The sequence below is a fragment of the Marinicrinis sediminis genome (assembly GCF_042685085.1).
Lineage (GTDB): Bacteria > Bacillota > Bacilli > Paenibacillales > KCTC-33676 > Marinicrinis > Marinicrinis sediminis.
Window position 1 is genome coordinate 173,015 of the sequence record NZ_JBHUMM010000023.1, and the last position, 57,671, is coordinate 230,685.

General features: G+C 49.6%; 55 protein-coding genes, 1 tRNA gene, 1 pseudogene and 2 riboswitches (1 of these 59 cut by a window edge). Of the genes and pseudogenes, 9 read left to right on the plus strand and 48 right to left on the minus strand.

Annotation, left to right across the window (positions count from 1 at the left end; translation table 11 throughout):
- The 36 genes and pseudogenes from ACFSUC_RS10600 to ACFSUC_RS10775 all read right to left on the minus strand — a co-directional run.
- Positions 1-1,304, minus strand: partial view of a complex I subunit 4 family protein gene (locus ACFSUC_RS10600; RefSeq protein ID WP_379929546.1) — the 5' portion only. It extends 346 nt beyond the left edge of the window; only the first 1,304 of its 1,650 coding nucleotides appear in the window; it begins with the start codon at positions 1,302-1,304; its stop codon lies beyond the left edge, outside the window.
- Positions 1,297-3,201, minus strand: a complete 1,905-nt coding sequence (gene nuoL, locus ACFSUC_RS10605; protein WP_379929548.1) for an NADH-quinone oxidoreductase subunit L — start codon at positions 3,199-3,201, stop codon at positions 1,297-1,299. The genes ACFSUC_RS10600 and nuoL overlap by 8 nt, the downstream gene beginning before the upstream one ends.
- Before the next feature lie 19 nt (positions 3,202-3,220).
- Positions 3,221-3,532 (minus strand): NADH-quinone oxidoreductase subunit NuoK, encoded by a 312-nt coding sequence (nuoK, locus tag ACFSUC_RS10610; RefSeq protein ID WP_379929549.1) that lies wholly within the window; start codon positions 3,530-3,532, stop codon positions 3,221-3,223.
- Positions 3,532-4,047, minus strand: coding sequence for an NADH-quinone oxidoreductase subunit J (locus ACFSUC_RS10615; RefSeq protein WP_379929550.1), 516 nt, complete (start codon positions 4,045-4,047; stop codon positions 3,532-3,534). The genes nuoK and ACFSUC_RS10615 overlap by 1 nt, the downstream gene beginning before the upstream one ends.
- A gap of 5 nt (positions 4,048-4,052) precedes the next feature.
- A complete protein-coding gene (gene nuoI / locus ACFSUC_RS10620; protein WP_379929551.1) occupies positions 4,053-4,496 on the minus strand; it encodes an NADH-quinone oxidoreductase subunit NuoI in 444 nt (147 codons plus the stop codon).
- Between the two features lie 27 nt (positions 4,497-4,523).
- Entirely contained in the window at positions 4,524-5,531 is a 1,008-nt protein-coding gene (nuoH, locus tag ACFSUC_RS10625; protein ID WP_379929553.1) for an NADH-quinone oxidoreductase subunit NuoH, read from the minus strand.
- A complete protein-coding gene (locus tag ACFSUC_RS10630; RefSeq protein WP_379929554.1) occupies positions 5,531-6,634 on the minus strand; it encodes an NADH-quinone oxidoreductase subunit D in 1,104 nt (367 codons plus the stop codon). Before ACFSUC_RS10630 ends, nuoH begins: the two co-directional genes overlap by 1 nt.
- 2 nt (positions 6,635-6,636) lie before the next feature.
- The gene (locus tag ACFSUC_RS10635; protein ID WP_379929555.1) at positions 6,637-7,362 is read right to left on the minus strand and encodes an NADH-quinone oxidoreductase subunit C; all 726 of its coding nucleotides are present in this window, start codon (positions 7,360-7,362) and stop codon (positions 6,637-6,639) included.
- Positions 7,359-7,877, minus strand: coding sequence for a NuoB/complex I 20 kDa subunit family protein (locus ACFSUC_RS10640; RefSeq protein WP_379929557.1), 519 nt, complete (start codon positions 7,875-7,877; stop codon positions 7,359-7,361). Before ACFSUC_RS10640 ends, ACFSUC_RS10635 begins: the two co-directional genes overlap by 4 nt.
- The gene (locus ACFSUC_RS10645) at positions 7,862-8,233 is read right to left on the minus strand and encodes an NADH-quinone oxidoreductase subunit A (RefSeq protein ID WP_379929559.1); all 372 of its coding nucleotides are present in this window, start codon (positions 8,231-8,233) and stop codon (positions 7,862-7,864) included. Before ACFSUC_RS10645 ends, ACFSUC_RS10640 begins: the two co-directional genes overlap by 16 nt.
- Before the next feature lie 546 nt (positions 8,234-8,779).
- Positions 8,780-9,181 carry a F0F1 ATP synthase subunit epsilon gene (locus ACFSUC_RS10650; RefSeq protein WP_379929560.1) on the minus strand — a complete coding sequence of 134 codons (402 nt, stop codon included), beginning with the start codon at positions 9,179-9,181 and terminating at the stop codon, positions 8,780-8,782.
- Between the two features lie 110 nt (positions 9,182-9,291).
- Entirely contained in the window at positions 9,292-10,695 is a 1,404-nt protein-coding gene (gene atpD, locus ACFSUC_RS10655) for a F0F1 ATP synthase subunit beta (RefSeq protein ID WP_379929562.1), read from the minus strand.
- Positions 10,696-10,726: 31 nt separating this feature from the next.
- On the minus strand, positions 10,727-11,590 hold the full coding sequence (atpG, locus tag ACFSUC_RS10660; protein ID WP_379929563.1) for an ATP synthase F1 subunit gamma: 864 nt from the start codon (positions 11,588-11,590) through the stop codon (positions 10,727-10,729).
- 127 nt (positions 11,591-11,717) lie between these two features.
- Complete coding sequence (atpA, locus tag ACFSUC_RS10665) at positions 11,718-13,232, minus strand: F0F1 ATP synthase subunit alpha (RefSeq protein ID WP_379929564.1); 1,515 nt, start codon at positions 13,230-13,232, stop codon at positions 11,718-11,720.
- A gap of 27 nt (positions 13,233-13,259) precedes the next feature.
- Positions 13,260-13,790 (minus strand): F0F1 ATP synthase subunit delta, encoded by a 531-nt coding sequence (locus tag ACFSUC_RS10670; protein WP_379929566.1) that lies wholly within the window; start codon positions 13,788-13,790, stop codon positions 13,260-13,262.
- Entirely contained in the window at positions 13,787-14,272 is a 486-nt protein-coding gene (atpF, locus tag ACFSUC_RS10675; protein ID WP_379929567.1) for a F0F1 ATP synthase subunit B, read from the minus strand. Before atpF ends, ACFSUC_RS10670 begins: the two co-directional genes overlap by 4 nt.
- Before the next feature lie 196 nt (positions 14,273-14,468).
- Positions 14,469-14,681 (minus strand): F0F1 ATP synthase subunit C, encoded by a 213-nt coding sequence (gene atpE, locus ACFSUC_RS10680; protein WP_379929568.1) that lies wholly within the window; start codon positions 14,679-14,681, stop codon positions 14,469-14,471.
- 87 nt (positions 14,682-14,768) lie between these two features.
- Complete coding sequence (atpB, locus tag ACFSUC_RS10685) at positions 14,769-15,587, minus strand: F0F1 ATP synthase subunit A (protein ID WP_379929569.1); 819 nt, start codon at positions 15,585-15,587, stop codon at positions 14,769-14,771.
- Positions 15,588-15,590: 3 nt separating this feature from the next.
- Positions 15,591-15,998 (minus strand): ATP synthase subunit I, encoded by a 408-nt coding sequence (locus ACFSUC_RS10690; protein ID WP_379929570.1) that lies wholly within the window; start codon positions 15,996-15,998, stop codon positions 15,591-15,593.
- A complete protein-coding gene (locus ACFSUC_RS10695; RefSeq protein ID WP_379929571.1) occupies positions 15,995-16,225 on the minus strand; it encodes an AtpZ/AtpI family protein in 231 nt (76 codons plus the stop codon). Before ACFSUC_RS10695 ends, ACFSUC_RS10690 begins: the two co-directional genes overlap by 4 nt.
- A gap of 186 nt (positions 16,226-16,411) precedes the next feature.
- Complete coding sequence (gene wecB / locus ACFSUC_RS10700) at positions 16,412-17,572, minus strand: non-hydrolyzing UDP-N-acetylglucosamine 2-epimerase (RefSeq protein WP_379929573.1); 1,161 nt, start codon at positions 17,570-17,572, stop codon at positions 16,412-16,414.
- 143 nt (positions 17,573-17,715) lie between these two features.
- Positions 17,716-18,345 (minus strand): uracil phosphoribosyltransferase, encoded by a 630-nt coding sequence (upp, locus tag ACFSUC_RS10705; protein WP_379929575.1) that lies wholly within the window; start codon positions 18,343-18,345, stop codon positions 17,716-17,718.
- 254 nt (positions 18,346-18,599) lie between these two features.
- A pseudogene (locus ACFSUC_RS10710) lies at positions 18,600-19,433 on the minus strand (extracellular solute-binding protein); the annotation flags it as partial.
- Between the two features lie 154 nt (positions 19,434-19,587).
- The gene (locus ACFSUC_RS10715; RefSeq protein ID WP_379929576.1) at positions 19,588-20,838 is read right to left on the minus strand and encodes a serine hydroxymethyltransferase; all 1,251 of its coding nucleotides are present in this window, start codon (positions 20,836-20,838) and stop codon (positions 19,588-19,590) included.
- Positions 20,839-20,940: 102 nt separating this feature from the next.
- Positions 20,941-21,528 (minus strand): TIGR01440 family protein, encoded by a 588-nt coding sequence (locus tag ACFSUC_RS10720; RefSeq protein ID WP_379929578.1) that lies wholly within the window; start codon positions 21,526-21,528, stop codon positions 20,941-20,943.
- 25 nt (positions 21,529-21,553) lie between these two features.
- The gene (rpiB, locus tag ACFSUC_RS10725; protein WP_379929580.1) at positions 21,554-22,021 is read right to left on the minus strand and encodes a ribose 5-phosphate isomerase B; all 468 of its coding nucleotides are present in this window, start codon (positions 22,019-22,021) and stop codon (positions 21,554-21,556) included.
- 95 nt (positions 22,022-22,116) lie between these two features.
- A riboswitch (ZMP/ZTP riboswitch) is annotated at positions 22,117-22,198 on the minus strand.
- 44 nt (positions 22,199-22,242) lie between these two features.
- The gene (locus ACFSUC_RS10730; RefSeq protein ID WP_379929581.1) at positions 22,243-22,827 is read right to left on the minus strand and encodes a low molecular weight protein arginine phosphatase; all 585 of its coding nucleotides are present in this window, start codon (positions 22,825-22,827) and stop codon (positions 22,243-22,245) included.
- A gap of 75 nt (positions 22,828-22,902) precedes the next feature.
- A complete protein-coding gene (locus ACFSUC_RS10735) occupies positions 22,903-23,469 on the minus strand; it encodes a manganese efflux pump MntP (protein ID WP_379929627.1) in 567 nt (188 codons plus the stop codon).
- 82 nt (positions 23,470-23,551) lie between these two features.
- A complete protein-coding gene (locus ACFSUC_RS10740) occupies positions 23,552-24,658 on the minus strand; it encodes an L-threonylcarbamoyladenylate synthase (RefSeq protein WP_379929582.1) in 1,107 nt (368 codons plus the stop codon).
- Between the two features lie 161 nt (positions 24,659-24,819).
- Complete coding sequence (spoIIR, locus tag ACFSUC_RS10745) at positions 24,820-25,482, minus strand: stage II sporulation protein R (RefSeq protein WP_379929583.1); 663 nt, start codon at positions 25,480-25,482, stop codon at positions 24,820-24,822.
- A 103-nt stretch (positions 25,483-25,585) separates the two neighbouring features.
- Positions 25,586-26,056 carry a hypothetical protein gene (locus ACFSUC_RS10750; RefSeq protein ID WP_379929584.1) on the minus strand — a complete coding sequence of 157 codons (471 nt, stop codon included), beginning with the start codon at positions 26,054-26,056 and terminating at the stop codon, positions 25,586-25,588.
- A gap of 64 nt (positions 26,057-26,120) precedes the next feature.
- The gene (gene prmC / locus ACFSUC_RS10755; protein WP_379929585.1) at positions 26,121-27,008 is read right to left on the minus strand and encodes a peptide chain release factor N(5)-glutamine methyltransferase; all 888 of its coding nucleotides are present in this window, start codon (positions 27,006-27,008) and stop codon (positions 26,121-26,123) included.
- On the minus strand, positions 27,005-28,072 hold the full coding sequence (prfA, locus tag ACFSUC_RS10760; protein WP_379929586.1) for a peptide chain release factor 1: 1,068 nt from the start codon (positions 28,070-28,072) through the stop codon (positions 27,005-27,007). Before prfA ends, prmC begins: the two co-directional genes overlap by 4 nt.
- A gap of 213 nt (positions 28,073-28,285) precedes the next feature.
- Positions 28,286-29,386: a redox-regulated ATPase YchF gene (gene ychF, locus ACFSUC_RS10765; RefSeq protein ID WP_379929588.1), complete on the minus strand. Its 1,101-nt coding sequence runs from the start codon at positions 29,384-29,386 to the stop codon at positions 28,286-28,288.
- A gap of 296 nt (positions 29,387-29,682) precedes the next feature.
- Positions 29,683-30,393 (minus strand): PilZ domain-containing protein, encoded by a 711-nt coding sequence (locus tag ACFSUC_RS10770; RefSeq protein WP_379929589.1) that lies wholly within the window; start codon positions 30,391-30,393, stop codon positions 29,683-29,685.
- 266 nt (positions 30,394-30,659) lie between these two features.
- A riboswitch (cyclic di-GMP riboswitch) is annotated at positions 30,660-30,746 on the minus strand.
- Between the two features lie 318 nt (positions 30,747-31,064).
- Positions 31,065-31,733, minus strand: a complete 669-nt coding sequence (locus ACFSUC_RS10775; protein ID WP_379929590.1) for a glucosaminidase domain-containing protein — start codon at positions 31,731-31,733, stop codon at positions 31,065-31,067.
- Between the two features lie 257 nt (positions 31,734-31,990).
- On the opposite strand from ACFSUC_RS10775, the gene tadA reads away from it, so the two are divergent.
- Both tadA and ACFSUC_RS10785 read left to right on the plus strand, forming a co-directional pair.
- Positions 31,991-32,485 carry a tRNA adenosine(34) deaminase TadA gene (gene tadA, locus ACFSUC_RS10780; protein ID WP_379929591.1) on the plus strand — a complete coding sequence of 165 codons (495 nt, stop codon included), beginning with the start codon at positions 31,991-31,993 and terminating at the stop codon, positions 32,483-32,485.
- A 73-nt stretch (positions 32,486-32,558) separates the two neighbouring features.
- Entirely contained in the window at positions 32,559-32,732 is a 174-nt protein-coding gene (locus ACFSUC_RS10785; protein ID WP_379929593.1) for a hypothetical protein, read from the plus strand.
- 32 nt (positions 32,733-32,764) lie between these two features.
- Here the strand turns inward: ACFSUC_RS10785 and ACFSUC_RS10790 are convergent, their stop codons facing one another.
- Positions 32,765-33,643, minus strand: a complete 879-nt coding sequence (locus tag ACFSUC_RS10790; RefSeq protein WP_379929594.1) for an EamA family transporter — start codon at positions 33,641-33,643, stop codon at positions 32,765-32,767.
- Positions 33,644-33,717: 74 nt separating this feature from the next.
- On the opposite strand from ACFSUC_RS10790, the gene ACFSUC_RS10795 reads away from it, so the two are divergent.
- Positions 33,718-35,544, plus strand: coding sequence for an ABC transporter ATP-binding protein (locus ACFSUC_RS10795; RefSeq protein ID WP_379929595.1), 1,827 nt, complete (start codon positions 33,718-33,720; stop codon positions 35,542-35,544).
- 18 nt (positions 35,545-35,562) lie between these two features.
- On the plus strand, positions 35,563-36,936 hold the full coding sequence (locus ACFSUC_RS10800; RefSeq protein ID WP_379929596.1) for an O-antigen ligase family protein: 1,374 nt from the start codon (positions 35,563-35,565) through the stop codon (positions 36,934-36,936).
- A 56-nt stretch (positions 36,937-36,992) separates the two neighbouring features.
- Here the strand turns inward: ACFSUC_RS10800 and ACFSUC_RS10805 are convergent, their stop codons facing one another.
- The 3 genes from ACFSUC_RS10805 to ACFSUC_RS10815 form a co-directional block, all read right to left on the minus strand.
- Positions 36,993-38,753: an ABC transporter ATP-binding protein gene (locus ACFSUC_RS10805; protein WP_379929597.1), complete on the minus strand. Its 1,761-nt coding sequence runs from the start codon at positions 38,751-38,753 to the stop codon at positions 36,993-36,995.
- 28 nt (positions 38,754-38,781) lie between these two features.
- The gene (locus ACFSUC_RS10810; RefSeq protein WP_379929598.1) at positions 38,782-40,524 is read right to left on the minus strand and encodes an ABC transporter ATP-binding protein; all 1,743 of its coding nucleotides are present in this window, start codon (positions 40,522-40,524) and stop codon (positions 38,782-38,784) included.
- 200 nt (positions 40,525-40,724) lie between these two features.
- Positions 40,725-44,555, minus strand: coding sequence for an S-layer homology domain-containing protein (locus ACFSUC_RS10815; protein ID WP_379929599.1), 3,831 nt, complete (start codon positions 44,553-44,555; stop codon positions 40,725-40,727).
- 325 nt (positions 44,556-44,880) lie between these two features.
- On the opposite strand from ACFSUC_RS10815, the gene ACFSUC_RS10820 reads away from it, so the two are divergent.
- Entirely contained in the window at positions 44,881-45,348 is a 468-nt protein-coding gene (locus ACFSUC_RS10820) for a hypothetical protein (RefSeq protein WP_379929600.1), read from the plus strand.
- A 100-nt stretch (positions 45,349-45,448) separates the two neighbouring features.
- On the opposite strand, the gene ACFSUC_RS10825 is transcribed toward ACFSUC_RS10820, so the two are convergent.
- A complete protein-coding gene (locus ACFSUC_RS10825) occupies positions 45,449-46,222 on the minus strand; it encodes a sporulation protein (RefSeq protein ID WP_379929601.1) in 774 nt (257 codons plus the stop codon).
- A 231-nt stretch (positions 46,223-46,453) separates the two neighbouring features.
- On the opposite strand from ACFSUC_RS10825, the gene ACFSUC_RS10830 reads away from it, so the two are divergent.
- Both ACFSUC_RS10830 and ACFSUC_RS10835 read left to right on the plus strand, forming a co-directional pair.
- Positions 46,454-47,173 (plus strand): HAD family hydrolase, encoded by a 720-nt coding sequence (locus tag ACFSUC_RS10830; RefSeq protein ID WP_379929603.1) that lies wholly within the window; start codon positions 46,454-46,456, stop codon positions 47,171-47,173.
- Between the two features lie 65 nt (positions 47,174-47,238).
- Positions 47,239-47,315, plus strand: a tRNA-Pro gene (locus tag ACFSUC_RS10835).
- A 113-nt stretch (positions 47,316-47,428) separates the two neighbouring features.
- Here ACFSUC_RS10835 and ACFSUC_RS10840 read toward each other — a convergent pair.
- Positions 47,429-47,881 carry a DUF441 domain-containing protein gene (locus tag ACFSUC_RS10840; RefSeq protein ID WP_379929604.1) on the minus strand — a complete coding sequence of 151 codons (453 nt, stop codon included), beginning with the start codon at positions 47,879-47,881 and terminating at the stop codon, positions 47,429-47,431.
- Positions 47,882-48,062: 181 nt separating this feature from the next.
- Between ACFSUC_RS10840 and ACFSUC_RS10845 the strand changes: the two genes are divergently transcribed.
- Positions 48,063-48,863 (plus strand): alpha/beta fold hydrolase, encoded by an 801-nt coding sequence (locus ACFSUC_RS10845; protein ID WP_379929605.1) that lies wholly within the window; start codon positions 48,063-48,065, stop codon positions 48,861-48,863.
- Positions 48,864-48,998: 135 nt separating this feature from the next.
- On the opposite strand, the gene ACFSUC_RS10850 is transcribed toward ACFSUC_RS10845, so the two are convergent.
- Both ACFSUC_RS10850 and ACFSUC_RS10855 read right to left on the minus strand, forming a co-directional pair.
- The gene (locus tag ACFSUC_RS10850) at positions 48,999-50,288 is read right to left on the minus strand and encodes a hypothetical protein (protein WP_379929606.1); all 1,290 of its coding nucleotides are present in this window, start codon (positions 50,286-50,288) and stop codon (positions 48,999-49,001) included.
- Between the two features lie 189 nt (positions 50,289-50,477).
- Positions 50,478-51,554, minus strand: a complete 1,077-nt coding sequence (locus tag ACFSUC_RS10855; RefSeq protein WP_379929607.1) for a hypothetical protein — start codon at positions 51,552-51,554, stop codon at positions 50,478-50,480.
- 176 nt (positions 51,555-51,730) lie between these two features.
- On the opposite strand from ACFSUC_RS10855, the gene ACFSUC_RS10860 reads away from it, so the two are divergent.
- Positions 51,731-52,888 carry an LCP family protein gene (locus ACFSUC_RS10860; RefSeq protein WP_379929608.1) on the plus strand — a complete coding sequence of 386 codons (1,158 nt, stop codon included), beginning with the start codon at positions 51,731-51,733 and terminating at the stop codon, positions 52,886-52,888.
- 89 nt (positions 52,889-52,977) lie between these two features.
- Here ACFSUC_RS10860 and ACFSUC_RS10865 read toward each other — a convergent pair whose 3' ends face one another.
- The 4 genes from ACFSUC_RS10865 to ACFSUC_RS10880 form a co-directional block, all read right to left on the minus strand.
- Positions 52,978-53,952: an FTR1 family iron permease gene (locus tag ACFSUC_RS10865; protein ID WP_379929609.1), complete on the minus strand. Its 975-nt coding sequence runs from the start codon at positions 53,950-53,952 to the stop codon at positions 52,978-52,980.
- A gap of 130 nt (positions 53,953-54,082) precedes the next feature.
- The gene (locus ACFSUC_RS10870; protein ID WP_379929610.1) at positions 54,083-55,612 is read right to left on the minus strand and encodes a copper amine oxidase N-terminal domain-containing protein; all 1,530 of its coding nucleotides are present in this window, start codon (positions 55,610-55,612) and stop codon (positions 54,083-54,085) included.
- Positions 55,613-55,655: 43 nt separating this feature from the next.
- Positions 55,656-56,822, minus strand: a complete 1,167-nt coding sequence (locus ACFSUC_RS10875; RefSeq protein ID WP_379929611.1) for a hypothetical protein — start codon at positions 56,820-56,822, stop codon at positions 55,656-55,658.
- 215 nt (positions 56,823-57,037) lie between these two features.
- Positions 57,038-57,607, minus strand: coding sequence for a DUF421 domain-containing protein (locus ACFSUC_RS10880; RefSeq protein ID WP_379929612.1), 570 nt, complete (start codon positions 57,605-57,607; stop codon positions 57,038-57,040).
- Between the last annotated feature and the right edge of the window lie 64 nt (positions 57,608-57,671).

Consider the following 57,671-nt stretch of genomic DNA (forward strand, 5'->3'; position numbering starts at 1 on the left):
CCGCTCATGAACGGTGCCGATTTGGCCATTCCGCCCAATTGACTGAGCTCTGTCGTTTGGGTGCGTTGATAAAAGCTCCCCACGATCAGGAACAACAGGGCGGAGATCAACCCGTGTGAGATCAGTTGCAGAACCGCCCCTTCATATCCGGCAGCATTCATCGCGGCCAGTCCAAGCAGCACAATCCCCATATGACTAATACTGGAATAGGCGAGCACGAGACGCAGTTCCTTCTGTACCATGGCCAGCAACGCACCGTACAAAATATTGATCACACCGAGAATGGCGATGACCATCGCTGCGTCCTGAGCCTGTTCTGGGAAAAAACCGTATCCGAATCGCATCAGACCGTACGCACCCATTTTCAATAAAATGCCTGAGTGAATCATAACCACCGCAAACGGCGCTTCCGTATGCACTTTGAGCATCCATGTATGGAATGGGAATATCGGCAGTTTAATACCAAAACCGATAAGCAGCAGCAGAAACAGCGTCCATTTCATGCTCTCACTCATATAGAACGGGTTTTGACTGAGACTTTCCGGGTCCTGATTCACATACGCATCCGGATTCGTCAAGTTGGAGGCGATGACAGACATGTCTGCATGGTACACCATTTCAGCCTGCAATGGTTCATCCCCGGTTTTTGGCAGGGTTTCTACAGAAAAACCGGCCGTATTCACCAGCAGCAGAATGGCAATCAGCAAGATCGCCGAGCCCACCCCGTTATAGATAAGAAACTTGTTGGCCGCTTTCTCGCGATCCATGAAGCCCCAGATACCAATCAGAAAGAACGTCGGAATGATGGCCATCTCAAAAAAGATAAAGAACAAGAAGAGATCCTTGGCCAGAAAGACTCCGAACATGCCCACCTGGAGCAGCAAAAACAGGATATAGAAGCTCTTCCACCGTTTCTTGATGTACATAGCGGCAAAAGCAGCCATAAAGCTGACGAGTGCCGTCAGGAAAACAAGGGGCAGAGAAAGTCCGTCTACCGCCAGATGATAGTCAAACTCATAGGCAAACGAAGAGACATTCGCCATCTCTCCCTCTATAAAAATCTGGGGAACCGCTTCCCGATTCAGCGGCACCTCGATCCAGGTCCTCTTCTCCTCATATTGAAACCCTGCTTGTTCCGGCGCATAGGAGGTCCATAAGATCAGGGTAAACAGCAAGGGCAGAAAAGCAGCCGCCATCCCGATTGTTTTAATCCATTTTCCTTTATCCTTCGGAATAAAGAGGAGAATCAGTATTCCCAGCAGCGGAGACAGCGTAATCCACGACAACAACGGCAGATTATCCAAGGTCGATAAACCTCCTTCCAGCAACAGCCAGCATGATCACCATGATCCCCAGCAGGACAAGCAGTCCATAGGTTTGGACCTGACCATTCTGCGCTCTTGTTCCCGTCTTGCCTATCCAGACTGCAAATGCCGCTGAGCCCCGGACAAAACCATCAATCACCATATGGTCGAACCAGGCCAATCCTTTGCCCAGTCCTTTCAGCGGACGAACCATACCATAGTCATAGGCTTCATCCACATACCCTTTGCGTGCCAGTACGCGATGCACCGCTCCGCCTGCCCGTACCAATGGATCGCGTTCATGCGCCCTTCCATACAGTCTGTACCCGACAAACAGTCCGAGCAGCGCGACGGCATTGGAAAGCACGATGACCAGCACATTCACATGCTCACCCTCTGCACGCGTAGTGAGCCATTCACCGAGCCATAGATTACCTGGCATATAGAGCGCACCAGCCAGTACGGCGAGTACCGCGAGCACCATTAACGGAACCGTCATCACTTTGGGCGATTCCTTCACCTGAGAGACCGATCCATGTTGATTCTCCCTTCTTGACTGTCCAGTAAAGACGAGGAAGAACAATCTGGACATATAGAAGGCTGTAAAGAAAGCCGCCAGAAGACCAACGCCAAACAGGAACGGATTGTGATGATAGGCCTCGACCAATATCGCATCCTTTGACCAGAATCCAGCAAATGGAAACACACCAGCCAGGGCCAGCGTTCCAATGGCAAAGGTCGTCATCGTCACCTTCATCTTCTTGCCCAGTCCGCCCATTTTGTAAATGTTCTGTTCGTGATGCAGAGCCGTAATCACACTGCCGGCTGCAAGAAAGAGCAGCGCTTTGAAAAAGGCATGTGTCGTCAAGTGAAACAATCCGGCCGTATAAGCCGCTGATGAGCCAAATCCAAGCGCCATCATCATGTAGCCCAACTGGCTGATCGTCGAATAGGCCAACACCCGCTTGATATCATTTTGAGCAATCGCGATCACCGCAGCGAAAATGGCCGTAAATCCGCCTACATAAGCCACCGTATCGAGCGCAATTGGTGCCGCGAGGAAGATGTCGTACGTCTTCGCTACAAGGAATACCCCTGCAGCCACCATCGTAGCCGCATGAATGAGCGCACTGATGGGGGTTGGGCCCTCCATCGCATCAGGGAGCCACGTATGAAGCGGAAATTGACCCGATTTACCGACGGCTCCGATAAAGATCAGAATGGCAATCCAGGTCGTGACCGTCTCGGAGATGCCTGCTTGATTGGCATAAAATCCATTATGTATGGCCGTAAAGCTTAGATTGCCTCCTGGCAGATGCCACAACAATAGCAAGATACCGATAAACAGTCCGACGTCGCCAATCCGAGTGACGATGAAGGCTTTCTTCGCCGCTGCCCTCGCACTCGGTTTGTGGTACCAGAAGCCCACCAGCAAGAAAGAACAGAGCCCCACAAGCTCCCAGAAAATATACATCTGAAGCAAATTTTCTGACAACACCAGCGCCAGCATGGAGAAAGTAAAAAGTGAAATATAGCCGTAATAGACCACAATCCGCTCGTCATGCTTCATGTAAGCGGTGGAATATACCTGCACCAGCAAGGCAACGAACGTGACCACGACCAACATCAAAGCATTGAGATTGGTCACCTCAAACCCCATATAGATCGAAACATCCCCAAAACGAAGCCATTCAAAGCCGTTCCAGGTATAATCCTGCGTCTCCGTGCCCAGTCTCTCCCAAAAAACAAGCAGGGACAAGATAAAAGAACCCGCGATTGCGGCCACGCTTATACTTTGACCTGCCATTTTCATTTGACGTCCCATAGCTGTCAACACGATGAATGAAAGAAGCGGGAAGAGAGGGATGAGCCACGCATATTGTGCATACATATCCATTTGCCTGTCACCTCCATCCCTATTTTTTCATCATATTCATATCGACCACATCGGTCGTTCCCTTGTTCCGGTAGAGCAAGATGAGAATAGCCAGTCCTACGGCTGCTTCAGCCGCTGCGATCGTCATATTGAACAAGGAGAAGATCTGCCCGCTCAAATTGGCATTGGGTCCATATTTGGCAAAGGCAACAAAGTTAATATTGACCGCATTCAGCATCAGTTCAATGGACAGCAGCACAATGACCGCATTTTTCTTGGACAGGGCCCCATACAGACCAATGCAGAACAGAATGGCACCCAGCGTCAGGTAGGAGCCCAGCATTTGTTCCATTATTGTTCCTCCTCCCGCTTCGCAATCACAATCGCACCGATAAAGGCCACCGTCAGAAGGACGGAAACCAGCTCGAAAGGAATCACATGCAGCGTGTACAACTGCTCCCCGATTGCACGGGTATTGTCCTCGGCCATCACCGCTTCATGAGGCGGAAATACCGTTTGATTGAACACATAATACAAGATGCCAAACAGTCCCGCACAGCCGACCAGCAGCAAACCATGATGCCACGGATTGCCCGTTCCTTCATCCCGCGCCTGATGCCTCGTCATCATAATCCCGAACAGCATTAGTATAGAGACGGCCCCCGCGTAAATCAGAATTTGCACGAATGCAATAAATTCCGCATGAAGCAGAACGAAGATCCCGGCCAGACTAATGAAGGTAAAGGCCAGCGAGGTGACCATATGCACAACCTTCGTGAGACTCAGCATCATGACGGCCCCTGCGATCGTGCACACAGCCAGCAAAATAAAAGCGATGTATTCCCCACTCAACGTTATTCCAAACACTTCACTCACCCCTTCTTCGCCTTGGGCGCAGAGGAATTATTCTCCTGGCGGATGTGCGTGTTGTTCCCCTCCAGCCATTGCATATCCTTGAACAATTCATCCCGGCTGTACGAAGCCAGTTCAAAATTGTTGGTCATAACAATGGCCTCCGTCGGACACACTTCGGTGCACAGATCGCACAAGATGCATATTTCAAAGTTAATATCATACGTATCGATCACTTTTCCTTTTTTCTCCGGATCGGGATTGGCTTTCCCTGTCAACGTGATACACTCCGTCGGACAAATTCGCGCACACTGATTGCAAACGATGCATTTATCGGGTTCAAAGTGCTGCACGCCCCGAAAACGATCCGGCATCTGAAGCGGCACATCTGGATAGCCGTAGGTGATTTTTTTCTTCGTCAAATTCTTGAATGTCACCCCGAGGCCTTTCATAAGCCCTTTCATGGTATTCCCTCCGTCCTGTTCTTCTGGTTAATTCAGCAGTTCGATCAAGATCGCAGTCAAGAAAATGTTCGCCAGCGCAACCGGCAGCAATACCTTCCAGCCCAGTCCCATTAAGTGATCCACGCGAATTCGCGGCATCGTGGCCCGAATCCAGAACAAGCTGAATACCACCATGGAAAACTTCAACAGAAACCACAGGATGCCTGGAATAAAGGACAAGAATTCAAATGGTGCATGCCAGCCGCCGAGGAAGAGTACCGTCGTCAAGGCCGCAATGGCGTATACATACACATACTCACCCAGCATGAAGAAGGCAAACCGGAATCCACTGTATTCAACGTGATAGCCAGCCACCAGCTCCGACTCTGCTTCAGGCAGGTCAAACGGTGTCCGATTCAGCTCTGCCACTGCAGCGATGATAAAGACGACAAATCCAATGATTTGCGGCAGGAAGTTCCAGTTCCACAAACCTCCGGATTGTCCTTCCACAATGGTCGTCAGATTCAGACTGCCGCTAAGCAAGATGACGCCGACCACCGACATGACCAGCGGAATCTCGTAGCTGATCATCTGGGCTGCCGAGCGCATACCACCGAGCAGGGCGTATTTATTATTGGAAGCCCATCCACCCATCATAATCCCGATCGTCGTAATGCCAGATATCGCCACATAATAGAGCAGGCCTACATTTAATTCCGCAAAATGAATCGAATCGGTGTACGGAATCGTGGCCAACACCAGAAAGGACGGTACAAATGAGATAACCGGAGCGAGAATGAACAGCGTCCGATCCGCCTTGTGGGGGATCGTATCTTCCTTGATCAGCAGCTTGAGCACATCGGCAACCGACTGCAATAGACCCAGGGGGCCGACGCGATTCGGTCCGATTCGCAGCTGCATCCAGCCTATCACTTTGCGTTCAAAATAGATGGCATAGGTGACAAATCCGAGTACCACAAACAATAAGATCGTAGCAAACATAAAAAAGATTCCTGCATTTGTCCAGGTCAGGCTTTCCTGCAGCATCTCGTTCATCAGCCATCCACCTCCCCGACTACAATATCAATACCGCCAAGGATCGTAATCAAGTTGGCCATCGTCTCCCCTACCAGAAGCTTGGGCAGAATCTGCAAATTGACAAACGATGGTCTTCTGAATTTAAGCCGGAACGGTTCAGCCTTGCCTTTGGACACGACATAGCAGCCAATTTCTCCACGCGGAGATTCGATTCGGGCATACACTTCTCCTGCAGGCGGACGAATCACTCTCGGTACCTTCCCCATCACCGGCCCTTCCTCCGGGAACTGGGCAACCGCCTGCTCCAATATCCGCAAGCTCTGTCTAATTTCTTCAATCCGAAGCTGGTATCGGGCGTAGCAGTCTCCGACCGTGGATACCGGCACATCAAATTCGAAGCGATCATACAGACTGTAAGGCTGTTCCTTGCGAATATCCCACTTCACCCCTGTACAGCGCAGATTGGCGCCACTCAGGCCATAATCTATCGCCGTCTGGGCATCATACGTGCCAATTCCTTTCACACGTGAAAGGAAAATTTCATTACCGCTGACAAGCTCCTCGTATTCTTCCAGCTTTTCACGCATATAAGGGATGAAATCCCGGACTTTCTCAATCCATCCTTCAGGCGCATCCCATTTCACGCCGCCAACACGCATATAAAAATACGTCAGCCTGGCTCCGCAAAGCTCATTAAACAGGTCAATGATGATTTCGCGATCCCGAAATGCATAAAGAAAAGGGCTCATCGCCCCGATGTCGAGCAAGTAAGTTCCCCACCAGACCAGGTGACTGGCGATTCGTTGCAGTTCCATCACAATCAGCCTCAGGAACTCTGCACGCTCCGGAATTTCCAGTTGCATCAGGGTTTCCACCGCATGACAAATCACATAATTGTTCGTCATGGCTGACACATAGTCCATCCGGTCCGTATACGGAATGATCTGGGTATAGTTCAGGCTCTCCGCCAGCTTTTCCGTTCCCCGGTGCAGATAGCCCATGACAGGGGTCGCTTCCTTGATGATCTCCCCGTCCAGCTTCACGACAATTCGAAATACCCCATGGGTACTGGGATGCTGAGGGCCAACATTCAATAACAATTCCTCTGTTCTAAGTGCCATGCTTACACCTCCGGATCTGCAGGTTCATAATCTTTCCTGAGCGGGTACCCTTCCCAGTCATCGGGCATCATAATGCGCCGCAAGTCCGGATGTCCCGGAAAATCAATTCCCAGCAAATCATAAATCTCGCGTTCATGCCAATTGGCGGTAGACCAGATGGCGGTTACCGATGCAATGGATGCCTGTTCGCGATCCGCTTTCACTTTCAGGCAAATCTCATCGGCAGTGTGCACATTCACCAGATGATAGACCGCCTCCAAATGGGATTCCTGATCGACCCCCGACAAATTACGCAAGAAAGTCATCTTCCACGGTTCGGTTTCCTTGAGCCACCCGGCAATCTGCAACAGGTTTGCTTCTCTGATCGTCAAGGTCGGGATGTGATAGCCAAGTTCGTTCACCACGTGATCCTCAATGGCGTCCTTTCCGAACTGCTCTTCGATGGCGGCAACCAGGCGGTCCAGCTTCGGCTGGTTAGGCGATGGTGCCTTGGGTATTTCCTCTTCCGCCTCTTCCTCCGCTTTCTTCTTCTCCCTTGCCGCAGCCCGGGCAGCCCGTGCTTCTGCGGCCTTTCTTTTCTTTTCCTCCGGATCGTCTGCAGCAGCTGGTGCAGAATCGGATGGAGACGATGCTGGTGCGGTGTTTTCTTTGTTCGATTTGGAGGTATCAGAAGATTGCTTCACTTCCGCTTCGGTCGAAGCTTCCGGTTTCTTGTTCTCTTCGCTCACTGATCGGTCACCCGCTTTCCGGTCTTGGCCTCATAGCGAATCTTCTCTTGCAGCTTGTTGATGCCATAGATTAACGCAGCAGGATTGGGCGGACAACCCGGTATGTATACATCGACAGGGACAATCTGATCGACGCCTTTGACGACCGAATACGAACGCACATAAGGCCCTCCAGCCGTGGCACAGGAGCCCATCGCGATCACCCATTTGGGCTCTGGCATCTGGTCGTAGAGTCTGCGCAGCAACGGCGCCATTTTCTTCGTTACCGTCCCGGCTACAATCATCACATCAGATTGTCTCGGAGAGGTACGGAAGATGACGCCAAAGCGGTCGAGATCATAGTGAGACGCTCCGGTACCCATCATTTCAATGGCACAGCAGGCCAATCCAAACGTAAGCGGCCACAGGGAATTGCTGCGCGCCCATGCTTTCACCTGCTCCAGTGTGCCGAAGAACACGTTGCGCTCCAGTTCCTGTCTCTCTTCTGGTGTAATCGATGCTAAATTGAATTCCATTGGAACACCTTCTTTTTCCATGCGTATATAAGTCCAACCACCAATAAGGCTACAAATATCAACATCTCGATCAAGGCAAACAAGCCGAGCCAATCATACGCAACCGCCCAAGGGTATAAAAACACGGTCTCCACATCAAAGATGACAAACATCAGGGCATACAAATAATACCTGGCGTTGAAACGGATCTCCGCTGTCCCTACCGGTTCATTCCCGCTCTCATAGGTAGTTTGTTTTTCCTCCGTTGGCCGGTTCGGCCGGAGCAGTCGTCCCACTGTCAAGGCCGCGATGGGCAGCAAAATGCCCAAAGTCAAAAAGATCGTGACGATCACATAATGGTTTACATAGGCCTCCACTTATTACCCTCCTTACACGCTGTTCTCTCTCCTCATGTGTACGCAATGAATCAACCGGACATGCTCCCTCGCTTCCAATGTAAGCGCTTGTCTTCCAATTCAAAAAAATAGGGTGCCCGTCTGCTTTCATCACGATTCCTTATGGGAATGATCAGTGTTTTTAATATCGTCACAATTATAACAAAAGCAGACGGTGATCGTCTAACTTTCTTTTCGTTTCATGTTCTGGCTGCTGGGGATTCAATCTACGATGTCAATCGAACCGTCTTCCTGCCCTTGCTTCGCAAGCAAAGCCTCATCCAACGCGACCTGTCCCCTCGATTGAATGGCCCGTATGGCGGTTTCGATACTCTGCTTACCCGCTGTAACCTTATTTGTTTCCTCTTTGAAAATTATTTAATATCTCGCAAATTGACATCCATATGTTACCATGAAGTAGTTATTTTAAACAACTTCAAACGAGTTTACATAATAAAAAACACGGTGAGCATGGCAGATCATCTGCTATGCTCACCGTGTTTACAAAACATGAAAGACAGGAAGCGATTACTTCCCTCCAGCCACATTTATCCGATTCATTGCTTTTTGCAGCGCAATTTCGGCTCTTCGGAAGTCAGTTTCCGATTGTTTGTTATTCAGACGCTGCTCTGCACGCGCTTTCGCAGCTTCTGCACGTTCTACGTCGATTTCCGTTGGGAGTTCGGCAGATTCAGCGAGAACAACCACTTTATCTTTGCGAACTTCCATGAAACCGCCGTTCACCGCAATGACTTCTTCTTTTCCGTTCAGCTTCGCACGAATCGGGGCAATCTTCAAAGGGGTCACCATCGGAATATGGTTGGGCAAAATACCGAGTTCCCCTTCGACTCCTTTCACGAGCAGCATATCGATTTCTTTCTCGTATACTTTTCGCTCAGGCGTTACAATTTCCAACAACATTGTACTCATTGAAAGTTCCTCCCGGAAAGTTTCACTGCGAAACTTTTCTCGAACAGTCCGTATGATCAAGCTGTAGCAAGTGCCTCAGGATGATCATACAGACCTATATTCAAGAGAAATTACATGTTTTTCGCTTTTTCTCTTGCTTCTTCGATGGTACCTACGAACATAAACGCACCTTCTGGAAGATCATCGTGCTTGCCCTCCAGAATTTCCTTGAAGCTGCGTACAGTCTCCTGAACCGGTACGTATTTTCCTGGGAATCCTGTGAACTGCTCAGCAACGTGGAACGGCTGAGACAGAAAACGCTCAATCTTACGAGCGCGAGATACAGTCAATTTGTCCTCATCAGACAATTCGTCCATACCGAGGATGGCGATAATATCCTGAAGCTCCTTGTAGCGCTGCAGAATACGCTGTACGCTTTGTGCTGTTTCATAATGCTCCTCACCTACTACGTCCGGAGCCAGAATACGAGAGGAGGAAGCAAGCGGATCTACCGCAGGATAAATCCCTTTCTCGGAAATCTTACGCTCCAGGTTGGTTGTAGCATCCAAGTGAGCAAACGTCGTAGCCGGAGCCGGATCCGTATAGTCATCCGCTGGTACATAGATCGCCTGAATGGACGTAACGGAACCTTCTTTGGTTGAAGTAATCCGTTCTTGCAACTGACCCATTTCGGTCGCCAGCGTCGGCTGGTAACCTACCGCAGAAGGCATGCGGCCCAGAAGTGCGGACACCTCGGAACCTGCCTGGGTGAAACGGAAGATGTTGTCAACGAACAACAACACGTCTTTATTTTCTTCATCGCGATAATATTCGGCCATGGTCAAGCCCGTAAGTGCAACACGCAAACGTGCGCCTGGCGGCTCATTCATCTGTCCGAAAATCATCGCGGTTTTGTTGATAACGCCGGAATCCTTCATCTCATGATAAAGGTCATTCCCTTCACGCGTACGCTCACCAACCCCTGCAAATACAGAGATACCGCCGTGCTCTTGCGCGATGTTGTTAATCAGTTCCTGGATCAATACGGTTTTCCCTACACCCGCACCACCGAAGAGACCGATTTTACCACCCTTGGCATACGGTGCCAGAAGGTCGATAACTTTGATTCCTGTCTCCAGAATTTCCGCACTGGTAGACAATTGCTCGAAAGAAGGAGCAGATCTGTGAATTGGCAGTCTCTTCTCGTAAGCCACTTCTCCTGCTTCATCAATCGGCTCACCCAATACGCTGAAGATACGGCCGAGTACGCCATCTCCAACTGGTACGGAGATTGGAGCCCCTGTATCTAATGATTCTGTACCGCGAACCAGTCCGTCGGTAGAGGACATGGCGATACAACGAGCAACATTGTCACCCAGATGAACGGCCACTTCCAGCGTCAAACTGATCGCGGGCTCATTTTCCGACGCTGCTTTTTCGATTTTAATAGCATTTAGGATTTCTGGTAACTGACCACGGTCAAACTCAATGTCGACTACAGGTCCCATTACACTCAGAACGCGCCCTTTATTCATCGTTTTCCCTCCTTAAAGAGTTCCTCTATCATTACCCTTGAGCGTTGGCACCCGCCACAATCTCGGTAATTTCTTGTGTAATCGAAGCCTGACGAGCACGGTTATACACTAACGTCAATGAAGAGATCATCTCAGATGCATTTTTGGTTGCATTCCCCATCGCCGTCATACGCGCGCCGAACTCACTTGCTTTTCCTTCCAGTACCGCACTGTAAATGAGCGTCTCTGCATATTTCGGCAGCAAATCATCCAATACCGCTTCGGCAGATGGCTCATATTCATAGTTGGACAGATTGCCCTGATCCGATTCCACTTCGCCCAGTGGCAAAATTTTCTTTTCCACTGGAATTTGGGTTAACGGATTGACAAATTCATTATAGAGCAAATACAGCTGATCGAATTTGCCTTCCTCAAAGCTCTGCACCGCTGTACGAGCCACCGATTTGATATCGGCAAATGTAGGGGAATCCGGCAATCCGGTTACTTGCTCCAGAATCGCAATATTGCGACGCTTCATGAAATCTCTTCCCTTACGGCCCACGACGAAAATTGCATACTCATCCGCAGACTGATGCCGCTCCTGAATCGTCGTCATCAGCTTGCGAAGCACGTTCGCATTGTATCCGCCTGCCAAGCCGCGATCTGACGTAATGATCAGATACCCGGTTTTCTTGATTTCACGCGTTTGCAGCATCGGATGCTTCACATCCGAACTGGAAGCTGCAATACTTGCAATCACCTCGCGAATTTTATCCGCGTACGGTCTGGAAGCCTCAGCCGCCTCCTGAGATTTTCTCAGCTTGGACGCTGCGACCATCTCCATCGCTTTCGTGATCTGCTTCGTATTCTGGATACTCTTGATCTGTCGCTTTATTTCGCGCATACCTTTTGCCATACTCGTTCTCACCACCTTCGGGTCAGAATTGTTTATATGAACGTTCGTCTATAGCAAATATCGAGCCTGCTATGAGCAGGCTCCCATGTATCATCCCTGTCGTTCAAAAAAGGGGCTTCGACCCTGATTAGCTGGATACAGCGAAGCTTTTCTTGAACGTTTCAATTGCAGCGATCAATGCTTTTTCATTGTCAGCCGTAATTTCTTTTGTTTCTGCAATGCTTTGCAGTACTTCGGCATGGCTGGAATCCATAAACGCCAGGAATTCTTTCTCGAAACGCTGAACATCCGCAATTGGAATCTCATCGAGGAAGCCCTTGATCGCACTATAGATGGAAACAACCTGCTTCTCAACCGGCATCGGCTGGTTAACCCCTTGCTTCAGGATCTCAACCGTTCTCGCACCCCGATTCAAGCGCGCCTGAGTCGCCTTGTCCAGATCAGATCCGAACTGGGCAAACGCAGCAAGCTCACGATAGGAAGCCAGGTCAAGACGAAGCGTACCGGCTACTTTTTTCATGGCCTTGATCTGTGCAGCACCACCGACACGGGATACGGAAATCCCGACGTTAACGGCCGGACGCTGACCGGAGTAGAACAAGTCAGACTCCAGGAAGATCTGTCCATCGGTAATCGAAATGACGTTCGTTGGAATATAGGCAGAGACGTCACTCGCCTGAGTTTCAATGAATGGAAGAGCCGTCAGGGAGCCTCCACCCAGCTTGTCGCTAAGTTTCGCAGCTCTCTCCAGCAAACGGGAGTGAAGATAGAACACATCCCCCGGGAATGCTTCACGTCCTGGTGGACGCTTCAGGAGCAAGGAAAGCTCACGATAGGCATTCGCCTGCTTGGACAGGTCATCATAGACAACCAGTACGTGCTGGCCTTTGTACATGAAGTACTCACCCATTGCACAACCTGCATATGGAGCCAGGAATTGAAGCGGAGCTGGCTCGGATGCACTCGCTGTTACCACAATGGTGTAGTCCATCGCGCCATGCTTACGCAACGTTTCCGTTACTTGTGCAACGGTAGACTGCTTTTGACCGATTGCCACATAGATACAGATCATGCCGTTGCCTTTTTGATTCAAGATTGTATCGATGGCAATCGACGTTTTACCTGTTTGACGGTCCCCGATAATCAACTCACGCTGTCCACGACCAACCGGGATCATGGCATCGATTGCTTTAATCCCCGTCTGGAGCGGCTCATGTACAGATTTACGGTCAATAACACCAGGAGCCGCACTTTCAACCGGACGATATTCCGTCGTCTCGATCGCGCCTTTTCCATCTACTGGATGTCCAAGCGGATTGACAACGCGTCCCAGCATTGCTTCTCCAACTGGTACTTCCATGATGCGCCCTGTACGTTTTACCTGATCGCCTTCGCGAATATCTTTATATGGACCGAGGATAACGATACCAACGTTATCTTCTTCCAGGTTCAATGCCATACCCATGACTCCGTTGGCGAATTCAAGCAACTCACCAGCCATGACGTTTTCCAAACCATGTGCACGAGCGATTCCGTCCCCGATTTGGATTACCGTACCTACATCTGACACTTGCATGTCAGTTTGGTAATTTTCAATTTGCTGTTTAATCAGCGTACTGATTTCTTCAGGTCTGATACTCAATGAACCTCACCCCTATCTACATTTGCTTTACGCCAAAGTTTTTTGCAGATCCTTCAGCTTTCCGGACAAGCTGCCGTCATACAGGCGATCACCGATCTTTACTTTGATACCGCCCAGCAAACTCGGATCTACCACATTTTCAACGCGAATGGATTTTCCGGTTCGCGCACCGAATTGCTCAGATACTTTGGATGCTTCTGCATCAGACAAGGCAACCGGTGAATAAACGATCGCCAAAGCCCGTCCCAAAGCTTCATCCGCAATGTCTTCGTACGCTTTGTTCATGGCAGGAATAACCGACTCCCTGCCTTTATCCAAAATAAGCTGCAGTGCGTTCAGCATCAGCTCAGACAGAGGGTCTGCCGCCTGCTTGAGCACATTCAGCTTTGCTTCCTGGTCAACACCTGGATGTTCAACAAAATCTCTCAGGGGCTTATGGCTCTGAAGCAACTGTGCAAGTTGAGCCAGCTCAGCTCCAACTTTCTCCACAGCCTGCTTTTCTTTCGCAGCCTCGAAGAGAGCCTTAGCATATCGCTTGCCAATAACTACACTGCTCATAGATTGCCTCCTACCTCATTCAGGTATTTGTCAATCAGTTCCTGTTGTGTTTTCTCATCCACTTGCTTTTCGATAATTTTAGAAGCAATCATGACGGACATCGCACTCACTTGGCTGCGAAGTGCGGAAACCGCCTTGTTCTTCTCACTTTCGATTTCTTTCAATGCTTCTTCCTTCAATCTCGCCGCTTCCGCTTTTGCACTCTGGATCATGTCATCCGCTTGCTTTGCGCTCGTTTTGCGAGATTGCTCAATAATTTCATACGCTTCTTTGCGTGCTGCTTCAACCGCCTGCTTCTGTTCTACCAGAAACTGCTCAGCATCCTTGCGGCTTTGTTCCGCATTTTGCATTTCATTCAGTACATGCTCCCGGCGTTTTTCCATAATGCCGAACAACGGTCCGAAAGCATATTTGCTAAGCAGAAAGTACAAGATCAGAAACGAGATTAAAGCAATCACGGTATTGGTCCATACGAACTCCACTAGAGGTCACTCCTTTCCGAGCGATAAATAGGGCATTGCCCACATACGTCTATGCATGAGCCTGTCATTCTCGTGACAGGTTCCGTTTATGATCCTGGATGCCGCTTTGCAAGCTGCACCTTCAAGCCTGAATCAAGCCTTGCAAAAAGGAAGGCGTGGATGGCATAGGCCTTCCCCGCCATGTCTTCCCGTCGTATTAGCCAAGGTAGAAAAGGATACCGAATACAACCCCGATAATTGGAATCGCCTCGACAAGCGCTACCCCGATAAACATTGTCGTTTGAAGTGCGGACTTCAATTCTGGTTGACGAGCGATCCCCTCAACTGTTTTCGATACGATCAAACCATTACCAATACCAGCGCCTAGTGCGCCAAGACCGATTGCAATTGCTGCAGCTAGAAATTCCATGAATAATATCCTCCCTTAGAGTTTTCAAATTGATTTATATTGGAATTTACCCAGTGGGTAAAGATGCCCAAGTGTTTCATTTCGAGATTAGTGATCATGTTCGATTTGCTGAGACATGTATACCATCGTCAGTACCGTAAAGATAAACGCCTGAATGGCCCCTACGAAAATACTGAAGCCTTGCCATACCGCCAGCAGCGGTAGCGTAAACCATCCGCCCAGCAAAATAGTGGAGATCATAACTTCACCGGCAAAGATATTCCCGAACAAACGCATTCCAAGAGTCAGTAGCTTCGCTACTTCCTTGATCAGATTAAGCGGGAAGAAAACCGGGTAAGGTTCAAAATAGTGCTTGAGATAATACTTGGTATTTTTGGTCAAGCCCATGAAGTGAGTTAGCAGGACGACCATCAGTGCAAGGCCCATCGTGACCGCAGCGTCAGCCGTTGGTGATTTCCACCAGACGACGTGCACACCGTGGAAGTTTTCCTCCACGAAGGTGTCACCCTTCTTCTCTGCTTTTTCCTTCTCGGATTCCATCGCTTCAGCAAGCGTCGAATCACTGACATACTCCTGACCGAAAATCTTGGCAGGTTCGTGATGCTCCGTCACGATCGAGAATGGAAGACCTAACATGTTAGACACAAAAATAAACATGATCAATGTCAAGCCGAGACTTAAAAAGGCTCTCCCCTTTTTCAAACTCATCGAACTGGCAATAATGCCATGTACAAACTCAATCACCCATTCCATGAAGTTTTGCATTTTTCCCGGATTGGTTACGGACAGGTTGCGTACGGCAAGCAGTGCGATAAGCAGGACAATGATACATGTTACGACAGACATAATCACAATAGATAGATCAATCGGTATAGGCCCTAGATGAATAATTGGCAGATGATGCATGGTTCATTTTTCACCCCTTTCCAAGCGAGAATCTTTCTCCTTGCGACGGCGATGCGCGATTGCAATGACCCCGAGTGTTGCCAAGGGCATGAGCAGAAAACCGATCAGCGTCGCCACCAAATCGATTTGCTCGAATTTATATGCAGCCATTACGGCAATTGCTGCCAGTGATGCTCTCGTCAGGAACCCGAGATTGAACCTGCGGTTTGCAGACGTTAAGACCAGTTCTGTCATCTGCTTGATCTTCATACCTAGATAGCTCAGGTTCACATATCCGCTCAAAAATCCGAGCGCCAAACCTGCGGCAAAAGGTCGATGTGTTACATCCAGCACCCACCAAATCAGGCATAGGGATAGCAGAATCAATGAAAACGCTGTGATTTTACGTAAAGCAAAAGAAAATTCATTCATGGATTGTCCCTCAGAAATCGAATAATCAGGATGATGACACTGACAATACCCAGCAGCAGTCCCGCAATGGTGCCAAGTGCAGTCCAAATCTGCTGATTGAGCCAACTGCTTATGTATCTTCCGCCCACATACCCCGCTGCCATGCACACAAGAAGATCAGCGCTGATCGCGCTGACGTATCCGATGGCTTTCATCGGGGTTGTTTTTCGATTATTGGGCTTCTCCACGGTCGACTCCCCCCTCGCTTATTTCCTATCAACTTGCGGGGAATTCTTCACTATTTTAACGAAGCAAATTGGCGTTTGTCAATTGACGAAAATTCAAACATTTAGTGAACGACTGGGTCGGACGACAGGAATGACAGGCGATCCGGACGTTTGGAACCATACAGTTCAACTGTACGGTTCCATTTATTACGGCTTCGTTTCCTCTCCGGGAACAAAGGCTAGCGGACGTTCCTCCCGATAGCCGAAGTGATGAAGGATGGCTTGTACGATTCGCTCAGATGCCTTGCCATCCCCGTATGGATTGGCAGATTCGCTCATCTGGCGATACAGCTCAGGCTCAGTCAGCAGCTTGCGGCTCCAGCTGTATACCGCTTCTTCCTCTGTGCCCACCAGCTTCAGCGTTCCGGCATCGATTCCTTCCGGACGTTCAGTTGTATCTCTGAGTACCAGCACCGGAATGCCAAAGGAAGGTGCTTCTTCCTGCAGTCCTCCCGAGTCGGTCAGAATCATATGAGCGTGTGTATAAAAATTATGAAGGTCCACGACATCGACCGGATCGATCAAATGAATACGGGGATGTCCGCCCAGCAGCTCATAGGCCGGTTCCTTGACAGCCGGACTCGGATGAACCGGATAAACGACGGCAATGTCCTCGAATTCTTCAACCAGACGTTTCACCGCCCTGAAAATCTGGCGATGTGGCTCTCCCTGCGACTCCCGGCGATGGGCAGTCATCAGGATCATCCTTTTTCCTTGTACCTGGTCCAGAACGGGATGTGCATAATCCTGCTTCACCGTATACTGGAACACATCGGTTACCGTGTTGCCCGTCGTATAGATCGACGCTTCCGGTTTGTTTTCTTTGCGCAAATTATTCGCAGATCGGTCGGTCGGCGCAAAATGCAGATCCGCGATCACGCCGGTAAGCTGTCGATTCATTTCTTCCGGGTAGGGAGAGAGCTTGTTCCAGGTTCGCAGCCCCGCCTCAACATGCCCAACCGGAATCTGCTGGAGAAAAGCAGCATAGCTGGCCAAGAAGGTGGTCAGGGTATCCCCGTGCACAAGTACAATATCCGGCTTTGCTTCTTGCAAAACAGGCTCCAATCCTGTCAATACCCGAATAGAAATTTCATTCAGGGTTTGCTGTGCTTTCATCACATTCAAGTCGTAATCAGGCGCAATCGAGAAAAATTGCAGCACCTGGTCCAGCATTTCCCGATGCTGTGCCGTCACACAAACCTGCGTCTCAATCAGATCCGGATGCTTCTTCAGTTCCAAAACGAGGGGAGCCATTTTGATCGCTTCCGGCCGAACCCCAAACACCGTCATGACTTTCAGTTTCTTCATTGTTTCCCCTCTCCCTGGACAGCCTTTCTCTTCATACCGACCCACTGGTGCGGCCAGAAACAGGAAGGCAGCATAAACTTAAACTTGACTTCTGTCTTGCACTTGTTGGGCTTTTTGGACTGCTTGAACGACCTGGACGCCTACTACTTCGTCCCGAACAAGCGGTCTCCCGCGTCACCGAGGCCCGGTACAATATAGCCATGATCGTTCAAATAATCGTCCACAGCCGCCACATATATATCTACATCAGGATGAGCTTCCTGAACAGCCTTAACTCCTTCAGGCGCTGCGATCAGACACATCAGCTTGATTTGCTGGCACCCTCTCTTCTTCAATACATCGATGGCCATGTTGGCAGATCCGCCTGTTGCCAGCATCGGATCAATGACAATCAGTTCCCGCTCCAACACGTCTGTGGGCAGTTTCACGTAATATTCTACCGGCTGCAAGGTTTCAGGATCGCGATACAAGCCGACATGTCCCACCTTGGCCGTGGGATGCAGCTTCAATATTCCGTCCACCATGCCGAGACCTGCACGAAGTATCGGAATCAGACCGAGCATCCGACCTGAGATGACCTGGCATTCTGCTTCAATGACCGGTGTGTGAACCTTCACCTTCTCCAGCGGCAGGTCGCGTGTAATCTCATAGGCCATCAGCATGGCCACTTCGTCTACCAGTTGTCTGAAATCCTTCGTCTTCGTGTTCTCATCCCGGATATACGTCAATTTATGTTGGATTAAGGGATGATCGCATACATATAGCTTTCCCATAAATGCTTAGGTCCTCCTGTCTGTTACTTAAACCTCGTCTATTATATCACTGTCAACTTCCTCATGCACGCAAAAGTCATGCACCGCATCACGATGATTTCTTTCCTGGCCGGCCCTGCCTTCCAAGAAAGTCCAATCGCAGATTAATGAGAGGGTCTATATGTAAGGTTCCAAGTTGGGGTCAACTTCATGCAACCCTTGTCCGACTGGATGACTTGCCCATTTCCTTCTGCAAACCCTATTTCTTGCTGTCCTTATTCTGCCGTCTCTGTGTCGGAGGCAATAAGAGCTGTACTTCGTTCATCCATGGCTTGCAGCGCCTCCTTCGCTTGTTTTTTTCCGCTGACCACGGCCATAACTTCCTGTATAAATACATCATTCAGACCTTGCTGCAAATCAGCCGAAACTTGAGTGTAATCGACAACGATACCGTTCAGATTAGGTTCTAGTGAATAAAGAGCCGTGATATTTTTGCCCTCAACCTTTGGTATGATATCCGTGCGTGTCGGAAATGAATAGGTCACAATCTGTGACATGGCATCCATCGCAGAAGCACTATTCATCCATTTCACTAATTCCCAAGAAGCCTGCGCCTGTTCCGTATCCGCACGTATAGCTATGATCGATGATATGAAATAGGTGGAACTGAGCGCTCGATTGTGATCATTTACGGGTGACGTGACAATATCCCAATTGATAGGAGCTTCTTCGTTGGCCATCGGCAGCAATTGCTGATGAATATAATATTGATAATCATAATGCATGGCGCTTCTGCCTTGTAGAAACGTATCTCTTCCCTCCCCATTGAATTGGACGAAAGCTACCGTCTCTGACTGAAAGGCATCCCGTACTCGTTCAAGGATCGTTTCCATTTGGGGTATGTTCATTTGACTCTCCAGTGTATCCATATTAAAGCCCTCGATTTCCTCAGCCATCATCATTTCTTTCACCAGATAAGGAATATCCTGTATCGTCAGACCTTGCAAATCTGCTGAGGACGGAAAACGAGCAGCCAACTCTAATACCTCCTGCCAGGTCATTTGATCGGTCGGATAGGGAATCTGATACTGATCAAACAGATCCTTATTGTAATAGACTCCTTTATTGAAAAAAAGGTTGGCAGCCCTTTATCCTTATCAAAATGAAGCATTCCAATCTATATGTATGTGTATGGTCAAAAATAAAAAAAATCCCTGCATCCTAATAACAAGATGCAAGGGATCTTCTGTCCGCTATATGCAATTAGTAGCTCAGATCTTCATAAAGTGGGAAGCGGTCGGTCAATTGCTTCACAAGACCGCGTGCTTCTTCCTTCACCGCTTCATTGTCCGGACTCTTCAATACCATGGCGATGACCTTGGCAATGTCCTTCATGGCAGCTTCGTCCATGCCACGCGTCGTCACCGCAGGCGTTCCGATCCGTACCCCGCTTGTGACAAACGGACTGGTCGGGTCAAATGGAATGGCATTTTTATTGACCGTAATTTTCACTTCATCCAGTACATGCTCCGCTACTTTACCGGTAATATCCATACCGCGCAGATCAATCAGAATGAGATGGTTGTCTGTTCCGCCGGAAACGAGATTCATGCCTTCCGCTGCCAGTGCTTCCGCCAGTGCCTGTGCATTGCGAACCACTTTTTGACCGTACTCCTTGAACGAAGGCTGCAAAGCCTCTCCGAATGCAACGGCCTTAGACGCAATGACGTGCATCAACGGACCACCCTGGCTGCCCGGGAATACGGCCTTGTCAATCGCTGCGGCCCATTCCTTGCGACAGAGAATCATACCGCCGCGAGGCCCTCTCAGGGTTTTGTGCGTGGTCGTGGTAACGAAATGCGCGTGTGGAACGGGACTTGGATGCTCTCCAGCTGCGACCAAACCTGCGATATGCGCCATATCGACCATGAACAGCGCGCCTACATCTTGGGCAATTTTAGAGAGCACTTCAAAATCAATCGTACGTGGATACGCGCTTGCCCCTGCCACGATCAGACGAGGACGATGTTTGAAAGCGAGCTTGCGCACTTCATTGTAGTCGATGCGGAAATCTTCCTCACTGACCCCATAAGCAACGAAATTATACAGCAAGCCGGATGCGTTGACCGGGCTGCCATGGGTCAGATGCCCCCCGTGAGCCAGATTCATCCCGAGTACGGTATCGCCAGGCTGAAGGGTCGCCAGATAAACAGCCATATTGGCCTGTGCGCCGGAATGCGGCTGGACGTTGGCATGCTCTGCACCGAACAGTTCCTTGGCACGTTCTCTAGCCAGATCCTCCACGATATCGACATGCTCACAGCCACCATAAAACCGCTTGCCCGGATAGCCTTCGGCATACTTGTTTGTCAAAACAGTGCCCATAGTTTCCATCACCGCGCGACTGACAATATTCTCCGATGCAATCAGCTCAATGTTGTCCTGTTGACGCTTCAGCTCCAAATTCACTGCGTTCAGTACCTGCTCATCCTGCTTGCGTAAATGTTCACTCATCTTCTTTCATTCCTCCTGATTCCCATTTTCATGATAGATGGTCAAGCGTATATGCGCGCTCTATAAACATGCACCAGAAAGCGGTGCAGAGCTTCTACTCCCTTAGTCACAAGACGGGTCTGCCTGATGGTTCATGAGTGGCGCATAGACCGCTCTGGCCCCGCCGATCAGCTTCGGTCTGGCAAAGGCAGCGGTGACATGCGCCCCTCCCACCTGACGGATGGAAGGACGGAAAGGAACCGCCACTCGCTTCATATGCATGCCAATCAATGTATTTCCGATATCCATCGCAGCATCTGCCTGAATATGTTCAACGAGACACGGCGCTTTCAGCTGCCCATAATAGTAAGCTCCCATCGAGCCACCTGCCTTGGGCACGGGCACAGCTGCCACTTCTTCTCCCATTGAACGATAGACCTGAAGCAGCTTGCGGTCGACAACGAGGGCGCGATTAAGATGCTCGCAGCATTGCACGGCCAGATCGAAGCCCAGCTTCTCCTGCACGTCACGAACCCCATTATAAATCGCTTCTGCAACCTCCATTGCCCCGCCTGTACCGATATGCTTGCCCGCTACCTCACTCGTGCTCGTTCCAAGCACCAGCAGCTTGCCAGCGGTTAGCCCGCATGCCTGCGCAAGTTCAGAGAGAATGGTGCGAACCTGATTCGTCACTTCCAACTGTTCATTCATCTTCATCACCTCTTACGCTTGCCTCTTAGGGATGATTGGCATATGAATCTTCGATCGTCTGGATCTTGCGAATCCGGTTAGCATGACGATCTTCTTCGGAAAATGGCGTCGTCAGCCACAACTCCACAATATCCTGGGCAAGCCCTGGCCCAATCACTCGCTCTCCAAGAGCCAGTACATTGGTATCATTGTGTTCACGGGTAGCCTTTGCGGAAAACGTATCATGCACAAGGGCACAACGGATGCCCGGCATCTTGTTGGCGGCAATGCTCATGCCAATACCGGTTCCGCACACGAGAATGGCTCGCTGCACGTCTTCAGAAATGACCTTGCTGCAGGCTTCATTCGCATAATCCGGATAATCAACCGAGTCCGGACAATCACAGCCCACATCCAGCACCTCATAACCCAGCTTCTCCGTGATGAAGGCTTTCAATGTTTCTTTCAGTGCGTATCCTCCATGATCAGATCCGATTGCGACTTTTGCTTTCATTTTGATGAAACGCCTCCTTTTATACCTACAGTATACCCTTAACGGGCTGGACGCGAAAACAAAAAAAGAGCATCGAACACAAGTTGTGCTCGTACGCTCTTTGCCCAGGCGACCGGCCGTTATCGCTTGATGCTCCATTGTGGTTGTATCCACTCGTCGCCAGTTACATCAAGCCGCTTTATTTCCTTCATCATACCGGATGAAAGACGGATTGTAAAGCTTTAAGATGATCGCAATCGCCTGATGATCGCCTGCAATGCATCCTCAATATCTACCGCACAGCTCTCATAATCAGAGAAATTGCCGCCAAACGGGTCCAGCACATCCTGATTCGGTATCCTGGCTTCCAGTTCCGCCAGTCGCCGCTTCTCTGCTCCCGTAATGTTCTCCCCTAATGCCAGCTTCATCTGCAGTTCTGAAGTCAACTGATCGAGCTCAGATTGAGCAGCAGACCCTTGGTCTTCACCTGATGCTGCATACTCCTTCAAGGTGTAGATTTTGTCTGCATGTTCCGCAAAACGCTGCACCAGCATTCGTTTATGGTTCACGGTCATCGTCAGTACCACTTCAGCCCATTGCATATCTTCATCCGTCACCGGTGCAGACTGGAAGGGATGAGGATGGATTCCTTTTCGCTCCAGTACCGTTTTGGCGTGTGAAGACATTCCCCCACCGCCAAAAGCAGAAACACCCGCAGAACGAACGTCCAGATCGAGTGCATGCTGTTCAGACAGATGCTTCATTAGTTTTTCGGCCATCGGACTCCGACAGGTATTCCCTGTGCAAACGAACAAGATTCGTCTCACTGCCTTAAACCTCCAGCTTTTTCTAGCTTGTCATGCTTTCCCTTCTATATTACCACACGGATGCCAGCCGCAAAATCACAGAATAAACTTCATGCCAAGTGCCAGCAGAATCGCGCCCCCAAACGCTTCTCCATAATCCCCCATCCAGCTGTTGACCTTGCGCCCGAGCCAGAGACCAAGCACCGACATGCCCCCGCCGAAGAGCCCGAACAGCGTAACCGTCACCAGCATATTGGTGGAGAAGATTCCGAGCGATACCCCGACCGAGAAGGAATCAATACTGACACCCAGTGAAAAAACAAGCATGCCCACCCACGAACGATGATCGAAGGACTGGGTTCCTTCTCCTCGAAGTGCACTGTAAATCATATGCAGGCCAAGCAGTGTCAGCAGCCCTCCACCGGTCAGCACCGCGATATCCCCAAGCAACTGGCCGAGATATCTGCCGGCCACCATCCCGAAGAGCGGCATCAGGACATGAAACAATCCCACAATGATACTGATCTTCATAATATCCCGTAAGCGAATGCCGCGCATTCCGATGCCCAGTCCTACGGAGAATGCATCCATTCCGAGTGCAGCCGCCAAAACAAGAAGGGTTAAGGTCTCCCCTGCTTCTGCCACATACGGCATCTCTACCATCTCCCCCATGTCCACTATTCCTAACCAACATATGCGGACATGCCGGCAAACATGCTAGCAACGGGAGAGAGGAAGGAGCCGGTTACCGGTCTCGTTCAGAAACATCTATGATTCGATCGGCTGCGGCCTTTTGCAATCGGTTCATCAGCGCCAGTCCGATCCCTGTTCTCGGGCAGCCTTCCGCATAGATAACTTCAATCTGTGCGCCATCCATCGCTCGAAGTGCATCATACAACCGTGTGGCGGCCTGTTCAGGTGTGGACAGACTACCCATGCCCTGTACAAAGTCAGCCTGATAATCGTCTATATGCTCGTCAAAAGCCAGAATGCCCGTCGTTCTGCCCTGCTCTTTTTCCCTCCGGATTTCTTGCTGAATCACCTGTTGAATACGGCTCCAGTTCTCTGATTCCGGTATGGATGAAGAAGACCAGTCACGATCAGCGGTGACCACGGTCAAAGCTCCGTTTGGCGCATAATGGGCGTACTTCATCCCTGGCGACCTCGGGGTTTCCGGCTCTCTGATCTTGCTGCGCTCCTCCTGCTCGCTGATGATCTCGGCATGGGGCAACACGTGCTGCAACTGCTCGATACTCACCCCGCCAGGTCGAAGGACCATGACCTGATTGTCCTTCAGTTCTACAACGGTGGACTCTACTCCGACCTCACAGCTGCCTCCGTCTACGACTGCATCCACCAGCCCGGACAAATCGTCCAGCACATGTGCGGCTCTGGTCGGACTCGGCTTCCCTGATCGATTGGCACTTGGGGCAGCAACGGGACAATCCGCAAGCTCCAGCAGCCTTATCGCCACCGGATGCTGAGGGATTCGCACGCCTACCGTGGATAATCCGGCGGTCACCCGTGCAGATAAATAACCCTGTCTGACCGGAAGTACAATCGTCAGTGGTCCCGGCCAGCATGCATCTGCCAGCTGCTTCACATACGGGTGAGAAGTATCTGCCCATCCCTCCAGCTGCTTCATATGAGCAACGTGAACGATGAGCGGATTATCCGCAGGTCGCCCCTTGGCTGCAAAAATCCGTTCCACCGCTTTGTCCATCCGAGCATTGGCACCCAGTCCATATACCGTCTCCGTAGGAAAGGCCACGATCCCGCCTTCCCGCAGCAAGCGCGCTGCTTCCTTCATCTCGTTCTCGTCTCTCTCATCAACCACATCATAAGTCGTCATCTCTGCGTTCCTCAATTCCTGCGAAGCTTGATCCGCGTCAGCATGGGAATCTACCTGTCACACTGCTCGCATCCGTTCTCCCTATCTCTTCATTTCTATCCCTATCATACACGAACAGCAGAGCACGGATCAAAGACAGGCCCGTTACGGGGTAACACTCGTTACGAAGTGACACTCGCTCCGAACAAACCCTTCAACCAATCAAGCAGCATCATCAGCAACTCCAGCAGAAAGAACTTTACCTCTGTCTCTCCCTCATCCTGTCCGTCTCCACCTGATGATGGAACGGCTTGTTCCGCCGCGCTGTCTGCTTGAGCTACGGCTTCTCCCGTTTCCCCGTCTACGAAGCACAAGGGAGGAAACAGCACGCACCACCAGTTCTTGCCTTGACCGGCACCCAGTGTAACGCGCAGCGCCTCATAGTCGCCAGCGGGATACACCTGTCCTCCGTACATTTTGGTTGGAAAAGGCACCTTGCCCAGCTCCATCTGAACTTCTTGCTCTATCCCATAGCGCGTCAAAAGCGCTTCTACCTGTTTTTGCAATGTCGGCAGTTGCTGCTGAACAGCCTGTCTTGCCTCGTGAATGCCATCCGGTGCTTGAACCCACTCCTCCATCGCCGCGACAATCTCATCTCTCACCTTGGCCTTCAACCATTGATCCTGAACAGAATCAGAATGGGCCAGGATGCGAAGTCGAATCGACTCATCCGGAATGAGGCTCTCAGCCAAGGCCATATTGGCACGATCATACTCCCAGCTTACAAGAAGAAAGAAACAAATAAATAAGACCAGAAACGGTACCGTACATCCTCTTTTCAACATAAGAAAAACTCCTCTCTATCGCCATCCGGCTTGCCTGATCATCGGGATGATCTGGACAGTTACCAGTATGTCCGTATGAGAGGAGATTAAACCTAGTAATCTATCAATCTTGCAAATGAAGCAGTTGCATCAAGGCCTGTGGATCACGGTCGAAGAACATGAGAATCGGTTTCTGCTCTTCGTTAAAGACCAGTACATAAGGGCGTTCAGAGCGTTCCAGAAATACAAACATTTCTACCGCCATTCCTTTGTAAAAGGGCTTGTCGAGCTTCAAAGGCGGCGTTATCGGGATGCGAAGAGCCGTGCCCTTTTTCGGATCGATCTGAATGCGCGTCACCAGTCCGGACACCGATTGCAGCAAACGTCCCGCTTCCTCACCGATGGCGGCCGTATACGGGATACGCTCTACGACCTTCCCTTGCTTGATGTCGAAGACCTCCACGACCTGCTCTGCTGGCTGAGCTTGCTCCCGCCACTCCTGTTTCACCGTCTCCGCAGCATGGGAGGCCGTGTGAGGGATCAGCAGCAGACATCCTAGCAGGATCATGCTCAGCTGTTTCCAGCCTGTATGCATATCCTTCACCTCCTGCTAGTAACCTGCCCATCTTCGGCCTGCATTATGTTCATCGGCCATGACTTTACACCGTGCGTAACCCGATTACATGCCGATCAACGCCAGCCAGATCACGTATCGTCTCTATTTCCTCATAACCGATCGCTGTCATCCATTCCCCTACCTGCCCGGCCTGTCCATAACCCACTTCGAAGGCCAGCATCAGAGGGGCATGACGCAGCTGTTGCACTTGCATGAGCAACTTTCGATAACAGGTCAGGCCGTCATCTCCCCCATCCAGTGCCAGCATTGGTTCATGTCCTCTGACCTCAAGCTGAAGATCCGGAATATCTAAGGATGGGATATAGGGCGGATTGGATACCACCATATCGACTTCCGCTTGCTCATCGATCAGGGGAGTCAGCAGATCACCTTCCATCCAGCGAATGTCGTCTCGAATCGCGTACCGGTCAGCATTGTCCTGGGCCACTTTCAATGCAGCCGGTGACAGATCAACCGCACCGATCTGCCAGGAGGGCTGCTCCAGCTTCAGTGTGACAGGAATAATCCCGCTCCCGGTGCCAATGTCCACCACACGCAAGGCCTCTCGTTGCAGCCGGGCTTGCAGCTGTCTGCCTCGAAGCAGAACCGCTTCCACCAACAGCTCGGTTTCCGGACGGGGAATCAGAACGGAAGGGTTCACCTGAAAAACGCGGCCATAGAATTCCTGCTCGCCCATAATATATTGCACGGGTTCTCCGGCTGCTTTTCGCGACAACGCCTCCTGCCAGCATGCCCATTTGTCTGCGGGAAAGCGCTCCTGCCAATGAAGCAGCAGCTGGCTTCGGTCCCAGCCCAGGACATGCTCCAGCAGCAGCCTCGACACATGACTGGCATCCTGTGTACTCATGGACTCCATTAAAAAAGAAGAAGCCTCCAAGTGGGCTTCCCGAATGGTCAGATTCTGTTTCATGCTTCTTGCTCCATCAGCTCGGCTTGAGCAGTTACGGTCAGCGCTGAAATCACTTCTTCCAGCTCTCCCGCCAAAACCTGCTCCAGCTTGTGCAGCGTTAAGCCGATACGATGATCCGTTACCCGGCTTTGCGGGAAATTATAGGTGCGAATCCGCTCACTGCGGTCTCCGGTTCCCACCTTGCTCTTGCGCTCACTGGCATACTTCGCCTCTTCTTCCTGACGAATTTCATCCGAGATACGGGCACGCAATACCCGCAGAGCCATTTCTTTGTTGGAGTTTTGCGATTTGCCATCCTGACAGGAAACCACGATGCCTGTCGGAATGTGCGTCAGACGAACCGCTGACTTGGTGGTGTTGACGGATTGTCCACCCGGGCCGGATGAACAGAAGGTATCGACACGGATATCCTTCTCATTGATCTCGATCTCCACTTCCTCCGCTTCAGGCAATACGGCTACCGTTGCCGTCGACGTATGGATGCGTCCGCCGGATTCCGTTTCCGGTACACGCTGCACCCGATGCGCGCCACTTTCAAATTTCAACTTGCTGTAAGCGCCTTTCCCCTTGACCATAAAAATGATCTCCTTGAAACCGCCCACATCATTCTCGCTCGACTCCATAACCTCGATCTTCCATCCCTGCATATCGGCATAGCGGGTATACATCCGGTACAGATCCCCGGCAAAAAGTGCCGCCTCATCACCGCCTGCCGCACCGCGCACTTCGACGATGACGTTCTTGTCATCATTCGGATCTTTGGGAAGCAACAGAACCTGGATTCGCTCTTCCAGCTCATCCTTGCGCTCACTCAGTTCCTCCAGCTCCATCTTGACGAGTTCCTTCATCTCATCGTCCAGCTTCTCGCCCAACATTTCCTTGGCAGAATCCAGCTGTTCCACCACTTGCTTATACTCCTCATATGACTCATACGTCTGCTGCATGTCCGACTGCTCCTTGGACAGCTCTCTCAGACGTTTGGTATCGTTCGTAATATCCGGATCACAGAGCAGCTCGCTGATTTTCTCGTAGCGGTCTGCCACGGATTGTAATTTGTCCAGCACGTGTGTTCACTCCTTCAAGCTTCATCGATTTCACTTTCACTTTCACGCTTTCAATGCTGGCTGTATCGCCCATTTTTCTCTTGTTTCAAGCGTTGAAAACGCCTGTGAACTTAGAATCTCAAGCGATGAAATCGCCTACACGCACTTTACATCTCTATGCGATGAGAATCCCTATGTGATGGGCACTGAGAACGTCTGCTGGCTGAGAACGTGCTACACATTGAAGCGGAAGTGCATAACGTCGCCATCTTGCACGACATACTCTTTTCCTTCCAGTCTCAGTTGTCCCTTGTCTCTGGCTGCGGACATGGAACCACTCGCTGTCAAAGCGTCATAACTGACGACTTCGGCACGAATAAATCCGCGTTCGAAATCGGTATGGATCACCGCTGCCGCCTGCGGGGCTTTCGTTCCCTGACGAATCGTCCATGCCCGTACTTCCTGCACGCCTGCCGTGAAATAGGTCTGCAAGCCGAGCAGTGTATAGGCAGCACGAATCAAGCGGTCCAGACCGGACTCTTCAAGACCCAGCTCTTCCAGGAACATTTCCCGATCTTCCCCTTCGAGTTCGGCAATTTCCGATTCTACCTTGGCACTGACCGCGACCACTTCGGCTTGCTCGCCTGCCGCAAATTCGCGCACTTTCTGAACATGCGGATTGTCCTCCGCAGAGCCTACTTCATCCTCGCTCACATTGGCGGCATACAGTACCGGCTTCATCGTCAGCAAATGGAGATCGCGAATAATCAGATGCTCCTCTTCGGTTAGCTCCATGCTCCGGGCAGGCTTGTCATTGTACAGCACTTCCTTGATCTTCTCCAGGCATTCCACTTCCTGAGCATATTGCTTGTTGCCGCCCTTCATGTTCTTGCGGGATCGATCTATCCGTTTTTCCACCGATTCCACATCTGCGAGAATCAGCTCCAGATTAATCGTCTCGATATCTGAAATCGGGTCTACCCCGCCGGATACATGGGTAATGTTCTCGTCTTCAAAGCATCTGACCACATGTACAATGGCATCCACTTCCCGAATATGCGCCAGGAATTTGTTGCCCAATCCCTCTCCCTTGCTCGCGCCTTTCACCAGTCCGGCAATGTCTACGAATTCAAATGCAGTCGGAACGATCCGGTTCGGATTTACGATCTCTGCCAGCTTCTCCAGACGATCATCCGGTACTTCTACGACCCCTACATTCGGATCAATCGTACAAAACGGATAGTTGGCCGATTCTGCACCTGCCTGTGTGATCGCATTAAACAAGGTGGATTTTCCTACATTGGGTAAGCCTACGATTCCTGCTTTCAAAGCCATTTATATGTCCACTCCTTCTTCATTCCCTCTTCTATCTATGAGGATCTCTTAAGATCCGTTCCAGTGATGCCAGTGTTTTACGTCATTTTACTGCTTCCTGTTGTTTCAGGTGGTTCATTCATGCCAGTGCATTGTACGCTTGCTGGGCTTGTGAGTATAACCTTACTTATTATATAGCAGTCATACGCGTTGTACAACGAAAAAACCTAGAACATGCGCGATCGCACAATCTGTGCCTAAATCGCAGATATCCTAGGTATGCCCTGTCCGCAATGGATGAATCCGTCTGCCTGTCCTCAATTCGCAAGCCGGGAGCGGAACTCCTGTTTTCTTGAAACGGCCCGATATTGAATTTGCTTGGTCAATATATACGCGCGCAGTGCATTGATGCGTGCTTGCGGAAAATGAACCATTTTCGCTCCGTAATAAATGCCCCCTTCGGTTTCTTCATGTCTCACTACTTCCACATCGCAGGCTGTTGCATGTCCGATATGCAGTTGAAGTTCCACTCTGGTTTCATACAATGTAAGGGACGGTTGTCCGGTCGCCAGGAATCCGACACCGCCAATGCTGATGTTCTGAATATGGATCTGGATCGGACTTGCAATGTTGAGGTCTTTTTGAGGGTGGAACACTTTCGTGATGTGCCCCTTCTCCTCGATGTCCACACGGGGATGCTCCCGTTTGTTCAGAAATTTCTTCTGATTTTCAGGTGGATTGAGCACGATGACGACACCATTGTCGATGGCAACCACACTGCTATGCACCGTATGTATGCCGCCAAGTGAATAGATGGACAATTTAACGACATCGCCTAGCTTGAACTTGCGGTAATCACTGAGCTCAATCTCAATAATATCTCCTTCTGCATAGGTCAGGATGCCGGTAGTCAAATAGTCCCTGGTTTCCACTACCGTTCTGGAATCAAGCAAAATTCCGGCTGTTCCATGTTCATACTCTGTACTCATGGCATGCTCCTTGTTTTTCAAAAATGCAAACGTATCCATTAGCAGCACCTCTTCATCGATAGAGTTGTCAGGCAGCGAAGACATCAATGAGCGTCATGCAGCACGTCTGGGAGAGTCGGGTAAGCAGCAGTGATTCAAGTTTGGTTTATGTAAAGGCTGTATCCGGCTGGTGAGCGGCCCCAAGAGGTAAAGAAAAAGCTAACCTCGAAACCATACTTGTTTCGAAATTAGCCTTGTTACCATGTAACTGAGCCTGTCTGTATACGGGGATGCGAGACAAGCTGCATGCTGTGCTTCTCAGCTTATGTGGTAACCCGGCCGTCAGTAGTTGATGCAACCTTAGACCCGTGGCTTTGCGTCCCTATTTTTCAATAGGTTTGCCCTTATTCGGATACCATAGGCACAACGATGTGTATCCTGTGCCTTTTCTAGTAAAATAGTATCACTTCTTCATTATAGGAGACAATTCGACATCTGGCAACCATTTTTTTCTACCTGTCTGCCTCTTTTTGAGAGAATTCTCACAGTCCTCATCAGACTTCGTATGGCATTCTCACAGTCCCCCATAATCTTCTTTAGAGCATTCTCACAGTCCCTTTAATCTTCGTTAGAACATTTTCGCAATCCCCGTCCATCTTCGTAAAAGCATTGTCACGATCCCAGTTCATTATTAGAGATGCCAAAGCCTCATTGACTGCTATGACCTCCCATCATGACCGCGACTTCGGCTCGCGAAGCTGTTCCTTGAGCCGTCTCAGCACCACACCAAATTCCGCCCACGTCACCGCAGTATCGGGATCATGGGCCTGTGTAATGAGGCCTTGCTCATCCAGCCAGTTCATCGCCGATTCCTTCCACGTCAACGGATCACCCGGCAGATCACCATCCAGCATATCTTGCCAAATACGGATAATATCTTCCCCGTATCCCACGCCGGGAACCGCCCATTTGCCACCAAGTTCATTCCAGTACAGCGCCGTACCGCGAAGATTGGATTTCTCCAGCAGTATAAACCGGGGATCAACCAACTTTCTGCCCTCTGGAAGCGGAGCAGTAGTCGCATACCCGTACAAATGCTGAATCTGTGCCTCAATCCCTTCCTGCGGGGATGCAAAAGATGCACCTCGTGCACTGCTGCTTACGGCCCCGAGACCGGCATAATTGTGCTGCTGCGGCAGAACCGATCCCCCGAATCGCCAGCTTCCGGTTTCCTTGATGGATTGCGCAAAGGCGACATCTCCCCTCACCCCATACCACGCTCCTATGCGAAGATAGTCCTCCGCCAATGTAGGCGCAAGGCTGTTCCTTTTCTTCACGTAGGCATTCATCTGGTCCGCTGTCGCTCGGGATGCACCGAGAATCGACACCCTCGATCCCATAGACTCTTCACCTCTCCTTCCCACACTGTGTCTACTCCCTATCCTATATGCATCGCACCTTGAAAATAGGCCTGACAGCTCATCCTTATCCTACTTTCCGGCATTGCAGTTTCAGCCAACTTTCTATACAATGAATGCCATCCAAAAGAAAGTTATCCCCTTAACATCTGTGGATAATGTGGATAAAAGGCGTGTTATCCACAGATTTATCCACACCATGTTAACAACGAATACACGTTCGATGGATAACAACCGAAATGGAGGGCCGAAATGTGGATATCCAGTGGATGAAGGCCGCTATCGAGGAAGCCAAAAAAGCAGAGGCACTCGGCGAGGTACCGATTGGGGCTGTTATCGTCAAGAATGGGGAAATTGTGGGAAGAGGTTATAACCTGCGCGAATCCAACCGACGACCGACGGCTCATGCAGAATTACTAGCCATCGAGCAAGCAAGCAGGCAGCTTGACGCATGGCGATTGCTGGATTGTACCCTGTATGTCACCCTTGAGCCATGTCCGATGTGTGCCGGAGCGATCGTGCAGGCCCGTATTCCACGCGTCGTATACGGAACGCCAGATCCCAAGGCCGGCTGCGCGGGTACATTGATGAATCTGCTTCAGGATGACCGATTCAATCATCAGACAGAACTTCACACAGGGGTGTTGCAGGAAGAATGCGCAGCGCTTCTTACCGACTTTTTCCGCAAGCTGCGCGCCAAGAAAACCCTGAACAAACAACAAACCCCTTTATAAACCGTTCTCGAAGCATAAAGCCTTTTCTTTGACACATCCTATGTCTGAGGTTGAACAAAGGAGGGATGACGCGATGACAGAACCGGTACAGCCTGATAAAAATTTGCAGAATGTTGTGGATGATCTGGACCACACACCTGTAAACAGTCATCAGGCCCAGCAGTTGAGACAGGATCATATGGACCGTCGCAAGCAGTCGATGCAGAAGAGACAAGGATACAAGGAAAACGAGCACCAGTATCAATAATCCATAGGAAAACAAAAGGCTCCGATCCCTCGTCAGGATTGGAGCCTTGCGTTTTTCCATGCTGCCCACTGCGGCCATACCATCGCGCCCAGAATGAATCCTACCCCGAGCCACTGCCAGAGACTGACGGCTTCTTTCAGCACAAGCGCAGACATGAACACCGCGGTTGGCAATTCGGCTGCGCCCAGGATGGAAGCCAGCGTACCTCCGGTATGCTTGACACCAATTGCAAAAAACAATGTCGGGACGACCATGCCGAACAAGCCGAGCAGAGCGCCCCACAGGGACAGACTGCTTGCCAGCGAGCCATCCAGCATGAAACCTGGACCATTCACGATCAGAATGAGCAAGAGAGCGCCCCAAACCGTCACCGCAGAGTTGGCCACGGCGGACATGGAAGTCTGTACTCTTCCGGAATACAGAATAAATAGGCTGTAAGAGATGGCACCCAGCAACCCGAGAACGATGCCTTCCCACGTAAAGTCGGCGTTTCCTTCCAGTACCCCTGCGCCGAGCAACGTTCCCATCCACAAGATGACGAGCGAAAGGAACGTAGTCTTGTCTGGTCTGCGTTTTGACAGGATGGAATCGAGCAGGACGCCGATCCAGGTAAACTGAAAAAGCAGCAGGATGGCGAGCGAAGCTGGAATATACAGCAAACTGCCATAGTAAAACAGACTGGTCAGCGCAATGGTGGTGCCGAGCAATCCGAGCCTTGCCCATTCCTTCCAGTGGAAAGAAACCCGGCTGAACAAAAGGGACATCACCCCCATCATAAGCGCACCATAGAGCATTTGACTGCCGACGACCTGCTGAACGGTAAAGCCATCATCATAAGCCAGCTTTACAAAAGTGGATAAAATGCCATAGCTGCAGGCACCTAAAAATACAAAGACAATATATTTCCACATTGCATTCCTCCACCCCTTCCTGTCATTTGGTATAATATACAAAATGCCATTTACATACCGGAGGCTCAATCCAAATGAAAACATCCCGTTCTTCCTCTTGGAAGCAGATCGTCACCCTGATTCGCTATACCGATTTCCCGAAATGGATTTTTATTTTCGCCGTCCTTCTCAGTGTCGTGCAAACCTTGGCTGGTTTAGTTGTCCCCTGGTTTACGAAGGATTTCGTCGATCAACTGACGGGACAGGCTGTAAGCCGGGAAGTTATTTATTTCCTGATTGGGGCCTTCATGCTGCAAGCTGTGTCCGTCGGATTCTCCCACTATGCACTTGCCTATGTCGGGCAACGCATTGTCGCAAGCCTTCGAATCAAGATGTGGACGAAAGTGTTGGCGCTCCCCATTTCCTATTTTGATCAAAACCGTTCCGGAGAGCCGGTCAGCCGCATTACGAACGATACCAACATTTTAATGAATCTCATTACACAGCATCTGGTATCCTTCTTCACCAATATCATTTCCATTGTGGGGGCGGTGCTGATTCTCTTCATGCTGGACTGGCGAATGACGCTCATTATTGTGACGGTTACCCCTCTGACGTTATTGATTATACAGCCTCTGGGCAGACAAATGTATCGCATATCCAAAAAAACGCAAAAAGAGCTGGCTTCCTTCACCTCCGACCTTAATGAAGTGGTATCGGAAATTCGTCTCGTGAAAGCAAGCAGCGCGGAACCGAAGGAAACCGAGGCGGGAACTGCCCGCATTGAATCCCTGTTCCGATTCGGGCGCAAAGAAGCGATTGTACAAGCGATTTTGGCCCCATTTATGACGGTCATGCTCATGGCTGTGCTCGTCATTATTATCGGATATGGCGGTTATCGGGTAGCTTCAGGCGCCCTCAGCGCAGGAGACCTGGTCGCCTTCATCCTGTATATGTTTCAGATTATTATTCCGTTCAGCCAGTTCGCCACCTTCTTCACCCATCTGCAGAAGGTGATGGGTGCGTCTGAGCGATTGATGGAAATGATGGAGCTTGATGAAGAGCCGAAGGAGGCACGCAGCCCATTGAGCCATCGAGCCGATCAGCCGATCTTGTTTGAACAGGTGTCCTTCTCGTACGATTCAGGGCAGGATCATCCGTCTGTGGAGACGGGGGAGAAGCCCAAGGCCGAAGCTACCTTGCAATCTCTCCAGTTGACCTTTCCGCCCAATCGGGTAACGGCCATTGTCGGACCGAGCGGCAGCGGGAAAACGACACTGTTTGCCCTGCTCGAACGCTTCTATACACCCGATGAGGGCGTCATCCGCTATGGACCACATTCCATTCATGACCTTCCACTTGCACAGTGGCGGGGACTGATCGGGTATGTCTCTCAGGAAAGTCCGCTGATGGCCGGGACGATCGCCGAGAACATCGCCTACGGACTACAGGAAGAAATGGAGCGAGAGGCGATTGAACGGGCTGCCACCATGGCTTATGCCCATGACTTTATTCAAAAACTGCCGCAAGGCTACGATACCGAAGTCGGAGAACGGGGCATGAAGCTATCGGGAGGCCAGCGCCAGCGCATTGCAATTGCCAGAGCCATACTGCGTGATCCGCAGGTGCTATTGCTGGACGAAGCCACCTCCAGCCTGGACAGCACCTCCGAGCAGGAAGTGCAGAAGGCCCTGCAAACCCTGATGAAGGATCGCACCACCCTTGTCATTGCCCACCGTCTGTCTACTGTCGTGGATGCCGATCAAATCATTGTGCTTGAATACGGCAGAATGACCGGTGCAGGCACGCATCAGGAGCTGTACGACAGCCATGCCCTGTATCGTGAGCTGGCTGACAAGCAGTTCAAGGCCAGTTCCGATTCGGCACTGCTCGCCCAATCTGTCAACCGCACAAGCCCATAGAAAGGAGGAGAGCGCATCTTGTACCGATGGATCGTTTTGTTTGTGCTGCTGTACCCTCTGATGATCTACCGGTATGATGATCCCCTCTTCTACTTTACCTATCACATTACCGGATACGATGAGATCAAGTCTCAATATTTATGGGAGTTTGCCGCCCTTTTATGTGTGGTCAGCTCCATCCGCATCCTGATGCGCAAGCCGCTCCAGCCTGTAGATCACTCGCGCGTGATTTGGGTATTGAGCGGCGGTTTTGTGCTATTCGTACTGCTGTCCAGCCTGTTTTCTGTGGACCCCACCCTCTCCCTTGCTGGAAAGTCGGGTCGCTATGAAGGGCTGTATACGTGGGCCAGCTACCTCTGCTTGCTTGTCTTTTCCTATTATTTCATTGCGGTTCGCCATATGAACGTCATCTTGCATGCCATCACATGGGGCTCTGTTCCTGTATGCGTGTATGCCTTGCTCGAGCACTGGCACCTCATTCCGCTGCGCAATGCCAACGCCGTGTATCAGAGTCGAAGCTCCGCCTTTTTCTCCAACCCCAATTTCCTTGGTACCTACCTGATGATCGTGTTCCTGATTGCCCTGTATCTGCTGCTGAAGGCTCGAAAAAGAAGTGTTATGACCTTGTTATACGTCCTTATCATCATGCAGTTTGTTTCGATGCTGTACACCTATACGCGCAGTGCCTGGATCGCGGCATGCATCGGCTTCCTTGCCCTCAGTTTCTCCGTTTGGAAGAGAAGATCACACATCCGCAGGTGGACTGCGCTCAGTGTCCTGCTTCTCATTGCCTTGCTGGCTGTGCAAATCTGGGACCCTTATCCCGTTCTGGGTCGTGCGCTATCGATCGCCGGGGAGGCCGGGGAACTGCTCAGCGAAAATGCCGGATTTGCGGGCAGTTCCAGGGGCTATATCTGGCAGGAAACATGGCCGCTCATCCCAAACTATGCGTGGCTTGGCTCAGGTCCGGACACCTTTCATCTCGTCTTCCCTGATGATCCGGTTGCGAAGGAACGTTATCTGGGCAATGCCAGCATTGTCGTGGACAAGGCCCATCATGAGTGGCTGCACATGATCGTGACACTGGGCATTCCAGCCTGGCTCATCCATATGCTGCTCATCTTTGTTCCCATTTTCCTGATCTTGCGCACGCGGAAGGAAAGCGCAGCGTCCCCTTCCTACCCGCTAGCCTTGATCCTCGTCCTCGTTATTTTGGCATACCAGCTGCAAGCACAGATGAACATCAGCGTCGTGACGGTGTCCCCGTTTACCTACATTTTGCTGGGCATGCTGTGGCGGATAGCGCTGCAGCAATACCCCTCGCCCCATATGTTCTGCCTTTGGCAGGGGAAAAGACGGGAGCCGGACACCACCGCGGCTGCCTCGTCATAAGTTCTACATAACGGAGAAAGGAGGGAAAGAAGGGAACAGAGACAGACAGGCGGGTGTTATGAAATACTTTGCCCTTCCCCGGTTTGCAGGTGATACATTCGATAATATCGGCCTTTTTGCTGCATGAGGGTGGCATGGTCTCCCCGTTCCACAATCTCCCCACGGTGTAGCACCAGAATCTGGTCGGCCTCACGAATGGTAGACAAGCGGTGAGCAATAACGAATGTGGTTCTGCCTTCGCTTACAACCTTGAGTGCATTCTGGATCAATCCCTCTGTTTCGCTGTCTATGCTGGCCGTCGCTTCGTCCAGAATGAGAATGGCAGGATCAAAAGCTAGAGCTCTGGCGAAGGAAATCAGCTGTCTCTGCCCGGCGGAGAATGTGCTCCCTCGCTCTACCACCGGCTCTTCATATTGCTTAGGCAGATTCAGGACAAACGGCTCTGCCCCCACCTCCCGAATCGCCGACTTCACCCGTTCATCGCCAATGGATGACTGATGCAGACGAACATTAAACATCATATCTCCGGTAAACAGGAACGGGTCCTGCAGCACGATACCCATATGTTTGCGGATGGCTTGTTTGGACATCTCGGTCGTATCCATGCCATCGATGCTGATGGTGCCCCGGGTCGGCTCATAAAAGCCGAGCAGCAGGTTCATGATAGAGCTCTTGCCTGAACCGGTATGACCGACAAGAGCAATCGTTTCGCCTTTGTTCGCTTCAAAGGAAATGTCCTTCAGCACTTCTTCCCCTTCATTGTAGGCGAAGGAGACATGATCAAATTTCACCTTTCCTTCTGGACGAGGCACAGCCTTCACTTCTTGCGCATCCGTTACTTCGGTTCCCGGGACATCCAGAATGTGAAACACTCTGCCGGCTGACACATAAGCCCGCTGGGCATTGGTCAGTTGATCGAAAATCCCGATAATCGGATGGAAAATACGCCCCAGATAATCGATAAAGGCATAGAGTACACCGATTTCAATGACCCCTTGCAGCGATTGACTCCCAAAATACCATAGCACCATCGCAGTGAACAAAGCACCCAATGTACCTACCGCATTGCGTGAGGATAAACCATATACGCGAAACTGTTTCTTCTGGTTGGCGTAGCGATCCTGGTTCAATGTTTCAAACTCATCGAGGGTTCGCTGCTCTCTCTGAAAGGCCTGGATGATCGGCATGACCGCAATAGATTCGCGTATCATGGCATTCATGTCACTCAATCTCGCCCGCATAATCGAAATATACGTCTTCGAGAAACGGAGATGAATATACATGATGCCCGCAAATACAGGAAGCAGCAGCAGGCAAATTGCTGCAAGCTTCGTATCCAGTATAAAGAGAGCCACGAAGATACCGATCAGTTGAACGGTACTGACGACAAAGGTCGCCATGAAGCTGATAAACAAATCCCGGATGGCTTCAGTATCATTGGCAATGCGAGAGACGACCTGACCGATCGGGGTATTGTCAAAATAGCGGATCGGAATGCGCTGAATATGCTTCATCACGTCCATCCGCATATTTTTAATAATACGCAGCGCAGTCGATTGCAGCGTATAGGACTGAATAAAGTGAAGCAGACTGGCGGCGACCAGCAGTCCCACATAGAGGAGCAAGAGCTTCAGTATGGGACCATAGGAAATGGTCTCGGCCGTCAAGTGGTTGTCAATAATCGTTTTGGCAATAAACGGCCCTCCGAGCTCAGCCGCAACTGCACAGCAAAGGATAAGCAAGGCCGCAGCGATTCGAAACTTGAACGTCCATGCGTATCGCAGCAGTCTTCGGACAATTGAATGTGATTCCTCCATGTTCTATCCTCCTCCTGCCTGTCATCTCCTACTCCTGCAGGCTGGCCTCCATTTGTTGAATGTCCCACTGCTGCTTGTACCAGCCATTGTGGAAAAGCAGCTCTTCGTGGGTCCCTTCTTCGATCACACGACCTTGATCCAGAACCAGAATCCAGTCTGCATGGCTGACAGATGACAACCGGTGTGCGGCGATCAGGGTCGTTTTCCCTACTCGCTCTCTTCGAATATGCTCTAGTATGTGGCTCTCCGTTTTGGCGTCTACGGCTGACAAGCAATCGTCCAGAATCAGAATGTCTGCATGCATGAGCAGGGCTCTGGCAATAGATACCCGCTGCTTCTGACCTCCAGAGAGCATCACGCCGTGTTCGCCTACGAGCGTATTCAGTCCCTTGGGCATTTGGGAGATATCTTTTGCCAGCGAGGCCATTTCAATGACCCGATTGACCTGTTCGTCGGTGGCATGGGGCTTGCCGAGACAAATATTTTCGCGAATGGTCTTGGACAATAACAGATGCTCCTGCGGAACATAGGACATCCAGCTCTTCACGATCTCCATCTCAATCCGTTCAGCTGCTACCTCCGAAATGAAGAGGGAATCCTCATCCAGCCGATATTGCCGCAGAAACTGCTTGAGCAGGGTCGTCTTCCCGCTCCCCGTCTTGCCTACTATGCCGAGCGTCTGACCTTTCTCCAGTCTGAAAGAAACGTCGGTCAGACTATCCCTCTGCGCACCTGGATAGCGGAAGGACAAGTGCTTCATTTCAATTGAAGTTGGCTCCTTTACATCTACTGGATGCGCATCATCCTGCACATCGGCCTCTTGCATGAACGCCTCATCAATCCGTGCCGCAGAGGCCGTCCCCCGTTGCAGGACGTTAATAAATTCTCCGAACGAGATCATCGGCCATATCAGCATGCCGAGATACAGATTAAAGGAGATCAGTTCGCCCAGACTAATGACCTCTTCCATAACCAGATAAGCACCGTAACCGATCCCGATCGTGAAGCTTAGCCCTACAATGAGGGATATAATCGGCTGGAACAGGGAATGGATGAGCGCCACCCGCTGATTCTGATGAATCACATCATCGGTCACCCGGTCGAACGCGTTCACATCCTCGTCCTCCTGGACATAGGAACGGATCACACGTATGCCGGAGATCGATTCCAGCGCCTGGTCATTCATACGTCCGAATGAGTCCTGCGCCTTGGTGAACCGATCTCTGATCTGTCTGCCCAGCACCGTGATGACCAGTACAAGCAAAGGCATCGGGATCAGGGCAGCCACCATCAGCTTCCAACTGATCAAGGAAATCATGGAGATCATGACGACAGACGCGCCCACGACGGTATTCACCAATGTCATGACCCCATAACCTGCCGTCTGCCCCACAGCCAGTACATCATTGCTGGCCAAGGCCATCAATTGACCCGTGCTGTTGCGCTGATAGAATCCCGGTGTCATCCGGCTCATATGAGCCAGCAAGCGTCCGCGAACCAGTTTCTCCAACAGTGCCGAGTTGCCAAACAAGGTCGTAATCCACGTAAAGACCATGATATACAGCAGCAAGGCCAGTCCGATCAGAATCAGAACCTTCTCTCGCAGCTCAGACTGGGTCAGGCTGTCGGAGCGGATCAGATCCACCGTATCGCCGATCAGCTTGGGTGGGATCACGGTCAGCATACTGACGGAGGCGATCAGGGTGATCGCAATCGTATAGCGCAGCCACTGCTGCTTGAAAAACCATTTCAGACGAGCAACAAAGGACATGGTGCACCTCTTCTCTCTACCCGGTATACATTCATTTCTTTTGCGATACAACTCAAGTATTCAATATGTAAAAGTATGCCATGAACGATGCCAAACAACAAGCCAAAGAAAAATCCCACCGAGCACAGCATATGCCGACTGGGTGGGATTTTATTCTGCCTGACCGAGCAAGCTGGTCAGGGAAAGATCACATGTATGATCTAGTTTAAGTTTTTAGGGAAATATTTCAGTTGATCCTGCATAATTCTGACCGCTACCGAAGCGGCTTCCGCACGAGTCAGATTAGCGAGCGGCGCAAAGCTGTAAGTCTCGGAAGTGACGCCGTTTGCATTGGTGCTGCGGTTCAAACGACCGGTCATAATCTCTTCATCGAATACCGCCATGACAGCGGGTCTGGCGTAGAAGGAAACCGTGGACGCATCCGCAAACTCCTTCTTCAGTCCGGATAGCAACTTGTCATCATTCGTTTCCAGCTTGAGCTCGAGCGCCTTGGAGATCATCAGTGAAGCCTGTTCACGCGTCAGCGGCTGGTTGGCCCCAAATACGCGGCTCTGGATGCCCTGAACAATCCCGGCTCTGGCAGCTGTCTCAATGTACTTGTACTCCCACAGGTTGCCGAATCGGCTACCTGGCTGTACGTCCAGGAACGTGGAGCGATCATCATAATTCAGCTCCAGCTGCAGGGCTCGTACGAGCAGCTGTGCAAACTCTCCGCGGGTGATATTGTCATCGGGACCAAACTCATCAAATCGTGCCGCATTCATAAAGCCCTTGGAGTACATGGCTTCCAGTACCCGACTGGCCCATGGATGGTTATCAATATCACTATACGCGTAACGAAGTCTGGCTACGACATAGTATCCGAATTCATCGAATGGTACAGTGATCTCATGTTTCTTGGTATCGATAATACCACCCATGTTTACCCAGTTGCCTGAACTATCAAAGTAGAACACGCCAACTGTCGTTCCTGCACTATCTCGAACAATATCGTCATACTTAATGGTCAATTCTCCCCGCTTGGTCGGTACGAGATGACGGGTAGGATCTGTATACGTATACGTCATCTGAAGGTCGGTCTGATGCGGGTTTACCCCATCCATCTTCGCTTCATATCCGGATGCCCCTGGCGTACCTTTCTCCCCAAGTCCTCCACTGATCCAATAAACCGGACTAATAAAGGTAAAATGCTCATTAAAGGCTTTGAAACGCTCGGATACGAAGTACCATGGTGTTTTACTTACGCCCTCGTCCGTAACCGTCTCTACAACGCCGTTCTGTGGATTAGCCAGACCAAACAAGATTCTCTGATCTTCATACAGACGTGTGTATGAACCACTCGGACTCTTTTCCTTCAGTAGTGCTCCTTTTGGAAAGCTCAGTTGCAAGTTGCTGTCAAACACTTTATGTTTGGACTTCATTTCTTCTTTGAATTGAGCGCCCGAAACATTGGTCAATGCATAATACACACTGATTTCGCCTTCAATTTCATTTTCTCCACGGATGACGGTAAAATCAATTGCGTTGTCCTTATTCGGCTTTAAATCCAAGTATTCCAGCTCGAAACAATCATCACATACGGATGAATCCAGCTTCTTGGCTGTTTCTTTTCCGATTAAAACTTGATCGGCTCCTTCTGCCTGAATCTTCACCTTCACAAAGTTTTTACTTACAATAATCTTGTTATTAGTGGTAGGTACCGGTGACAGTACGCTGAAAGGTACCAACTCCCGTACAACCTCCAGGCGCTGACTTGCCTGTGAACCTGTTTGATTCGTAATCTTCATGTAAAAAACTTGTGATCCTGCGGTTTCAAACACAATATCTCGAATTCTAAATCTTAAAATCTTTCCAGTGGTGTCGTAATCCACATCAATGGTCTTGTTGCTCAGGCCAGCCTGAGATACAGTCTCTGTCTGGGTCGGGAAACAATTCTCCCAGTCTGTACACGTCGGATAATCATCAATATCAAAATCAATGAGTGTCTCTCCGCTGTATTGAAGCAATACTTTTTCAAATCGAGCGGCCTCAATGACAAGATCATACTTTTTCGCTGTCATATAATACACATCATTCAGGAAAGTCATGCCTGTCATATCCTTGTACATGCGATCTCGATCTGAGGCACTAGATAGCACAGGACGAGCTCCCGAAGAAGGAGGAAGAACAGGTTTGAACTGGTTAACGGCTGGCAGGTTGTCGTCCGTGACCAAAATTCGAATTTCTTTTACACTTGTTACACCATTGGATACAAGCTCCAGTCGAATGACATTTTCGCCATATTCAAACGTTCCATTCGGCACTACAATAGAGAATTCTTCTCCCGCATTCGAGTAATTTGTGAAAGCATTGGCAATCGGTTTTGAATTTATCCATAATTTTGCATCCGTGCTTTTGTCGAAGCTTGAATCCACACTTCTTACAATCAGCTTTAAATTACTTGGAAGATCAGCATATTTCATAATCATTCCGTCAAAAAGATTTGTAAATATAGCCCTGGCGCCTGCTACATAAATGACATCTGCTAAATAATCATATACATCTGGCGTAGCAACCATATTCATAACGAGTGTGTGACTGCCCGTAGGAATATTGGATATTTTATAAATTGCTTTGTCTCGATTGACTGCATCTACGCTAATTCCTTCTACTACAAGCGTATTGTTAGGATCAAAAGGAGACAAGTAAACTTCTAAATCAAAAGCATTGGCTGGATTCGTGAAGTCATGACCTGCTGGATAATCCTGATTCAAATCTACTTCAATATAAATACTGGAAGCATTGATTTCCGCACTATCCAGAGCAATTTTTTCAGTAGGTTGCGTATCATATTGAGGAATATAAAGCACATTCTCAATAATGTTTTGTGTATTATCCGCAAATGTAAATGTGAATGTATCTATTCCACTTGTTCCCCTATATTGTGTTTCAATGCGAACGGAATGGGTGCGATTGATACTACTTGTTGCTGGGATGTCCACTTCAATATCAACTTTGTATGAATAATATTCAATACTGTTTGAAGCACCCGATCGTATAGGGATTGGATTTAGTGTGTCTATTGTAATGCTATCAATATGACTTGAATCACCATCTACTGTAGATAAGGTAATATGATCTGAGGCATTAAAATCATTCGTGCTTTTAGCAGGAACCATCATTCTTCCGCTAAATTTACCTTTAACCTTATGGTTGATATCTCCAAAAGGTACAGCAAATGTTACATTGTGTCCAATAACTAACTGTGATTCATTAGAATGCTCATCTACATCTCCATCACCATCGTAGTCAAAATACATCGATCCCTCATACATCAAATTGAGTCCATCATAATAATAAACGGTTCTGACAATCTCAAACTCAGAATTCGACCCTACTATTTTCAGTTTAATCGTATTTTTTCCTGGTTTTAATGTAATAACAGGAGAGAAAAAGGTCCCATCATTTATTGGTTGAACCGAATAGGTTCCGTTGATGATAACTTCTGTAGCATTGGGAGCTTTACCTTCCAAATAAGCATCAGGTGATCGAACAACTGTGCCTACACCTGCGTTTAGGGCCGCGGCATCATCCACTGCCGTACGAATCTTTAAATCAGTTAGATAAGGAGAACTGTCATACAAGATATAAAAGTCATCACTCACGGTAGAACTTCCTTGTGATCCTGACAAGGTGATCCTATTGAGACCCTCAAAAAGCGTAATTCCTTTCACTTGAAACTGGCTGCCAGAGGCTGCTTGCAGGTCGCGCGTATAGGTTTGCCCAGCCACCACCTCATATGTACCCGAGCCCTTCTCATAGATTTGTTCCACTGTTACCTTCATGCTGTCACTTCGAACGCTTGTAAAAGTTCCCTGCAAGTCAATGGTGGACGAACTGTGAATGTGTGGATTTGCAGTAGTGGAATTGTTAATACCGCTATTTGAAAAATTAAAATAAGTGGCATTTGCCTGAACTCCAGGCTGAATAGGTATTGCCGTTAATATCAACAACGCCGCCAGTAACAACATTGAAGTTTTTTTCCATTTCACAATGATGATGCCTCCCCCATACTTGTTCAAAATTAGATGTACTCTATGTATCGGAATTCAATTGGTAAAAGTTAATTGCATTTCTTCATGATTGATCATGAAAAAGTTACCAATTGAGTTGACCATTCCAATACTTCTTATACGCAGAATATGCCAAAATGTTTTAACAAGAAAAAAGTAATAGTAGAATAGAGGAATAAAAAGTGAAATAATAGGCATCTATCTCTGACTGGACTTCATGCTATCAATCTCCTCTTGTTCCTAATGAACGCATACACAGCTTTTAAATTTCTCTTTCAATTTCTTTTTCGTCATGCTCTATTTCTTGCCGATCGTTCTATCTGCTTATTTGCTTACTACTCCTCCAGCTCCCTTGTTTCGAGATCCTAATATTGAATATGAACCCGACATTTTACTTGGCATCACTGCACTGATCTATTCCCTGTTCATGCTCGCCATTATGGTCTTGAACATTGTTGTGCTTTGGTGGGTCTCTAACATCAAAATGTATCTTCTCAAGATCATTCTCGTCACGGCCATCGGCTTTGCTGCCCATCATTTTTATTTTTACTTTCCCTCTATATCCAAGGAGGAAGCGATTGAACTTGGAAAAAAAGAAATGCCAACAGACGCTAATTTGGAATATATTCGCTGGGACAGGTCGCAAAAACACTGGTACATGATTTTTTCATTTAAAGATCGACATACTTGCATAAAAATTACAATTGAACATTATGGTAGCATGAATATTGCTTCTGGTAATTGCTATACATTTTCAGAGTTTCAAGAATGATTCACAGTTACTTTCTTTTTTATCTGATATACAGTCCACTCCAACATAAAAGAGCCCCTTATAAAAGGGACTCTTCATTACATAATATGATCCTCAGACATTAAATCATAGACTGCAGGAATTGATTGAGCTTGTCAGCGACACCTTGAGGGCCGACTTCAAGATCCTCCGCAGACACGAACATCCGATGCTTGGTTTCATCCATATCCAGCGCTTCTGCAAACAATCCGGAAAGACCTCTGGCTGCCCGGTCTACTTCCACAATAAACTCCAGCCCGTTTGGCTGCGGCATGAATATGAACTCCAGTTCATCCAAATGCCCGCGGAAGTGTCCCGTTGGTACAAACTCATACTCCTGGATAAACGGCAAGGAGCGGCCGTACTTGCCGGTATATTCGTTCTGTGTCTTCTTCAAGTGGAAGCCTAAATGATTCAAGGCATCCAGAATGGTAGCCACATATGGATGCGGCAGCACTTCAATATAATCACGATCCTGCGGATCTACCGCCATATCAATATCCAGATCAGTCTGAATCCAGATTGGAGTTCTGCCCAAAGAGGAAGGAGTTTCAATCGGAAGGGGGATGGAAAAGGGAATCTCATGATTAGAGCCAGCCTTCACCAACAGGTGGTCAGCCACCTGGTATTTGACGATCTCCGCAGAATGCTTGAACTTGTGGTCATCCCTTTCACGAAGATATTCGGTCTTAACCGCAATATTCATTCGTTCCACCTGTTGATCGACTTTGCCCCCGCGAATATGAATAACGCCATTTACTTCTTCACCAGGCACCAGACGATCCCGCTCCAGTCTGGTATCCACCTCCATATTTCCAATCCCTACACTTGCCATCACTTTTTTAAAAAAAGACATGATTTGACCTCCTACAATTGAAATCTTCCACTTGCATGTTCTGTACAATTCGCCAGCATGAAGGGAAATCCTGCTTGTTTTGTCTCTATGAGATACGCACCAGCAGCAGGATCGGTTTCAACTGTGTGAAGCCCTTCTGCTTTATTCCCCATAATTACTAGCAAATCCAGTCCCGAATCCCTTTCAATTTCCTTTATAATAGAGAAGATGACACAGAGGGGGACCTGATATATGTATCAGCACTATATTTTTGATCTGTACGGCACGTTATTTGATATTGAAACGTATGAAGAAGACTTGAAGGTGTGGGAGGAATTGTCGATCTACTTGTCCTATTACGGATTCTTCTACACACCGGTCCAGCTAAGATTGAAAATTGAGCAGCACAAGCAGTTGCAGCTCGCAGACCGCAGTGAGCTTTTCACCCATCCCGAATATGAAATGGAGCATTGCTTCCAGCAGCTCACCAATGAGCATGGAGAATCGATTGATGCCGACCTGGCGGAATCCTGTACCAAGCTGTTTCGTTCGATGACCATGCATCGCCTGCAATTGTATGAAGGGGTGATGGACATGCTGGAAACCCTCAAGAAAAGAGGGAAATCCATCTATTTGCTTTCCAACGGACAACGGCACTTCATTGAACCGGAACTGAAACTGCTCGGCATCGCAGACCTGTTTCACGACATCGCCATTTCATCGGTGGAAGGCAGTTGCAAGCCGGATCGTGCTTTCTTCGAGACCCTGCTTCAGCGCAATCAGATTGAGGTCCATGAGGCGATCATGATCGGGAATGATGCCACCACCGACATTGCCGGGGCACAAGGCATCGGGATGGACGCCTGCTACATTCATTCCAACAGTTCCCCGGACGTAAGCAAGGAAGAGGTGACCTGCAAGCATCAAATCTGGGATGGTCGCATCGAACAAATTTTAGAGCTGGAAGTTTAATTCGTGAATTTTTTATGACAGGTCTTTTCATTTGGCTCTGGCTGTAATATAATAAGTATTGCTGTCGGGACGTAGCTCAGCTTGGTAGAGCACCTGGTTTGGGACCAGGGGGTCGCATGTTCAAATCGTGTCGTCCCGACCATCCTTCGTCTTTTTATATAACCATAATACTTACAATGTGGAAGAGGCACTTTGCATAAGCAAGGTGCCTCTTTTGTTTGCTGCCTATACTTGATTTACTTTCAAGTATCTTTGTTATCCCTTCCCCAGCAGCATCGCCAGAATGCCCGCTGCGATAAGTGGCCCTACGGGCACCCCTTTGAACAGGGCCACACCGAGAATCGTCCCTACGAGAATGCCTGTCACGATCATCGGATTAGCTGTCATCAGCGCCACGCCACGGGAGCCGAGGTAGGCCACCAGAATGCCGACCACTACCGCCAGAAGAGACTGCCAATTCGTAAAGCTGCGTGCGATCTCGTGCAGCGTAATGCGTCCACTGGCAATTGGCGTCATCACCCCGATCGTCAGGATGACAATTCCCACTGTGATTCCGTGTTTCTCTATATAAGGAAACCATTTATGCAACTGGAGCACCCGAAGCAGCACCAGGACGAGCATGGCAATCGTAATCGTCATATTTTTGCTAATGACCCCCAGTGCAGCCAGCAGAAGCAGCAGCAGAGCGGGAACATCGAAGCCTATCATAGATTTGTTCTCCCTTCAATCGTCTTCATGCCCGATGGAGGGCATGGTACCCTTCTATCTCAACCTTGATGAATCTATACCCCGGTCAGAAAGTGCTGACCGTCTTTTTGCATTTGTGCACTTCGAATACTATCATAACACGTAAAGACATTGTCCCCTAAAATGAGAAAGGAAGTGCCTTATGTTGAATAGAAAGCAAATCAATACCGGTCATCATACCTTGTCCATCGCCGATGTGGGGGAAGGGCCAGCCATTGTGCTGCTGCATGGATTTTGTGGCAGCGCGGACTATTGGGAGCCTGTCGTAAATCGCCTATCTTCCTCCTATCGTTGTATTGTACCGGATTTGCATGGACACGGACAATCACCCGCTCCCGCTTCTCCCTACACACTGGAGGCGATTGCGCATGACGTGTACCACATCCTGGACCAGTTGGATATACACCGCTTTATCGTACTCGGGCACTCCCTCGGTGGCTATGCTACGCTGGCCTTCGCGGAGGCTCACCAGGAAGGATTGGCGGGTATGGGCTTGATCCATTCTACGCCTCTGCCTGACACCGATGAAGCGAAGCAGAATCGCTTGAATGGTGTCGAAAACATACGTCGCGATGGCATCCGCAGCTTTGTCGATCAGCTCGTTCCGAAGCTGTTCGCCCCTGAGCATGTGAAGACCCTCTCTGATCAGGTGGCTCATGTCAAGGGAATCGGGTATGAGACGAGTGCCGAAGGGGCTACCGGCATGCTGCATGCGATGCGTGCCCGCCCTGACAGACAGACGGTCCTCTCTGCATCCTCTGTGCCTGTCCTGCTTGTAGCCGGCGCAGACGATCAGGTGATCCCGCCAGAGAAGACGCATGTCGTTCAAGGTGACCCTATTCAATCCCACACGCTTGCCAACTGCGGGCACATGGGAATGTTCGAAGCCCAGGAGGAACTGACAGCTCACATCAAACAATTTGCTGACCATTGCTTCAAATAGGCGCAAATCTCATCAAGCAGATCCCAACCACCTCATCAGTTCATCCCTGCCATAAACATCAAAAGGAGCAGCGTGTTCATCACGTCTGCTCCTTTCACTTCTTCCCCAACGTCCTGCGTCCGTTGTCCCTTCAGCTTACAAATCAAAATCGGATAGGGTAAGCACGGTAAAAGGCTGATCGAGCTGTTCTTTAACCGCCTCACGATATGCCGTATCCGTCATCAGTTGCTGTACCCACTTCTCGGTGATGGCAAGCTCTACATCTGTCGTTGGGTAGCGAAGTACAGGCTTCAATCGACTCCTCGTATCAGATACCAGCAGATCCTCAAACGGCAGGATCAGGGAATCTTCAGCAGTCACAACCTGCGCCTCTCCCTCCGCATCTCTATGTACCTCTGCATCAGGATCTCCATTTGTGTCCGTCTCTGTGTCCGTATCTAGCTGTGAGTCTGGGTCTGACTCTGTTGGAGCAGGACGCTCCAATACAAAGTGATCCTCCTGCACATCTGCTACGATCCAATTCCGATCCATTCCCTCGTCATGCGTATAATGAAGCTCGAACAGGGGGTTTGCGAAGGGATTCGGTATGAAATCTTCTATTGGAACTGTACCGGTAGCCCCACCCGGTCCTTCCACCTGGTATTCCCCATCCTCTTCTCCGATGATCCATACCCCAAACCTGAAATCAGCGTAGGCTGTACGGCCGGGTATCACGAGACCATCTCGAGCCTGATCATCCTCATAGCGCATGAGGCGATCCTTTCTCATCCAGCGGTGATCAATATAGCCGGCATCTCCGATCAGAAAATCCACTTCGACCCAATCGTCAAATTCTTTCTGGATCTGTACGACCCTTCCCTTTTCCAGCTCGAAGCCATACGGCTCTTCCTGTTCCGGATAGAGGTAAAATGAGGTCTGTTGCTTGACGATCATTTCATATGGGGTCACCTCGACCATTTCTTGCGCCTTCTCCATTAACATCCATGCAGGGACCCAGCCTTGCTGACGGGTTGTCCGCACTTTGACCATCTCTTCCTCCGGCGCTGCGTCGATGATCTCCACCTGCGTTCCCTGCTTGAGCTCATCCACATAGGAAACCGCCGTCTGCGCATAAGGCTGCTCGTACAAAATTACCGTCGCAGGCAACGCCCGCTTCTCTCCATCAGTCAATCCCCACTCGGTTTCCAGGTATGTTTGCTTGGCAACTTGCTCATCATCGACCGTATCGTCCGTGGTCTCGTTTGTTCCTTCTTGTGTGTCTGAGCCACCAGCAGAAACAGCCCCCGATGTGTTAGCCTTTGCCGATCCTTGCTCGGCATCCTCATGATCACCGGAATCGCAACCAGACAGCACAAGCATCCCCACTAGCCACAGGACCGCCAGCGTAAACACCAGGATGGTACGTGTTTCCCTGTTCCTTCTCAACGATATCTCCCTCTTTCATTCCAATCCAATTCGATCTCTTCGTTCCAATCCATGGCAATAAGCTGTCATGGATATCACGCATAGCCTTTTCTAAAAGACTCCGAATAACAAAAATCCCCCGCCACTCAGGTCACCAGGACGCCGATTGGCAGGAGATCAGTCAGTAGACTTCCCTGTAAGAAGTTTTCATTAGAATTGCAAGCCTTGCCCCATAAGCTCACTGAATTGATCCATGGTCAGCACATCGTCACCTTCAGGAATGCCAATTTCGAATTCCACATCTTTGTTCATATCCGTCATTTTCTGCGAATAGTTGAAGATGATCGTCTCTACTTCGCTATCGGCTGTGTTGTCCCCAAGATTGAAATTGAACTCCATGTATGGAATATGATAATCTTCGTCGAGCGCGGTCGTGATGCTGATATCGTTAATCGCTACTTCTTCCTTGATCTCCGCTACGCCCTCTTTAATTTCTTCGATATCCATTTCTTCCAGTTCTTTTTTCGCATCTTTCAGTTCCGTAACTTCTACACCCAACACATCGGCATATTCTTCCTTCATAAGCACATCAAAAACAGCTGGAAGAGCTTTTTGTACCAACGTCGTGATCGCTTCTTCCACATTGTCTTCCTTCACCTGGAATTTAACAACCTGGTCAGCTTCTACCCCGGAAGGAAGCTTCACATCATCTGCGCTATAGCTGCTGAAGTATGTTTCTCCTTCAAATTTCCCCATGAACGCATCAAAAATCTCGGCACCCATTTTTTGCTGGGTTTCCATATCGATTTGCGGTGCAGCTTCTTCCCCGCTCATTTCTGCCAGCTCATCCAGATCAATCTCGATGAATTTGCCTGTCGCTTCTTCCGGAATGAACATTGCCAGCATCGGAATGTTCGGCACTTTTACATACACTTTTTTCTCGGTGACAACCATCGGTATGCCAACATTCAAGTCGCCCATATCCAGGTTCAAAGTCATCTCTGCCTGCATCGGGTCTTTTTGATAGGCGCCGGCAATCGTCATGGTCGTGTTGCTGAACATGTTCATCGCCATCTCTGCAGCAGGATCATTCTGCAGCACTTCCGGTGCAGCTTCCACTTTCAATTTCATCGTTCCCTCAAAGCTATACGAATCAAGCTCCATCGCTGCGTTCATAGCTTTTTGCAAGGCATCTTTCGGCTCCAGTTCCTCTTTGCTTCCGCAGCCTGCCAAGGCAAATGTGAGCATCAGCATGAGCGCTGTAAACAAACCTACATATTTTTTCAATCTAGTTTCTCCTCTCATAATGACAATAGTATCCCTTCTCCATCCTATACAGGAAAACCTAGAAAATCAACCCTTTTTTGTTGGTAGCGCTTGCGGAAAGGACAGACTACATGCAACTCCAACGGAATGAATATCGTCTATTAGCATGAACAAGCCCGAGAGGAGTTTATTTTCGTATGACAAGATTGCAAAGCTGGTATCGTCCCAAGAGATGGTTCTGGATCACGGCTTGCCTGTTCGTTTTCCTGGCTGCCGCGGTCATTACTAAACTGTACATAAGCCTTGGAAATACTCATTTGGATACGTCGAATCCGCTCGTAGAAGAAACCGTAGCAGCGCAGTTCTTCACCCCTTCTCCACCAGCAGACGGAGCTGACACCGATCAGACAGCAAAAGCCGAAGATTTCTATGCCCTCCTGATCGGGATCGATGCACGGGATCAGCATGTCAGTCTCAATACGGATACGTTGCTGGCGGCCCATGTCATTCCGCAAACCGGACAGATCAAGCTGGTATCACTGCCAAGGGATCTGAGAATCGATGCTCCGTTTCCCGATGTGAAAATCAATGCCGTTTTCGCAAAAGGCTATTCCCAGGCCCGACTGCTCGCTTCCGAAAATCCCGCGCTGGAAAGCGACAAGCTGAAAAGCGACAAGCTAGAAAGCGACAAGAAAATATCCTTTGGCGACCGCCAATTTCCTGAAGCCTATCTCCGTTCAGGGATGGTCCTGACCAGGGAAGCTGTAGAGCATGTACTGGAAACCGAGATCGACTACACCTTTCTCGTCCATTTTCAGACCCTCGTCTCGCTTGTCGATGAAGTGGGCGGCGTTGAGATCAATGTCGATCGGACGATGCAATACGATGCCGATTTCGATGATACCCATATTCACCTGGAGCCGGGTTTGCAATTGCTCGATGGAAGGAATGCACTGAACTATGCCCGTTTCCGTCTCGATGACCGCGGCCCTGCTTATGATTCCAATGATTTCGAGCGAGCAGCCAGACAAAAACAAGTGGTGACAGCCCTGATCGAGAAGCTTCACAGCTGGAACAGCTTGCCCAAGATGTTTGACCTGATGGATGTGGTGACCCGCAATTTGAAGACAGACATGACCAATCGTACAATGCTCGCCATGGTCACGAAATATTACGGGCAATTTTCCGGCGCAGCGGTTGTCCATCTTCCTTTCAACGGCTATTGGGAATACCCGAATGTCGTCATTCCAGACGATGAACTGGCCGAACTGCGGGCCAACTTTGTCTCCACTGATGAAGTTGAGACCCCGCAGCAAATGGCCTTGCAGGAGGATGGAGTCTCAGCTTTTCCATAAGACCATGAAAAAGCCACCTCCAGGGTGGCCTCACAGGTTCCTGGAAGTGGCTTGCAATCGGGATGGTTCATTCGGGTATAGAGAGGGAGCTATACAGACGGCTTGGTAGCAGGCTGAGTCGTTACAGAAGGCTTCACAGACGGCTGGTCAGTCTGTGTCGCACTGCGCCCTTTCCGGCGTGCATACCAGCCAGCCAGCAAGAAGGCAAACAGATAGTATCCCCAATAGAACACAAACTGTTCAACCGATGGATTGTGCGTATAGCCAAACATCGCGCTGAAGAAAATGCCAACCTGACCACTGATCACCGTGTCATTTCCCGTATCTCTCGCATAATGTGCTTCATCATCCGGATGCTCCGGCATGAATCCTTTCAAATCGTAAAGCTCGCCGACCTGACCGCCCGGGGTCATATGGACACTCTTCATATAGCCCATATCCTGCATCATTCCGACTGTGTTGGACAACAGTCCAGCCGCAATGAAGACAATGAAGATACTGGTTAGCTTGAAGAAGGAAGAAATGGAGATGCGCCTCGCACTCTTGAAGAACAGAAGCGAGATCGTGACCGCAGACAGCAAGCCTAGCCAGGCTCCCCAGCTCAAAAAGGCTTTAGTAATATCGCCGTTACTGATAGCGGCAAAGAAAAATACCGTTTCTACGCCTTCCCGCATGACCACGAGATACGAATGGATGATCATGTTGGCAATGCTGCCCGTCGTCAGAATCTGGGCCAGCTTGGCCTCCATGCTCTTTTTCTGATCCTTGCGCTGACCGACCATCCACAATACCATGTGCGTCAATAAGAATACGGAAACAAACAAGACGCCGAACCGCAAATAAATACTGCTCTTCAATCCGCCATAACCGACAAATACAATCTGGAACAGGAAGGCGACGAGAATCGCCGTCAGGACGGCTAAAAACACCCCAACCAATACCCACTTGTTCCATTTCTTTGCGCCGACACGATTCAGATAAGTCATGATGATGCCGACAATGAGCAAGGCTTCCAGCGCCTCGCGGAATGTAATCAAAAATGCTGAAAAATGTGAAAATGCCATGCTGCTTCCCCCTCTACCCTTTCCCGATCCCCATCTTCAACTTAAAACAGGGAAACACCCATGATGCAGGCTCCTCCGTTCGCGTGCTGTCCGAAGAATCTTCATGGATGTTTCCTGCCCTTGCAGATGATTAGAACAAGATGACGGTGCTTACACCTGCATCTTTTTGATAATATACTTTCGTGCCAAGCAGCTCTACCAGGCCGCGAAGCGGAATGTACAGACGATCATCCTTGATGACAGCTGCTTGATCCAGTACGACGGCTTCTGCTGCACCATTTACGGTCACATTCATCGAACCGACTGTCATTTCAATCTTGTCTGAGCCTTTGGTTACTTGCACTGTTTTGGTTTCTTTATCGTAGTCTACCTGCGCGCCAACGGCTTCGGAAATCATCCGTACAGACGCCATCGTGCGGTTCGTAGCAGGCTCGAGGTAGTTTACCAGCTCATTGTACGTTGTAGCTGATCCGTTCTTCTTGATCTCCTTGGACCCAATGACAAAGTTTACACCCGCATATGCAGACAATGCTTGTCTAATCGCTGCTTCTGATTCGGACTTGGCCGTTACGTCCCACTCGCCTTCTGCAATTTTGTTCACAGCTTGATAGTAGGCTTCTGTAGAAGCGGACAACTTGGCGAAAGCATCAGCATCAAAACGATGGGTATGAATGATTTCCAGCGCCCCTACGAACGTAATGCCTTCTGCAGCCATTTCCAGCGCTTTTGCATCATCTCCTGCATCAAGAGCAGCTTGTGTTTTCTCCAGATATTCATTGATTTTGACAGCTAGGCTCTCTGCCAGCCAAGCTTCAACTTGCTTGCCGTCCAGCAAGGACGCATCCTGATGAGCAAATGCCGCTTGAATGGCATCGGCTGCTGTTTTGGAACCCTTGCTCAAGGAATTGTAAATCGGCATGAAGAAGAAATAACCTTCCGTCTGCTGAATTTTCATCGTGTCGATTTCATTTGCTTCATAGCTGGCATTGGCCTTCTCTGCATATTGCGCAGTAGCGAGGACATACACCTTGATCAACGTTTTGTCGAACATTTGGCGAGCAACTTTATAGTTGGTGAGATTTCCTTGTTCAAGAGACAATTGCAAATATGGAATGATGATCGTATTCAGTTGATGCTGGGTCAGCGTACCTAGTCCGCTATCCCGTTTGCCTGCCGTTACCCCGAGAGAACCGGCATACAATTCAATTGCCTGATCCAGTGCTACCTGGGCAGTCTTGGTATCGCCTGCTTCAAGCGCTTCTACCGCAACCACCTTTGTCAGATGGGTGATCTCGTCATAGAAGAACCACTGAAGCCCTTTATCTACCGCTTGCTTGACTTGACCTGCGCTAAACTGGCCTTCAATACCGCCCTCAATCAATTGAGAAATCAGCGTATCGATGGTTTCATTCCGGCTTTGTACAGCAGCCTGAATCTTGGCTTCATATACAGCCTTCACCTGATTGAGATCGGCTTGTTCTGCGCCTGCCAAGGTTTTCAACTCTTCAAACACTTCCAATTGATTTTGCTGAACCGTTGTGTCGGACTTGAGCTGGAATTCTGTTTCCCCAGAAACCGCTGCAAATCCGGATACAGCAGAAAACATCAAGATAAGTGCCAAACTTACTGCGGTGAAGCTTTTCAATACCTGTTTGTTCATGTCATTCTCTCCCCATTTGATATATGTTTTGAACATGCACTTGCTAAAATTTAAACCATCCTTTACGAAGACCGAGGAATACGACAATGCCACCGATCAGTACGACTGAACCAATGACGGTTGCCGTGACTACCGGGTTGATCTTATTGTTTTCCAGCGGGGCATCAGCGAAGGCATTCTCCGTCTCGCCTACTTCAGATGCGTCTGCCACAGAAGCAGTTGTTTCTACCTCTTCCAGCTCATCTTCGACCGATTCAGTTTCCAATTCCTCATCTTCCTGCGCGGCTGTTCCTTCATCCCCATCCACGACAGGTTCTTCGGAAGCTGTATCGCCTGCTTCCCCATCTTCGGTCGATTCGCCCTCAGCGTCACTGGCAAGATCCGTCGGCTCTTCATCAGATGCATCTGCATCCGTATCGGAGTCAGGGGATGTCGCAGTTGGATTTGCTGGCTGATCGTTCTTGTCGGACTGCTTAGACGTGTCAGACGATGAGGTATCGGTTTTGGCTGGCGGGTCTGGCTTGGCTGGAGTCGGCTTTTCTTGCTCCGGCTCCGGCTTTGGCTTTTCTTTCTCTACAGGAGGCGGAGTCGGCTCCTTGGGCTTCGCAACGGGAACGGTAAATGGAAACAGCGGCTTCAGCTTGCTTGAAATCAGGTCCATACTTTCATTCAGCTTCTGCTCATCCTTCTCTACCTTCCCAACCCCGAACAAGCCGGGATTTCCGAGCGCTTCCAACGCTTCATCAAATGCGGTGCGAACGGAGCTGGTTACCTTGCTGCTGCCCACATACGGCTCCAATACGTCGAAGGTTCCGAGTGCTTTCGCCAACAAGAGCTTTTGCTTCGCATAATCGTCGCCCGTACTGCGAATCGACTTGAAGCGACGCTCGATATTGGACACCAGGATGGATTGATAATTGGCTTCGAAAGCTTTTGCATCCTGATCCTGAATGTTTTGCTCCAGTGCTTTTGTTTTCTGTGAGCCGAATTCCAGCTCGAGCTCGCCTTTATGTACAAGGTAGATATCCTTGACACTTTTCCAGTTTGGTGGATTTTGCTTCAACTTGGCCGACATATCCACATAAGCCTCTGCGATCGTTTCCTTATTGGGATCCCCATAGCTGTATGCCCATGCAGAAGGCGCGGCTATCAGGCTTGCGATCAGGAACATTACAAGGATCGGCACCAGTTTGTTCATTTTAAATTGCAATTGTGTCTCGCCTCTTTCCTCTCATACGGACTGCCCAGGTTGTCTGGATTCCGCTGTCATCTCTCATCGAAAATGATATGAGAATGATTTTCACTGTCATGTTCAAAACAATGATAATCATTTTCAATGCTCACGTCAATACTTTTCTGTAATTGGATTTGACAAGTTTATGAATGATCTTTGACAGGTAGAGGTGGATGAAGCTTGATCGTTACTCACTGCAAGCGCTTCGGGACGGGATTTGCATGGCTGTCATTCTTCACTTCTTCAAACAGCGGAGCGGAAGGTGGTGCATGAGAAAGCTGCTCCATATAGGCTCTGAATTCCCGCAAGGTAAGGGGTTTGGCCTCTGGATACAGTTCATAGCCGAGCATCCCGTTCACTTCCAATGTAGCGGTCTTCACATCTGTGATGGCCCCGATGCCATGTTCACGCAACCTGATCTCCAGCTGATCCACGGTCATTCGCAGTTTTTTCAACTGCTTGTCCTGTATGACCCCATCTGATATCACGAGGCTTGCCTTTCCATTCAGCCACTGATCCACTTGATTGAAGCGCATGGTCAGCCACTCTGTTACGATTAAGACGCCGATAAAGGTGGAGGCCACCACCACCGCATTCCAAACTTTGTCCTGGTTCAGCGGCTGGACAATCGTGGTTCCGATCGAAATCATAATGACCGTCGTCATGACACTCATTTGTGAAATGGATTTTCGGCCTGCTATGCGCAGTAAGATCATGCCGGACAGCACGAGTATGACGGCATTGAAGATCATGTTCAACATGGACAATCCCTCCTCCAGTCTCCGGTCAAGTTTCAGTTCTGATTATTGCACTTGGAAAATGTCG

Excerpts from the sequence above, each read along its gene's own strand:
- ACFSUC_RS10840 (WP_379929604.1), bottom strand. The coding sequence starts at position 47,881 with ATGATAGGCTTCGATGTTCCCGCTCTGCTGCTGCTTCTGCTGGCTGCA.
- atpG (WP_379929563.1), bottom strand. The coding sequence starts at position 11,590 with ATGGCAAAAGGTATGCGCGAAATAAAGCGACAGATCAAGAGTATCCAG.
- wecB (WP_379929573.1), bottom strand. The coding sequence starts at position 17,572 with ATGAAGAAACTGAAAGTCATGACGGTGTTTGGGGTTCGGCCGGAAGCG.
- atpD (WP_379929562.1), bottom strand. The coding sequence starts at position 10,695 with ATGAATAAAGGGCGCGTTCTGAGTGTAATGGGACCTGTAGTCGACATT.
- ACFSUC_RS10650 (WP_379929560.1), bottom strand. The coding sequence starts at position 9,181 with ATGAGTACAATGTTGTTGGAAATTGTAACGCCTGAGCGAAAAGTATAC.
- ACFSUC_RS10830 (WP_379929603.1), top strand. The coding sequence starts at position 46,454 with ATGTATCAGCACTATATTTTTGATCTGTACGGCACGTTATTTGATATT.
- ACFSUC_RS10860 (WP_379929608.1), top strand. The coding sequence starts at position 51,731 with ATGACAAGATTGCAAAGCTGGTATCGTCCCAAGAGATGGTTCTGGATC.
- prmC (WP_379929585.1), bottom strand. The coding sequence starts at position 27,008 with ATGAAACAGAATCTGACCATTCGGGAAGCCCACTTGGAGGCTTCTTCT.
- ACFSUC_RS10630 (WP_379929554.1), bottom strand. The coding sequence starts at position 6,634 with ATGGCACTTAGAACAGAGGAATTGTTATTGAATGTTGGCCCTCAGCAT.
- spoIIR (WP_379929583.1), bottom strand. The coding sequence starts at position 25,482 with ATGTTGAAAAGAGGATGTACGGTACCGTTTCTGGTCTTATTTATTTGT.
- ACFSUC_RS10795 (WP_379929595.1), top strand. The coding sequence starts at position 33,718 with ATGAAAACATCCCGTTCTTCCTCTTGGAAGCAGATCGTCACCCTGATT.
- ACFSUC_RS10825 (WP_379929601.1), bottom strand. The coding sequence starts at position 46,222 with ATGTCTTTTTTTAAAAAAGTGATGGCAAGTGTAGGGATTGGAAATATG.
- ACFSUC_RS10740 (WP_379929582.1), bottom strand. The coding sequence starts at position 24,658 with ATGACGACTTATGATGTGGTTGATGAGAGAGACGAGAACGAGATGAAG.
- ACFSUC_RS10720 (WP_379929578.1), bottom strand. The coding sequence starts at position 21,528 with ATGAATGAACAGTTGGAAGTGACGAATCAGGTTCGCACCATTCTCTCT.
- ACFSUC_RS10715 (WP_379929576.1), bottom strand. The coding sequence starts at position 20,838 with ATGAGTGAACATTTACGCAAGCAGGATGAGCAGGTACTGAACGCAGTG.
- ACFSUC_RS10865 (WP_379929609.1), bottom strand. The coding sequence starts at position 53,952 with ATGGCATTTTCACATTTTTCAGCATTTTTGATTACATTCCGCGAGGCG.
- ACFSUC_RS10670 (WP_379929566.1), bottom strand. The coding sequence starts at position 13,790 with ATGAGCAGTGTAGTTATTGGCAAGCGATATGCTAAGGCTCTCTTCGAG.
- nuoI (WP_379929551.1), bottom strand. The coding sequence starts at position 4,496 with ATGAAAGGGCTTATGAAAGGCCTCGGGGTGACATTCAAGAATTTGACG.
- ACFSUC_RS10640 (WP_379929557.1), bottom strand. The coding sequence starts at position 7,877 with ATGGAATTCAATTTAGCATCGATTACACCAGAAGAGAGACAGGAACTG.
- nuoL (WP_379929548.1), bottom strand. The coding sequence starts at position 3,201 with ATGGATATGTATGCACAATATGCGTGGCTCATCCCTCTCTTCCCGCTT.
- nuoK (WP_379929549.1), bottom strand. The coding sequence starts at position 3,532 with ATGGAACAAATGCTGGGCTCCTACCTGACGCTGGGTGCCATTCTGTTC.
- ACFSUC_RS10810 (WP_379929598.1), bottom strand. The coding sequence starts at position 40,524 with ATGTCCTTTGTTGCTCGTCTGAAATGGTTTTTCAAGCAGCAGTGGCTG.
- upp (WP_379929575.1), bottom strand. The coding sequence starts at position 18,345 with ATGGGAAAGCTATATGTATGCGATCATCCCTTAATCCAACATAAATTG.
- ACFSUC_RS10735 (WP_379929627.1), bottom strand. The coding sequence starts at position 23,469 with ATGGTAGAGATGCCGTATGTGGCAGAAGCAGGGGAGACCTTAACCCTT.
- ACFSUC_RS10870 (WP_379929610.1), bottom strand. The coding sequence starts at position 55,612 with ATGAACAAACAGGTATTGAAAAGCTTCACCGCAGTAAGTTTGGCACTT.
- nuoH (WP_379929553.1), bottom strand. The coding sequence starts at position 5,531 with ATGAACGAGATGCTGCAGGAAAGCCTGACCTGGACAAATGCAGGAATC.
- rpiB (WP_379929580.1), bottom strand. The coding sequence starts at position 22,021 with ATGAAAGCAAAAGTCGCAATCGGATCTGATCATGGAGGATACGCACTG.
- ACFSUC_RS10805 (WP_379929597.1), bottom strand. The coding sequence starts at position 38,753 with ATGGAGGAATCACATTCAATTGTCCGAAGACTGCTGCGATACGCATGG.
- ACFSUC_RS10750 (WP_379929584.1), bottom strand. The coding sequence starts at position 26,056 with ATGCATACAGGCTGGAAACAGCTGAGCATGATCCTGCTAGGATGTCTG.
- tadA (WP_379929591.1), top strand. The coding sequence starts at position 31,991 with ATGGAGGGCCGAAATGTGGATATCCAGTGGATGAAGGCCGCTATCGAG.
- atpB (WP_379929569.1), bottom strand. The coding sequence starts at position 15,587 with ATGCATCATCTGCCAATTATTCATCTAGGGCCTATACCGATTGATCTA.
- ACFSUC_RS10845 (WP_379929605.1), top strand. The coding sequence starts at position 48,063 with ATGTTGAATAGAAAGCAAATCAATACCGGTCATCATACCTTGTCCATC.
- atpE (WP_379929568.1), bottom strand. The coding sequence starts at position 14,681 with ATGGAATTTCTAGCTGCAGCAATTGCAATCGGTCTTGGCGCACTAGGC.
- ACFSUC_RS10775 (WP_379929590.1), bottom strand. The coding sequence starts at position 31,733 with ATGGGATCGAGGGTGTCGATTCTCGGTGCATCCCGAGCGACAGCGGAC.
- ACFSUC_RS10770 (WP_379929589.1), bottom strand. The coding sequence starts at position 30,393 with ATGGATACGTTTGCATTTTTGAAAAACAAGGAGCATGCCATGAGTACA.
- ACFSUC_RS10785 (WP_379929593.1), top strand. The coding sequence starts at position 32,559 with ATGACAGAACCGGTACAGCCTGATAAAAATTTGCAGAATGTTGTGGAT.
- ACFSUC_RS10790 (WP_379929594.1), bottom strand. The coding sequence starts at position 33,643 with ATGTGGAAATATATTGTCTTTGTATTTTTAGGTGCCTGCAGCTATGGC.
- ychF (WP_379929588.1), bottom strand. The coding sequence starts at position 29,386 with ATGGCTTTGAAAGCAGGAATCGTAGGCTTACCCAATGTAGGAAAATCC.
- ACFSUC_RS10880 (WP_379929612.1), bottom strand. The coding sequence starts at position 57,607 with ATGTTGAACATGATCTTCAATGCCGTCATACTCGTGCTGTCCGGCATG.
- ACFSUC_RS10690 (WP_379929570.1), bottom strand. The coding sequence starts at position 15,998 with ATGAATGAATTTTCTTTTGCTTTACGTAAAATCACAGCGTTTTCATTG.